The organism is Arthrobacter sp. NPDC080086, from assembly GCF_040702285.1.
Genome location: NZ_JBFBKP010000032.1, coordinates 1 through 45,329 on the forward strand (window position 1 = coordinate 1; position 45,329 = coordinate 45,329).

Sequence of the window (45,329 nt, forward strand, 5' to 3'; positions counted from 1 at the left end):
CCGCCGTCGCCGTTAGCCCTTGAGGTGCCGGGCGAAGTGGTCCTCGATGCGCCGCCAGGCCTCCGGAGCCGACGTCGGGTCCGGACCCACTCCCATCACCCGCAGCAGCGGGCGCAGCGGCCGCGGCCCCGCCTCGACGTCGTTGAGGAAGGCGTGCCCCGCCGTCGGGAACTCCTTCACGTCGTGGCTGACGTTGAGCCGCTCCAGCACATCGGTGAGCTTCTCGGCGGCTCCCGGCAGTCCCCGGTCCCGGCCGCCGTAGTTGGCCACGATCGGACACGCCCCGGCCAGCTCCCGTTCCGGGTTGGAGGGCAGCTTGCCGTAGTTCACCGCGGCCGCGTCGAAGCCGTCGTTGGCCAGCAACAGGGCAAACCCGCCGCCCATGCAGAAGCCGATGACCCCTACCTTCCCGTTGGTCCGGCCCGAGTCGAGCAGCCACCGCCGCGCCGCCTCAAGGTCGGCGAACGCCTTGCCCTGGCCCGAGGCCAGGGAGCGCATGGTGGAGACCAGGCAGCGGCGCGCGCCCCCGTCGCTGAAGAGGTCGACGGCCAGGGTGAGGTAGCCGGCGGCGGCCATCCGGTCCGCGTGGCGGACCGTGATGTCGTCCAGCCCGAAGACCTCGTGGATCATCAGCACCGCCGGGAAGGGGCCCTCCCCGTCCGGGGTGGCCAGGTAGCCCCGAAGCGTCCGGGACCCGTCCGGCCCGGCCGGGCCGAGGTCGACGTTGTGCAGGTCGGTGCTGCCGGCGGTGGGGCGGTTGGCGGTGCTGGCCACGGGGGCTCCTCGGTTCGTCGGGCGGGATGGTGGAGTCGCTGGGTGAGGGGTGAAAAAACGACGCCGGGCACGCCCCCAAAGGAGCGCCCGGCGTCGTCGGCCATCGCGGCGGGGCGGCTAGTCGCGCCGGACCGCATCCTTGACGTTCTCGCCAACCTTCTTGGCATCGGAGACCACCTGGTCCTTCTGGCCTTCGGCCTTCAGACGGTCGTTGCCGGTGGCGGTCCCGGCAGCCTCCTTGGCCTTGCCACCAAAGTGCTGCGCCTCGTGCTGAATCTTGTCGCCGAGACCCATGGGGAACCGCCTTTTTCTCTGGTTGGCTGCTTCGGTCCCAGCATAAGCAAAGCATGCTTACTAGTTCAAGTCTTTTCCGGTCGGCGCTAGGCTCGATGTCATGAAACCCGGCAAGCCCCGAATCACCGCCCCGCGCCTCCCGGACCTCCGGCTGGATGATCTCCAGGAGGACGCGGACCCCGAGTTCCGCCGCGGGGAACGCTACGAGGGCCGCTCCTACCGGCAGGCCATCGCCGACGGGCTGGACCTCGCCGGTACGGACTTCGTCGAGTGCTCGTTCGCCGGGATTTCCTTCCACGAGACGCAGCTGCGCGGCGCCGGGTTCCGGGACTGCGTCCTGTCCGACCCGAACGCCCCCGTGCTTACCGCCGCCCGGGCGGGGCTGACGGAGGTGGAGATCCGCAATCCGCGCTGGGGTTCCGCCGAGCTCTACGAGGGGCGCTGGCAGTCGGTGCGGATCGATGGCGGAAAGCTCGACTACGTCAACCTCCGCGGCGCCACGCTGGTGGACGTACAGATCAGCGACTGCATCATCGGGGAGTTGGACCTCGGCGCGGCTACGGCCACCCGGGTGGTCCTGAAGGACTGCACCATCGGCGCCTTGGACTTCACCGGCGCCCGGCTCAAGGACGTGGACCTGCGTGGGAGCGCCTTCCGGGCGGTCAGCGGCCTGGGCAGCGTGTCCGGGCTGGTGGTTGACGAGCGCCAGTTGGACCTGCTCGCCCCGCTGCTTGCCGCGCATCTGGGGGTCACCGTCGCCTGAGCCGTTGGGGATATGCCGGAACGTCATGCAGGCGTCCCCGGTTGACCCTCTTGACCCGCCGTGTAATCTTTATAGAACGAACGGTCGGTAATTTATTCTACTGCCGGCCCCCTCTCTGGTGAAGGATGTTCTCATGGTCGAGGCTTTTCTCGTTGGCGGTGCCCGCACCGCGGTTGGCCGGTACGGGGGAGCCCTGTCCGCGGTCCGTCCCGACGACCTGGCGGCGCTGGTGGTCCGTGAGGCCGTCGCCCGCGCCGGCGTCGACCCGGACGCGGTGGAGGAGGTCATCCTCGGCAACGCCAACGGGGCCGGTGAGGAAAACCGCAACGTCGCCCGGATGGCCACGCTGCTGGCCGGCCTGCCGCTCCACATCCCCGGAATCACCGTCAACCGGCTCTGCGCCTCCGGCTTGAGCGCCATCATCATGGCCAGCCACATGATCAAGGCCGGCGCCGCGGACATCGTGATCGCCGGCGGCGTCGAATCCATGAGCCGGGCGCCCTGGGTGCAGGAGAAGCCGCAGACAGCCTTCGCCAAGCCCGGCCAGATCTTCGACACCTCCATTGGCTGGCGCTTCACCAACCCGCTGTTCCAGAAGGGTGAGCTCTCCCGCGACGGGAAGATGACCTACTCCATGCCCGAAACCGCGGAGGAGGTGGCCCGGGTCGACGGGATCACCCGCGACGACGCCGACGCGTTCGCCGTCCGGTCGCACGAACGGGCACTCGCCGCGATCGCAGCGGGCCGGTTCGCTGAGGAAATCGTTCCCGTCACCGTCAAGACCCGCAAGGGTGAGACCGTGGTGGACACCGACGAGGGCCCCCGCCCCGGCACCACCGCCGAGGTGCTTGCTGGGCTGCGACCCGTCGTCGCGGGCGGCTCGGTGGTCACCGCCGGCAACTCCTCCACCCTCAACGACGGCGCCTCCGCGATCATCGTCGCCTCCGAGGCCGCCATCCGGAAGCTGGGCCTGACCGCCCGCGCCCGCATCATCGCCGGCGCCTCCGCCGGCTGCGAGCCCGAGATCATGGGCATCGGCCCGGTCCCCGCCACCCGCAAGGCCCTGGCCAGCGCAGGGCTCGGCGTCGGCGACCTCGGCGCCGTCGAGCTCAACGAAGCCTTCGCCACCCAGTCGCTGGCCAGCATGCGCCGGCTGGACCTGGACCCGGAGATCGTGAACCGCGACGGCGGCGCGATCTCCCTGGGCCACCCGCTGGGCTCCTCCGGCTCGCGGATCGCCATCACCCTCCTGGGCCGGATGGAGCGCGAGAACGCCAAGGTGGGCCTCGCCACCATGTGCGTGGGCGTGGGCCAGGGCACCGCGATGCTCCTGGAGCGCGTCTAATGGCCGCCGGCGGCCTGGACGCCACGGGCTTCGCGACGCTCCTGGTGGAGGAGCGGCCCGACCGGCTGGTGGTGCTGCTCAACCGGCCCGAGGCCCGCAACGCCATCGACCAGCAGATGGTCGACGAGCTTCACCGGGTCTGCGCCTACCTGGAACAGACCCCCAAGGTGCTGATCATCGCAGGGACCAACGGCGTGTTCGCCTCCGGCGCGGACATCGCGCAGCTGCGCGAACGCCGCCGCGACGACGCACTGCAGGGCATCAACTCGACGATCTTCGTCCGGATCGCCAAGCTGCCCATGCCGGTCATTGCGGCCCTCGACGGCTTCTGCCTCGGCGGCGGCGCGGAGCTGGCCTACGCCGCCGACTTCCGCATCGGCACGCCCGGGGTCCGGATCGGCAACCCCGAAACCGGCCTGGGCATCCTGGCCGCGGCCGGGGCCAGCTGGCGGCTCAAGGAACTCGTCGGCGAGCCCGTGGCGAAGGAAATCCTGCTGGCCGGGACCGTCCTGCGCGCCGACCGGGCCCTCGCCGTCGGCCTCATCACCGAAGTCCACGACGCGGACCGGCTCATGGATGCCGCTCACGATCTCGCGGACAGGATCGGCCGGCAGGACCCGCTGGCGGTGCGGATCACCAAGTCCGTCTTCCACGCCCCCGCCGAGGCGCACCCGCTGATCGACCAGCTGGCCCAGGGCATCCTCTTCGAATCCCAGGCCAAGTTCGACCGGATGCAGGCGTTCCTGGACAAAAAGAACGCCAAGAAAAACGCCAAGAAGAGCGCCACCGCAACCGCCACACCTCAAGACCAGCACGACGGGACGAAGTAACCATGAGCAATTCCGCACAGTCCGCCCCCACGTCCGACGGCGTTCTTCCCCGGTTCGTCGGTGTGCTCGGCGGCGGCCGCATGGGCGCCGGCATTGCCCACGCTTTCCTGATCAAGGGCGCGGATGTGCTGGTGGTCGAACGCGACGAGCAGTCGGCCGAGGCCGCCCGCGAGCGGGTGGAGTCAGCCGCCGCCAAGAGCATCGAGCGCGGCGCCGTCGACGGCAACCTGGACGAGATGGTCTCCCGACTCGCCGTCTCCGTGGATTACGACGACTTCAAGGACCGTCAGCTGGTGGTCGAGGCCGTCCCCGAGGACTGGGACCTCAAGGTCGCCTCGCTGCGCGGCATCGAGGAGCGCCTGGCCGACGACGCGTACCTCGCCTCCAACACCTCCTCGCTCTCCGTGAACGGGTTGGCGCGCGAGCTGGCGCGGCCGCAGAACTTCCTGGGACTGCACTTCTTCAACCCGGTGCCGGCCTCCACCCTGATCGAGGTGGTCCTGGGCGAGCAGACCTCGGATGCTGTGGCCGCTGCGGCCCGCGGCTGGGTCGAGGCGCTGGGCAAGACGGCCGTCGTCGTCAACGACGCTCCCGGCTTCGCGTCCTCCCGGCTGGGGGTAGCGATCGCGCTGGAGGCGATGCGCATGGTCGAGGAGGGGGTCGCGTCCGCCGAGGACATCGACAACGCCATGGTCCTGGGCTACAAACACCCCACCGGCCCGCTCCGGACCACGGACATTGTGGGCCTGGACGTCCGCCTGGGCATCGCCGAATACCTCGCCTCGACCCTGGGCGACCGCTTCGCACCGCCGCAGATCCTGCGCGACAAGGTGGCCCGGGGCGAGCTCGGCCGGAAGACCGGCAAGGGATTCTTCGACTGGAACGGCTGAACCGGCCCCAGCGGGCCGTCTTCCCGGCCCTCTTGAGGCCGCAGCGCCTAGCCGGAGTGCGTGGCCAGTGAGTCCAGCGTCCGCTTCATCCCGTCCATGGCGGGGTCCGCGAGCTTCTGGAACATGGGCCGGGCGATCGGCTCGGCCAGCTTCATCCAGCCCTTGAGCTGGAATTCCGCGGTGTAGTTGACCTCGCTGCCGGAGCCCGCGGGCCGGACCTCAATGGTGTCCACCGAGATCACGCTCTTGTTCTCGCCGCGGAGCACGATCTCCGAATCGGAGAGCTTGACCACCTCGTAGGTCAGGCTCTGGCGCTTGCCGCGGAACTCTGCCTCCGCGTGGTACCGGTGGCCCACCGCGACCGGGCCGTCGGTGAGCTTCCTGACCACCGGCGTGCCGGGGTCCCACTCGGGCGTGTGCTCGAAGGCGGAGAGGTAGGCGAAGGCCTTGCCGGCCTCCAGCGGGGTGCGGACCGTGCCGGTGACTGTGATCATGGGCCCAGCCTACCCACGGCGTCCAGCCCCCCGGACGGGAATGCCCAGGGGTCCGCCGCTGCCGCGGGCCTAGGATGGTGCCGTGAACCCCTTCCAGCCGCTCACGCTGACCGGCCGCTACGTTGCCCTCGAACCCCTGGACCACAGCCACCACGACGGGCTGGTGGACGCGGTCCGGGACGGGGAGCTATGGAAGCTCTGGTACACCGCCGTCCCCGCCCCGGAGGCCATGGGCGCCGAGATCGACCGGCGGATGACGCTGCAGGCGGCCGGCTCCATGCTGCCGTTCACCACCCGGCTGCTTGACCCCGCCACCGGCGAACCCGGCCGGATCATCGGGATGACCACCTACATGAACATCGACGCCGCCGTGCCCCGGGTGGAGATCGGCTCCACCTGGAACGCCGCCTCCGCGCACGGCACCGGCAGCAACCCCGACTCCAAGCTGCTGCTGCTCCGGCACGCCTTCGAGACCCTGGGCTGCCCCGCCGTCGAGTTCCGCACGCACTGGCTCAACCACCAGTCCCGTGAAGCGATCGCCCGGCTCGGCGCCAAACAGGACGGGGTGCTGCGCAGCCACACCAGGAGCGCCGACGGCGCCCTGCGGGACACCGTGGTGTTCTCGATCCTGGAACACGAATGGCCCATGGTCCGGAACAACCTCGAATACCGCCTCGCCAGGCAACGGACCGAACGGGAACCTGCCCGATGAGCAGGAACGGAGCCGTGGGCGGAGCGGTCACCTGGGACGGGGCGGTGAACGCCTGGCACGTCGGTGGCGAGGTTTACCGGATGGGCCGCCGCGAGTGGCTCACCGAGACGGGCTGGCGGCAGGCGTACGACGCCGGGATCCGCACCGTTATCGACCTGCGCAACCCGGAGGAGATCCGCCCCCGCGAGACTGATCCGCGGGTGCCGGAGGCGGCCCTGGCGCCGTTCGACGTCGTCCATGCCCCCACCGAGGACCCCGCCAACGAGGAGTTCCGGGCCCTTTGCGTTCCCTACCTGAATGACCCCGCGTCCTACCCGGACAACGTCCGGCTCTTCCCGGACCGGATGGCCCGGGTCTTCCGGGCCATCGCGGCCGCACCCGCCGGCGTCGTGCTGCACTGCTCCGCCGGCCGGGACCGCAGCGGAATGATCGCCGCGATGCTCCAGGACCTCGCCGGGGCGGGGGAGGACGCCATCGCCCTGGCCTACGAACGGGCCATGCGCGGCATCAACGAACACCACCGCGTCTCCCCGGTCAAGCACCCGCACGAGCGCTACCTGACCGAGGCCGAACTGGGGCCGCTGCTCGCCACCCGGCAGGCCAGCCTCCTGGGATTCCTGCGCAACCTCAGGACTTCCACATTTTTGGGCCACAATGGCGTAACGGAAGGGGAGCTGGCGGCCATCCGGGCCAAACTCGGACGCTAAAGTGACCGGGTGAAGATAGCAAAAAGCGTTCCTGCGCTGCGGATGACGGCCGCCGTGGCCGTTGCGCTCGCCGGAGCGTCCCTGGCCGTTCCCGCGCTCGCCGAAACGGGCTCCGTCCAGCCGACACCCGCCGCCACCTCCAGCCCCTCCGCCTCTTCCGGGGCAACGGCCGCGCCGACGACGTCGCCCACGCCGGGCTCGCCCGCGACTGCTTCTCCTTCACCTACGTCGCCCGCCGCGCCCGCCCCCGCCGCCGCCCCGGCCCCCGGCATCAGCGAGGACGGCCTCGCCGAGGCGACCCTCCGCGACCTCGGCATGACCCTCGAGCAGTTCAACGCCGCCGGCGAGCTCGCCCGCCGCGCCGCCGACGCACTGCCCTCCCTGTCCAGACTGCCCGGCTACGTCGGCATCAGCATCAGCAACGGCAGGATCATCGTCGACGGACAGGGCGCCGAGCTGCAGGCCCGGGTGGATGCCCTCAACGCGGCCGGCCTCACGGCCGTGTTCACGCTCGCAGCCCCGGCCGCGCCGGCCCCGGCACCGAGCGCCGCCGACCTCATCGCGGCCAGCACTGACCAGCTCTTCGCCGCCTACGTCCGCGACGTCGGTCCCGCAGGACTGCAGGCCGTGGCCTACGCCGGCGGCCACTTCGTCATCCGGACCGGCGGCGTGACCGCCGCCGAGGAAACCCCCGCCGCCCCCGCCACCCCCCCCCCGGCTCCCGCGGCGACGGCGACGCCCGCTCCCACCGTGGGAGCGACGAACGTCCCGGCGGGCACCAGCCCGGCCCTGACCACGGCCGCCCCCGGCAAGATCTCCCCGGCCGCGTTCGTGGCCCGCTACAAGAACGTCCAGCTGGAGAAGTCCGCCCCGATCACCACCGAGGCCAGCACCGACTACTTCGGCGGCCAGGGCTACGTCACGGATGTGAGCACCATCTGCTCCGCCGGGTTCGGCGCCTATGATCCGACCGGGCTCCCCCTGATCCTGACCGCCGGCCACTGCGCCGAAGACGGCATCAGCAAGACCACCACCGTGGAGCCGCCCGCCGCGGCGACGGCAGGCGGAGCGACCATGCCCCTTCCGACCACCCGAGACCCGCTGGGCACCTTTGGCTTCAGCCAGTTCGGCGGCCCCGGCAACACCGCCATCACGGGAACGCAGGACAGCCCGGGCAATATCGGCACGGATATCGCCGTTATCCAGGGCCTCGCCGCCGGCGTCACGCCCCGGCCCGCTGCCACCATCTGGGACAACGTGGCCAACCCGGCGCCGTCGTCGGTCAAGATCATCGGCACACTCGCTCCCGTCCAGGGCCAGGCGGTCTGCCACTCGGGCCGGACCAGCGGCTGGAAGTGCGGCACTGTCGACACCGTGGGCATCATGCTCATCCCGGGCCGGACCAGCGTTGCGCCGAACTACGACAACGATCTGCGCGCCGTCCGCGCCTTCGACTCGACCACGGTGAAGTCCGCCGGCGGCGACTCGGGCGGGCCTTGGATCAGCGGCAACTTCGCCGTGGGCACCCACACCGGGGCCGAGACCCAGAACGGGACCCAGCTGCGCGCCATCGCCGCCACCCTGCAGGATGCCATGGCCACGGTTCCCAACGTCCAGCTGCAACTCTTCCTCAACGCACCGCAACTCGACGGGACCGCCAGCGGCGCCACCCTTCAGCCGGGCACCACGATCCGCGGCCGTGTCGCGGCCGCCCCCGCGTCCGCCGTCGCCGCCGGCTCCTCGGTCCGCCTGACCCGCGACGGCGGCGCCCCCACTGATGTACCCGTGCAGTCCGACGGCACCTGGTCCTTCGCATTGCCTGCGACCGAGGGGAAATACGCCTACACCGCGGCCACCGTCAACGGCTTCAGCCACTCGGAGACCACCGCGTTCGCCCTGACGGCCTCCGCGCTGACCGCCCCCGCCATCACCACCCCCGCCGCGGTCCCCACCGCCTTGGCACCCGCCATGATCGAGGGCACCGGAACGCCCGGCAACACCGTCGCGGTGACCGGCGCCGTCACCGGCTCGGCCACGGTCGCCGCCGACGGCCGCTGGAGCGTCCCTTTCGGGAGCGGCCCGCTGTACGGCAAGCTCGCGGTCTCGGCGGTGCAGACCTCCCCGGGCCACGAGGACGGTCCCGCGGCCACCGCGGTGTACCTGGTCCAGCCACCGGTCCCCGCCCTGGCACTGTCCCTCGACGGGTCCACGTTCCGGCAGGACGCGCTGCCCAAGACCATCTCGGGGACCGGTGTGGAGGGCGCCTCGGTCAGCGTGAGCATCGACGGCGTCCCGCTGGATGCCGGCCAGGCCGGCGGCCCCGGCGTCGGCAGCAAGGCCGTCTCCGGCTCACTGGCCCTGGCGGTTCTCGCCACCGGAGGGCACTGGTCCGTGCCGTTCCCCACGGGGCTGACGACGGGACTGCACACCCTGACCGTGTCCCAGTCCCTGGACGGCATCGCCTCCGCGCCGCTGTCCTCCACGTTCTCGATCAGCGCACCGGTGGCGGCCGCCGCCGCGGCCGTGTCCCCGGACCGTTCCGCCGGGACTCCCGTCCTCGCCAGCACCGGAGCCGGCGGACTGGTGCCCGCTGCCGGAGCCGCCGCGGCCGCGTTCCTGCTGGGCGCCGGCATGCTGGTCCTGGGTCGCCGCCGGAAGCCGGCGGCGCAGGGAACCGCCCGGTAAATCGGACGGCCAAAGCGCCCCCGGCACATCGGACCGGCGAAACGTTCCGGTAGTCGGCCCACGGAAATACCAAGAAGGCACAACAAAGCCCGGCGGGACGGGCCCCATGGACATCATCCGGGGGCCGGTCCGGCCGGGCTTTGCTTTTAGCCGAAGTTCGCGACGTAGCTTGGCTTGCCCACCTCGGCGGTGGTCACCGGGGCGCCGGTGTCGTTGACCACGTGGTCCAGCGTTCCCGCGCCCAGGTTCACGGTCAGCAGCCCGTGCAGCTTCACGCCCGGGGTGACCGGGACCTCGAAGCCGCGGCTGGCATGGATCGAGGGATCCACGTTGGTGTAGACGTAGCTGCCGCCGCCCCAGAGCTCGTGGGACCGGACCGAATCGGCAACCTTGTACCCGGCCCAGCCGAGGACGCCGTCGTGCTGCCAGGCGGCCTGGTTCGGAGCGTCGTAGGGCAGCTCGTTCTGGAAGAAGACCGTCCGTCCGCGCTCACCGTTCCAGGTCACGTTGTACTGCTGGTAATGCTCCACGAACAGGCCGGTGGCGGTGACGTCGTCGCCGTTGATGGTAACGCCGTTGTCGGCTGTGTTGGTGTCCCAGCCCACGCCGTTGCCGTGGTCCGCGCGCCAGGCCCAGATGTGGTCCAGGAGCACGCCGTCGCTGTTGACCTCGAGGCTGACGGAGGCCTTGCCCACGTGCGGGCCGCCGATGCGGAAGAACACGTCGTGCAGGGCCGTGGGGTTGGCTGGGTCCCCGTGCTTGCCGGAGGCATCCGTGTGGGAGGCGTTGCCCTTGGCCTTGCCCAGCCGCATCAGCGCCGGGGAGTTCACGGTGCCGGCGTCGATGGTGAGCCCGGCGACCTGGACGCCGGAGACGTCGGCGACCTCCATTGGAACGGCGCCGCCGACGGCGGTCAGGGTGGTCATGCCGAGTCCAAGGACCACGGTGTCCGCACGCTTGACCTCGAGGGTGCGGTCGATGTTGTACACGCCCGGGGTGAAGAGCAGGTTCTTGCCGCGGGCCAGCTGGACGTTGATGTCCTTGGCCGAATCGGCAGGCGTGGCCACGTAGAAGTCGGAGAGCGGCACGCTGCGTCCCGCCGTCGGGCCGTTCTCCCAGGTGGTGCCGGAGGAGTTCTGCCGCGCGGAGGGAACGAACACGCTGTAGCTGCCGGCGCCGTCGATGGTCAGGTACGGCTTTTCGCGGCTGACCGGGGTGCTGGCCAGTGTGGTGTACGGCGGGTCCGGGAAGGACTGCGCGGGTGCGCCGTTGACGCCGGAGAAGACCTGGTTCCAGACGGCGTTGGACCAGCCGCCGAGGGTGCTGTCACGGACGTAGTACTGCTGCTGGGAGCCGTTGATCACGAACCCGGTCTTGGAGTCGGCGATGAAGCCGCCGCTGGCGTACTGCGGGCCGGCGGTGCAGTAATCCATCAGGGTGAGGTTCCCGCCGGTGACGTTGACCCGCCGCATCGGCGAGGCCTGCGAGGCGGCCCAGAAGTTGGCCGAGGACCGGCAGCCATCCAGGCCGGTGACGTTGATGGTGAGGTTGGAGACCGACCGCCAGAAGTTGTTCAGGGCGATGCAGTTATCCGCGGTCAGGCAGCGGTTGTAGGTGTCCACGTGGCCGTTGATGGTCACGTCGGTGGGGGAGTTGCCCAGGCCCGCCACTTCGGTGGAGTAGCCCACCTGGATGATTAGCGGCGTCTCCGCGGTGCCGTAGGTGCCTGGCTTGAAGAGCAGCGAGTACCGGTTGGTGCCCATCTCGTCGTCGACCTGCTGGGCGGCGATGGCGTCGACGGTGGCCTGGATCTGCGCCACCGGCATGCTCGGGTCGAAGACCCGGACGTTGGGGCCGAACGCGGACGCGGCGCCGGGTGCCGGCTTGGCCGCTAAGGCGGGCTGCGCCGGAGCGGGCTGCGCAGGAGCGGGCTGCCCAGGGGGGGTGGCGGGGGCTGCCGGGACGACGACGGCGGCCGGCGCGGGGCCGGTCCCGGCGGGTACGGCGGCGGTGGCCGCGGTGCTGCCGGCCAGGGCAGCGGCGAGGGCGACGACGCCTCCGACGATCAGCCGGCCTGCGCCGTGCGGGGAGGTGCGGAGGCCCGGCGGGGACGCCGGGCGGAACGGGAAGTGGGCTAGCGGCATTGCTCGGCCTGCTCTCTGTGGGGGTGGCGGGGCTCCGTGCGGAAGGTTGTGGGAGCGCTCCCGCCGGGAAGCGTAACACCGGCTCCAGGTGACGGCAAGGGATTCTCAGCCTCCGATGAGGGCGGGTTGACAAGCCGCTGTGATGTGCGACACCATCCTCGTGAGAGCGCTCCCACCACGAATGTGGGAGCGTTCCCATGAGGGTGACGGGACGCCATGAGTCCGCACCCGCCCCATCACCCACCTTGACGAAGGAGTCCCCGCGTGAAATTCCCCCGCAAACTCGCCGCGCTGTCGGCGTCGGCCGCCTGCCTTACCCTTGCCCTCAGCGGCTGCGGCGCCGACGCCCCGAAGAGTTCCGGCCCCTCGGGCGAGACCGGCAAGGAACCGGTGACCCTCACCATCGCCACCTTCAACGAATTCGGCTACGAGGATCTGATCAAGGAGTACCAGACCCTCAACCCGAACGTGACGATCCAGCACAAGAAGGCCGCCACCACCAACGAGGCCCGCGATAACCTCACCACCCGCCTGGCTGCCGGGTCCGGGCTCTCCGATATCGAGGCGATCGAGGTGGACTGGCTTTCGGAGCTCAAGCAGTACCCGGACAAGTTCGTGGACCTCAAGGATCCCGCCGTGGAAGGCCGCTGGCTGGACTGGAAGGCCAAGGCCGCCACCACCGACGACGGCCACCTGATCGGCTACGGCACGGACTCGGGCCCCGAGGCCGTCTGCTACAACTCCTCCCTGCTCAAGGCCGCCGGCCTCCCCACCGACCGTGAGTCGGTGGCCAAGATGCTTGGCACCACCTGGGACAGCTACTTCGACGCGGGCAAGAAGTTCGTCGGCGCGAAGACCGGCCCGGCCTGGTTCGACTCCGCCGGATCCGTCTACCAGGCCATGAGCAACCAGCTGGACAAGGCCTACGAGAACGAGGACGGCACGGTCATCGCCGCGGACAACCCCGCCGTCAAGGACACGTACACCAAGGTCCTCAACGCCTCCACCAAGGACAATCTCTCCGCCCACCTGAGCCAGTGGAGCAACGACTGGGTGGCCGGCTTCCAGTCGCAGAAGTTCGCCACCACCCTCTGCCCGGGCTGGATGCTCGGCGTGATCGAGGGCAACGCGGCCGGCGTCAAGGGCTGGGACGTCGCCAACGTCTTCCCGGGCGGCGGCGGAAACTGGGGCGGCTCCTACCTGACCGTCCCGACCCAGAGCAAGCACCAGGCCGAGGCCAAGAAGCTGGCCGCCTGGCTGACCGCTCCGGAGCAGCAGGTGAAGGCCTTCACCGCCAAGGGCACGTTCCCCAGCCAGGTCCAGGCCCTTTCCAGCGACGCCCTGCTGAGCCAGACCAACGCCTTCTTCAACAACGCCCCGACCGGCAAGATCTTTGCCGAGCGGGCCAAGGCCGTGGGCGCCTCCCCGTTCAAGGGCCCGAAGTTCTTCGCCATCAATGACGCCATGCAGCAGGCCCTCACCCGGGTGGACGTGGACAAGTCCGACGACGCGGCTTCCTCCTGGACCAAGTTCCTCGCGGCCGTGAAGTCCCTCTAAGCCATGGCAGTAACGGACCGGGTCAGGCTTCAGGGGCCCACGGGGGGCAGCACGGACGACGGCGGCCGGGGCGTGCGCCGGCTGGCGTTCTCGCAGCGGCTCTCGCGGTGGGACGTCAAGGTCTCGCCCTACCTCTACATCTCGCCGTTCTTCCTGCTGTTCGCCCTCACGGGACTGTTCCCGCTGCTGTACACGGGCTGGGTTTCACTCCACAACTGGAACCTGATCGGCGGCCAGGGCAAGTTCATCGGCTTCGATAACTTCGGTTTCGTCCTCGGACAGCCCTACTTCTGGAACGCCGTGGGCAACACCGTGAGCATCTTCCTGCTCTCCTCGGTGACCCAGGTGGTCCTGGCGCTGCTGATCGCGGCGGTGCTGGACGCCAACCTCCGGGCCGGGACGTTCTGGCGGATGGGGGTGCTGGTGCCCTTCGTCGTCGCACCCGTGGCGGTGGGCCTGATCTTCAACAACCTGTTCGCGGACCAGTTCGGCCTGGTCAACAACGTGCTGCAGGCTGTGGGCCTCGACCCGGTCCGTTGGCATTCCGACCAGCTGGCCAGCCACCTGGCCATTGCCACCATGGTCAACTTCCGCTGGCTGGGCTACAACGCGCTGATCTTCCTGGCAGCCATGCAGGCCATCCCGCGGGACGTCTACGAGGCGGCCACCATCGACGGCGCCGGGCGGCTCCGGCAGTTCCTTTCGGTGACGGTCCCCATGCTGCGCCCCACCGTGATCTTCGTGGCCATCACGTCCACGATCGGCGGGCTGCAGATCTTCGACGAGCCCCGGGTCTTCGACCAGTCCGGGCTCGGCGGCGCGGACCGGCAGTGGCAGACGCTGACCATGTACATCTGGGAACTCGGCTGGGGCCAGCGCAACTTCGGGCGGGCCTCGGCCGTGGCCTGGCTGCTGTTCCTGATGATCGTGTTCATCGCCCTGACGAACTTCCTGCTCACCCGGCGCATCGCCAACCAAGGAGACCGCTCATGAGCTCCATCCCCATGATCCGCCAGTCCGCCGGCGCGGGCGCCGCCCGGAACGCCGAACGGCGCCTCAACCGCCCGGGCAGGCCCGGGCGGAACAACAACACCAGACGGAACGACGGCGGCGGGCGGGGCCGGGGCGGCGCCGTCCGCCGCCCCGGGGTCCTGACCTACGGCACCCTCACCGCCGTCGTGCTGGCCTCGCTGTTCCCGCTGTACTGGTCCTTTCTGGTCGGCAGCCACGACAGCACCGCGCTCAGCAGGGGCATCCCGCTGCTGCCCGGCGGGAACTTCCTGGCCAACGCGGCCAAGGTCTTCGACAGCATTCCCTTCTGGAAGGCCATGGGCAACAGCATCCTGGTCTCCAGCGTCACGGCCGCGTCCGTGGTGGTCTTCTCCACCCTGGCCGGCTTCGCCTTCGCCAAGCTGAGGTTCCGCGGCAACAAGGCCCTGCTGGTTTTCGTGATCGCCACGATGGCGGTCCCCACCCAGCTGGGCGTGGTGCCGCTGTTCATCGTCATGGCTAAGCTGGGCTGGACCGGCTCGCTCTGGGCCGTCATCATCCCCGGCCTGGTCACCGCCTTCGGCGTCTTCTGGATGACCCAGTACCTGCGGGACGCCCTGCCCGATGAGCTGATCGAGGCCGTGCGGATGGACGGGGCGTCGATGATCCAGGCCTTCTGGTACGTCGGATTCCCGGCGGCCCGGCCGGCGGCGGCCATGCTGGCCCTCTTCACCTTCGTCGCCACGTGGACCAACTTTTTCTGGCCCTTTATTGTGCTGGACCCCTCGAACCCCACCTTGCCGGTTGCCCTTCAGCTGCTGCAGGCGGCGCACTTCGTGGACTACTCAGTGGTGCTGGCCGGGGCTGTCCTGGCCACCGTCCCGCTGCTGCTGCTCTTCATGGCGGCAGGGCGCCAACTCGTATCAGGAATCATGCAAGGAGCAGTCAAAGGATGAGCACCACCCCGATCACCTTCCCCGAGGGCTTCCTCTGGGGCGCGGCCACCGCCGCCTACCAGATCGAAGGCGCCGCCCACGAGGGCGGCCGCCAGGACTCCATCTGGGACACCTTCGCCCGGGTTCCCGGCGCCGTGGCGGACGCCCACAACGGGGACGTCGCCTGCGATCACTACCACCGCTCTGCGCAGGACGTTGCCCTGATGTCCTTGCTGAACCTCAAGGCCTACCGTTTCTCGACGTCGTGGGCCCGCTGCATGCCGGACGGCGTGACCCCCAACCCGGAGGGCATCGCCTTCTACTCGCGCCTGGTGGACGAGCTCCTGGCCGCGGGGATCACCCCCTGGCTGACCCTTTACCACTGGGACCTGCCGCAGGTGCTGGAGGACAAGGGCGGCTGGGCCAACCGGGAGACGGCGGAGTTGTTCGCCGCCTACGCCGTGGTCATGCACGAGGCGCTCGGGGACCGGGTCCGGATCTGGACCACCCTCAACGAGCCCTGGTGCTCGGCGTTCCTGGGCTATGCCGCCGGGGTCCATGCCCCCGGCCGGCAGGAGCCCGCGGCCGCGCTCGCCGCCGCGCACCACCTGCTGCTGGGGCACGGACTCGCCACGGCCGAGCTGCGCCGCCGGGACCCGCAGGCCAGCCTCGGCATCACCCTGAACCTGACCGTCGCAGACCCGGCGGACCCGGACTCGGCGGAGGACCGGGACGCGGCCCGCCGGATCGACGGGCTGCACAACCGGATTTTCCTCGATCCGATCTTCCGCGGCGAATACCCGGCGGATGTGCTCGCCGACGTCGCGGGCCTGGGCTTCGACGACGTCGTCCGCGACGGCGACCTGGCCGTCATCGCCGCGCCGCTGGACCTGCTGGGCGTCAATTACTACCAGGGCGAGGCGCTCACCAAGGCGCCGGAAACGGTCACGGCGCAGCCCGAGACGGTCACCACCACAGCGCAGGCCGCTCCCGCGCAGGGCGGCCGGCCGGAGGCCACCCCGTTCGTCTCCGCCGAGGGGGTCCACTCCGTGGCCCGCGGGCTTCCGGTCACCGGGATGGGCTGGGAGGTCCAGCCCGAGGGGCTCCACCGGCTGCTCACCCGGCTGCAGCGCGAGTACACCGGCCCCGCCGGCATTCCGCTCTACATGACCGAGAACGGCGCCGCCTACCCGGACGCGCCCGACGCGGACGGGTTCGTCAACGACCAGGACCGGCTGGCGTTCTTCGACGCCCACCTGCGCGCGGTCCGGGACGCGATCGACGACGGCGCGGATGTCCGCGGCTACCTGGCCTGGTCACTGCTGGACAACTTCGAGTGGGCCTACGGCTACCACCAGCGCTTCGGACTGGTAAGGGTGGACTACGAGACCCTGGAGCGCATCCCCAAGGCCAGCGGACTCTGGTATGCCGCCGTCGCAGGCTCCAACGCTCTACCGGCTGCGCCCGGCGTCACCGTCACCGCGGATTCGGGGGATCCCGTATTCTCAAGGTGATGAGCGCACAGACCCACCACGGATCCCGGCCGGGAGCGGCCCGGCCCACTCCCACGCTTGAAGACCTGGCGACGGCGGCGGGCGTGTCCCGCTCCACCGCCTCCCGGGCGATCAACGGCGGGTCCAGGGTCAGCCCGGAGGCCAAGGCCGCCGTCGACGCCGCCGTGATCTCCCTGGGCTACAGCCCGAACCGGGCGGCCCGCAGCCTGGTCACGCGCCGGACGTCCTCAATCGCGCTCGTCATCAACGAACCCGATGCCAGGGTCATGATGGACCCGTTCTTCGCCGCCGTCATCACCGGGGTGACCGAGGCGCTGCGGGAGACGGACATGCAGCTGGTCCTGCTGATGTCCCGGGCCGGCGGGGACCCGTCCCGGACGGTCCGCTACCTCCGCGGCGGCCACGTCGACGGCGCCATCGTCGTCTCGCACCACAAGACGGACGGCTGGACGGAGGAACTGGCGGCCTCCGGGTTGCCAACCGTGTTCATCGGCCGGCCCTGGGACACCGGCCTGGGCATCCACTACGTGGACGTGGACAGCTTCGAGGGTGCCCGGCAGGCTGCGCTGCACCTGGCCGCCACCGGGCGCCGCCGGCTGGCCACCATCACCGGTCCGCTGGACATGACCGCAGCGGCGGACCGGCTCGAGGGCTGGCGGGCGGGCCTCATGGATGCCGGACTGCCGGCCGGGCCCGAGGAGCCGGGGGACTTCACGGCGGCCGGCGGCACCGAGGCCGCCGCCCGGCTGCTGGCCCGCGACGGCGGCATCGACGGTATTTTCGCCGCGTCCGACCTGATGGCCCGGGGTGCCATCACGGCCCTGCAGGCGGCCGGCCGCACGGTGCCCGGCGACGTCGCCGTCGTCGGCTTTGACGACCACCTGTCCGGACCGGGGGAACTGCCCCTGACCACGGTCAACCAGCCCACCGTGGACATGGCCGCGCAGGCCGGGCGCCTGCTGCTGGCAGATATCGAGAACCCCGGGGCCGGCCGGGAGCCGCTGATCTTCCCGGCGCGCCTGGTGGTCCGGGCCAGCACGGAGCCGGCCGCCGGCTAGGCGGTACCCCGAAAGGCGCGCCGGGTTCAGCCCTGGCGGGCCAGCACCGGACCGGGCTCAGCCCTTGCGGTCCAGCAGCAGGTTGGTGATCCGCAGCGTGCACAGCCGCTCGCCGGCGGCGTTGCTGATGACCACTTCGTGGGTGGTGACGGTGCCGCCCAGGTGGATCGGCGTCGCTGTGATGGTGACAAGGCCCTCTCGGGCGGACTTGTGGTGGGTGGCGGAGACGTCGACGCCGACCGCCGTCTTGCCCAGCGTGCTGGCGTGCTTCACCGCGGCCCAGGAACCGACGGCCTCGCCCACTGCCAGCGAGGCACCGCCGTGCAGGAGCCCGAACGACTGACGGTTGCCCTCCACGGGCATGGTGGCCACCACGCGCTGAACCGATTCCTCGACGATCTTCACGCCCATCTTCTCGTCGAGCTCGCCGAGGGTGATCTTCCAGGGCTCGTTGGCGCCGGGCTGGGTGGTCATCGGGTCTCCTCAGGGTCGGGACGGGGTGGGGCGGAACCGGAACGGGACCGGGGCGGGGCCGCAATGGTCCCGCGGTACTAGTGTGCCGCAGGCCTCAGTCATGTACTGTGGTCATATTACCGAACGGCCGGTCAGTAATGTTCCGGACGTGCTGCTCTTGCCCCGCGTTGGAAGGACCCGTCAACGATGACCACCACTGCAACAGCCCCCGCATCCGCCGTGGATACCGCCGAAATCGTCCCCAGCTTCGTCCGGGGTTCCTGGTGGACGCCGGAAGCAGCGGCCGCCGCCTCCGCCGCCCCGGTCCTGGACGCCAGCACGGGGGAGCTGCTCGCCAGAGTCAGCACCGAGGGCCTGGACCTCGCCGCCGTCGTCGACTACGGCCGCACCACCGGGCAGGCGGCATTGGGCCAGCTGACGTTCCACCAGCGCGCCCTCAAACTCAAGGAACTCGCCCAGTACCTCAACGGCCGCCGGGAGGAGTTCTACGCCCTCTCCGCCCAGACCGGCGCCACCAAGGTCGACTCGATGATCGACATCGACGGCGGCATCGGCGTGCTCTTCACCTTCGGTTCCAAGGGCCGCCGCGAGCTGCCCAACTCCCAGGTGGTGGTCGACGGGCCCATGGAGATCCTGTCCAAGGACGGCTCCTTCGCCGGCGAACACATCTACACCCGAATCCCCGGCGTCGCCGTGCAGATCAACGCCTTCAACTTCCCGGTCTGGGGGATGCTCGAAAAGCTTGCCCCGGCCTTCATCGCCGGCGTGCCCACCATCGTCAAGCCCGCAACCCCCACTGGCTACGTCGCAGCGGCCGTGGTGAAGGCGATCGACGAGTCCGGCATCCTGCCCGAGGGCTCGCTGCAGCTGGTGTCCGGCTCCGTCCGCGCCCTGCTGGACCACCTCGACTACCGCGACCTGGTCGCCTTCACCGGCTCCGCCTCCACCGCGAACACGCTGAAGTCCCACCCCAACGTGGTCAAGGGCGGCGTCCGCTTCACCTCCGAGACCGACTCCCTCAACGCCGCGATCCTGGGCCCGGACGCCGTCAAGGGCACGCCGGAATTCGACGCCTTCATCAAGTCCCTGGTCACCGAGATGACCGCCAAGGCCGGCCAGAAGTGCACCTCGATCCGTCGCGCCATTGTGCCGCAGGAGCTCGTCGCGGACGTCGTTGCCGCCGTAGGGGAGCGGATCACCGAACGCGTCGTCGTCGGCGACCCGCGTGCCGAGGGCGTCACCATGGGCGCCCTCGCCTCCCTCGAGCAGCTCGCCGATGTGCGCGCCGCCGTCCAGTCCATGCTCGATGCCGGCGGTGAGCTCGCCTACGGCTCCCTCGACGCCCCGAAGGTCACCAGCGCGGACGGGAGCATCGGCGTCGTCGACGGCGGAGCCTTCATGTCGCCGGTGCTGCTGCGCTGGGCCGACCCCGAAGCCGAGGAAATCCACTCGCTGGAGGCCTTCGGCCCGGTGTCATCCGTGATCGGCTACAGCGATATCGCCGACGCCGTCCGCCTGGCCGCCCGCGGTGGCGGCTCGCTGGTCGCCTCGGTCTGCACCAACGATCCGTCGGTGGCCCGCGAACTGGTCACCGGGATCGCGGCGCACCACGGCCGCGTGCTGATGCTCAACCGCGAGGACGCCCGCAGCTCCACCGGCCACGGCTCCCCGGTCCCGCACCTGGTCCACGGCGGCCCCGGCCGTGCCGGCGGCGGCGAGGAACTCGGTGGCATCCGCTCGGTGATGCACCACATGCAGCGCACCGCCATCCAGGGCTCACCCAACCTGCTCACCGCCGTCACCGGCGTCTGGCACACCGGCGCGGACCGCAACTTCACCGTCGAGACCGAGGGGCTGCACCCGTTCCGCAAGCCGCTGGCCACCCTGCGCATCGGCGACGCCGTCCGCTCCGGGCTGCGCGAGGTGACGCTGGAGGACATCACCGCGTTCGCCAACTCCACCGGCGACACCTTCTACGCCCACACCAACCAGGAAGCGGCGGAAGCCAACCCGTTCTTCCCCGGCATCGTGGCGCACGGCTACCTGCTGCTCTCCTGGGGTGCCGGACTGTTCGTGGAACCCGACCCGGGCCCGGTGCTGGCCAACTACGGCCTGGAGAACCTGCGCTTCATCACGCCGGTGGCCGCCGGGGATTCCATCCGGGTCACCCTCACGGCCAAGAAGATCACCCCGCGCGAGACCGACGAATACGGCGAGGTGGCATGGGATGCCGTCTTGACCAACCAGAACGACGAGATCGTGGCCACGTACGACGTCCTCACCCTGGTCGAGAAGTAGCCCCGCCCCTGTCGGCGCTCCCTCAGATTCGGCGCCTTCTTGCCCGACGCTCCCTCAGGTCCGGCGCCTTCTTGCCCGACGCTCCCTCAGGTCCGGCGCCTTTGCCCGACGCTCCCTCAGGTCCGGCGCCTCGTAACCCAACCCTCCCTCAGGTCGGGCGCGTCATAACCCAACCCTCCCTCAGGATGTGAGGGAGGGTTGGTCGTGGGGCCACCAGACGTGAGGGGGCGTCCGGCGTGGGGCCGCCGGATGTGAGGGAGGGTGGGGGGCGAAGTGCCCGTTCCTCCAGCCGCGCTCCGGCGTAACATCGTGCCCGTAGGAGGTGGCATCATGTCCCTGGTACTCAACAAAGCCACAACCATCCTGCCCGTCGATGATGCGGCGCGTGCCCGGCACTTCTATGCGGACACCCTGGGACTCCCGCACCGCGGCGTAGCAGGGGACGGTAGTGACATCTTTGGTTCGGACGGCGGCCCGCTGCTGCAGCTCATGCCGGTCACGGACGGAAAGCACTCCGAGCACACCGCTCTGAGCTTCGAGGTCAGCGGCATCGAACGCACGGTTCAGGACATGGAAGCCCGGGGCGTCACGTTCCAGGATTACGACCTGCCCGGACTCAAGACCGAGAACCACATCTGCACCACGGACTCAGAGAAGTGCGCCTGGTTCATGGACACCGAGCACAACGTTCTCTGCATCCACGAGAACCTGCCCGGCCCGGCCGACTACCAGCTCTGAGCGGGCCACGGCGGTGCGGGCAAACGCTGGCCGGACGGCGGGACCGGCCCCGGGACGGACGCCGCCGAACGCCCGAAGCGGGACGAGGACCTGGTGGCCCACCACCCGCATGGGCAGGGTGGCCCTCGCCGTCGACGTCGTAATGCTCGGATTCCCGCTCTGGCTGGTCCCGTCCTGGTACCTGGTGACGTACCTCGCCGGCGCCGGGACCCTCTTCGAATCGCCCCGGGCGGTGTTTGCCAACAGCGTGTTCCAGGCCGCCGTCGTGGCCGTCGCCGTGCTCACCAACCTTGCGGCGCTGGTCCTGGCGACGGACCGCTCCGTGGTGCTGGTGATGGCGGTGATACCGCTGTCCGGGGTACTGGCCTACATGGGCTGGGTCGCGGCCGTCCGGGGGTTCCCGGGAATCATCCCCGGCTAGGAGGTCCTCGCGGAGGAAGGGCTAGTCCGGGACGTGGAGGCCGTGGAACGCCATGGTGATGACGTCGTCGGCGAGCTTCTCGGGGGAGAGGGAGCCGCCGGGCTTGTACCACTCGACGATCGAGTTGATGGTGCCGAAGAGCAGGCGCGTGACGGTCCGCGGGTCGATGTCCTGGCGGAGCGAGCCCTCGTCGCGGGCGGCGGAAATCAGTGCGGCGACTTTGCGGTCGAAGGTGCGGCGGCGGGCCAGGGCGTCCCGTTCAATCTCGGTGTTGCCGCGCAGCCGCAGCAGGAGGGTGACGAACGGCAGCCGTTCCACCAGCACCGAGATGGTCTCGCGAAGCACGAACTCCAGCCGGGCGTCCGCGGAACCGGTCTGCGCCTCGGGCCGGTCAAGGATGGCCTCGAGGCCGCCCAAGGCGTGGTCGAGCGCAAGCTTCAGCAGGTCGCCCTTGGAAGGGACGTGGTGGTAGATCGCGGACTTGGAGATGCCCAGGTTCTCGGCGAGGATGCCCATCGACGTGGCGTCGTAGCCGTGACGGTTGAAGACGTCGACGGCGATCATCAGCACGGACTGCTGGTCGTAGCCGGGCCGGCCGCGCTTGGTGGATGCTGTTGTGGGCATACTCGCTAGTTTCTCATGACGGGCCGGCCCGGCAGCCGCGCCGGGGTGCGGCGCGGCTGCCGGCCGGAGTGGTTCGGGCGGTTCTCAGCCCTTGGGGCGCATGTCGTAGATCCGGCGCAGTTTGCCGTTGGAGCGCTCCAGGGAGCCGGGCTCGACGACGTCGACGGCGCAGGAGGACCCGACGTGGATCTTGATCTGCTGCTGCAGGACCTTCGCCGCCGTCGCGCTGCTCTCCACCGAGACGGCATCGCGTCGTTCGATCTTGACCGTCAGCTGGTCCATCCGCTGGCCCTCGGGACGGGTCAGTTCCAGCTGGAAGTGCGGGCTGAGCTCCGGGATCCGCAGCGCGATTTCTTCGATCTGGGATGGGAAGAGGTTCACGCCGCGCAGGATGATCATGTCGTCGCTGCGGCCCGTGATCCGGCCCATGCGGCGGTGCGCCGGACGCGCCGTGCCGGGCAGCAGCCGGGTGAGGTCCTTGGTGCGGTAGCGGATGATCGGCAGGGCCTGCTTGGTCAGCGAGGTGAAGACCAGCTCGCCGTGCTGGCCGTCGCCCAGCACGGACTCGACGCCGACGGCAGGGTTGAACGGGTCGATGATTTCGGGCCGGAAGTGGTCCTCCCAGATGTGGCTGCCGTCCTGGGTCTCGACGGCCTCGCCGGCGACGCCGGGGCCCATGACCTCGGAGAGGCCGTAGATGTCGCAGGCCTTGAGGTTCATGGTGACCTCGAGTTCGTGCCGCATTTCCTCGGTCCACGGCTCGGCCCCGAGCACCGCGTACTTCAGCGAGGTGGAGGCCGGGTCGATGCCCTGCTTCATCATGGCGTCGGCGATGGTCAGCAGGTAGGTGGGCGTGGCCAGGATGGCGTCCGGCTCGAAGTCCTGGATGAGCTGGATCTGGCGTTCGGTCTGGCCGCCGGAGATCGGGATGACCGTGCAGCCGAGGGCCTCGGCGCCGGCGTGGGCGCCCATGCCGCCGGTGAACAGGCCGTAGCCGTACGCGTTGTGGACCTTCATGCCCGGACGGACGCCGGAGGCGCGGAGCGAGCGGGCCACGAGCTTGGCCCAGTCGGCGAGGTCCTGCTTGGTGTAGCCGACCACCGTGGCGCGGCCGGTGGTGCCGGAGCTGGCGTGGATCCGGGCCACCTCGTTTTGCGGCACCGCGAACATGCCGAACGGGTACTCCAGGCGGAGGTCTTCCTTCGTGGTGAACGGGAACTTGCCCAGGTCCGAAAGCTCGCGCAGGTCGGTGGGGTGCACCCCGGCGTCGTCGAACTTCCGCTTGTACAGCGGGACGCGGTCGTAGGCGTAGGCCACGGTGTGCTGGAGCCGGGAGAGCTGGAGGGCCTCGAGCTCGTCGCGGGAGATGGTTTCTTCGCGGTCCAGGACGGCGTCGCTGGTGGCGAGGGCGGATTCAGCGGTGGGGGTGGTCATCTGCGTCCTACGTTTCTATTTCTTGGAGATGGTGCGGCTGCGGCCGCGGAACTCGGCGATGAGTTCTCCCGCGCCGGCGGGGATGGTGGTGGATTCAGCGGTGAGGTCGACGGCGTCGGGGTCGGCGGCGTAGATCTGGACGTCGTAGATCCCGCTGCGGCCGGTGCTGGCGCGGCGGTTGGCGACGGCGGTCAGGATCTGGCCGCGGTAGGCGGACTTGATGAAGTTGATGTCGACGCCGGAGGCCACCGTCATGGACCCCTCGTCATGCGGCCCGGGTTCGGCGGGGTTGCAGGCCAAGGCGAAGGCGGTATCGCCGAAGGCGAAGATCATTCCGCCGTGGGCCATCCCGAAGCCGTTGAGCATTTCCTGGCGCAGCGGCATCCGCAGTGTGGCGTGGCCGTCGGCGAGTTCGAGGACTTCGATGCCCATCCACTCGGAGGCATAGTCGTTGTTCAGGAGCGGGTGGGTCTTCCCCGGAATTGTCAGTTCAGCCATGCGTCGTTGCCTCCAGCTTTATTTACCGAATGTTCATTAGGTAATCCCATCGCGGGCCCCGCTGTCAAGGGGTGTAAGTATGCTGGGACACATGGCCAAGGGAATCTACGTCAGCGCAACCACGCCGGGATCCGGCAAGTCCCTCGTCGCCCTGGGCCTCGCGGACACGCTGCACCGGCACGCGGACCGCATCGGCTTCTTCAAACCCGTCGTCCACGGCCACGCCGACGTCGACCCCATGGTTTCGCTGATGAAGGCCCGCTTCGACCTAGACGACGCCCGGTGCCGGAGCGGGCTGACCTTCGAGGAGGTGCGCAGCCTCCTCGCCGAGGGCAAGCGCGAGGAGATCGACTCCCGCTGCGTCGAGATCTTCGCCGAGATGGGCCGGCACTGCGACGTGATCATCATCGAGGGCACGGACCTCACCGGCCAGGATGCCGCCGTCGAATTCGACCTCAACGCCCGGCTCGCCAACAACCTCTCGGCACCCGTCGTCGCCGTCGTGGGGGCCAAGGGCCGCACCGTCGCGGAGACCGCCGACGCCGTCGAGGTGGCCCGCAAGGAGCTCATCGCCGAGCGCTGCACGCTGCTGGCGATCATGGTCAACCGTGCGGAGCCGGAGGACCTGGAGGGGATCGCGGCCGCGGTCCGGCCCGGCGCGTCCGGCCGCCCGGTCTACGTTTTCCCGGAGCTGGAGGACATCGCCCGGCCCACCACCGGCGAGGTTGCCTCCGCCCTGGGCCTCGGCCAGGTAGCGGGCCTGCCTGATCTGGAGCGGGACGTGCACTCTGTGAAGGTGGCGGCCATGAACGTGGCGAACTTCCTGCACGTGCTCGACGACGGCGCCCTGGTGATCGTCCCGGGTGACCGCGCCGACGTGCTGGTCGCCTGCCTGGCGTCTTCCTTCTCGCCCGAGTTCCCGGTCCCGTCCGCGCTCATCCTCACCGGCGGGCTGGCCCCGGACCCCACCATCTACTCGTTGCTGGCGCAGGCGCCGTTCCCGATTTTCGCCGCCCCGGACGACACCTACGTGACCGCCAAGCGTGTCTCGGAGGTCCGCAGCGAGATCTGGTCCGGGCACCGCCGCAAGGTGGCCTCCGCGCTGGGCCTCTGGTCCAAGCAGGTGGACGAGGCCGAACTGCTCGAGCGGCTGCACCTGCCCCGGCCGGAGCGGATGACGCCGCTGCGGTTCCTGCACGACCTGATCGAACGGGCCCGCTCCCAGCGCCGCCACATCGTGCTGCCCGAGGGCAAGGACGTGCGGATCCTGCGGGCCGCGGAGATCCTGCACCGCCGCGACGTCTGCGACCTGACCGTGCTGGGCCGCGAAGCCGAGGTCCGCGAGCTCGCCGCCACCCAGGGCATCGACCTGTCCGGGATCAACATCGTGGACCCGGCCACCTCGGAGTTGCGCCAGGGCTTCGCGGAGAAGTACGCCGAGCTGCGCGCGCACAAGGGCGTGGACCTTGCGAAGGCGCTCGAGGTGATGCAGGACGAGAGCTACTTCGGCACCATGATGGTTCAGCTGGGCGTGGTGGACGGCATGGTCTCCGGCGCCGCCCACACCACGGCGCACACCATCCGGCCGGCGCTGGAGTTCGTGAAGACCCGCGAGGGCGTCAAGATCGTCTCCTCCGTGTTCCTGATGCTGATGCCGGACCGGGTCCTGGTCTACGGCGACTGCGCCGTGAACCCGGAGCCGAACGTCGAACAGCTCGCGGACATTGCCCTCGCCTCGGCCGAGACCGCCGCGCAGTTCGGCGTCGAACCGCGGGTGGCGATGCTGTCCTACTCCACCGGCGGCTCCGGGTCCGGCGAGGCGGTGGAGGCCGTCCGGAAGGCCACCGAGCTGGTCCGCGCCCGCCGTCCGGACCTGGCCGTCGAAGGCCCCATCCAGTACGATGCCGCCGTCGACGCCTCCATCGCGGCGTCGAAGATGCCGGGTTCCACCGTGGCCGGCCAGGCGACGGTGTTCATCTTCCCGGACCTGAACACCGGCAACAACACCTACAAGGCGGTGCAGCAGTCCTCCGGGGCGGTCGCCGTCGGGCCGGTTCTGCAGGGCCTGCGCAAGCCGGTCAACGACCTCTCGCGCGGCTGCACGGTGGACGACATCCTGAACACCGTCGCGATCACCGCCATCCAGGCCCAGTCCGTGCCGGCAGCCGCATCACACGAAGTGCCCCAGCCCGCTCAGTCCGTCGACGCCCAGGCCTAGGAGGCCCCCCGTGCTCGTGCTCGTCATCAACTCCGGTTCGTCGTCGCTGAAGTACCAGGTCCGTGACGTGGAGGCCGGCAGCGTCCTGGCCGAAGGGCTGGTGGAACGGATCGGCATGGGCAACGGCGGTGGCGGCGACGGCGCCATCGAGGGTCCCCGGGACCATGCGGAGGCGCTGGAACTGGTCGACGGTGCCATCCACGAGGCGCTGGGGGACCGGGCCCTGGACGCCGTGGGCCACCGCGTGGTGCACGGCGGCGAGCGGTTTGCCGAGCCGGAGCTGATCAACAACGAGATCACCCGTGCCATCGAGCGGCTCAACCCGCTGGCGCCGCTGCACAACCCGGCCAACGTCCTGGGCATCCGGGCCATCGCGAAGAAGTGGCCGGATCTGCCGCAGGTGGCCGTGTTCGACACCGCATTCCACCGCACCCTGCCGGAGCACGCCTGGCGGTACGCGGTACCTGATGAGCTCTACACCAACCACGGCATCCGACGGTACGGCTTCCACGGCACCTCGCACGAGTACGTGGCGCACCGTGCCGCGGCCCTGCTGGACGTGCCGGTGGAGGAGTTCGACGCCGTCATCGCCCACCTGGGCAACGGCGCCTCCGTCACCGCGATACACGGCGGAAAGTCGATCGACACTTCGATGGGGTTTACACCCCTCGAGGGCCTGGTGATGGGCACCCGGTCCGGGGACCTGGACCCCTCGATCCTGGTCTTCCTCGGCCGCGCCGGCTGGTCCGCCGAGGACATCGACTCCATGCTGAACCGTCAGTCCGGGCTGAAGGGCCTGGCCGGGAACAACGACATGCGCTCCGTGGTGGAGGCCGCGGAGGCCGGGGACGCGAAGGCCGCCATGGCGCTCGCGGTGGCCTCCTACAGGCTGGCCAAGTACATCGGCGGTTACCACGTGGCCGTCGGCGGGGCGAGAGCGCTGGTCTTCACCGCCGGGATCGGCGAGAACTCCCACCAGTTCCGGAACCTCGTGGCCGAACGGCTCGGCGCGCTGGGCATCGAACTGGACACCGCCCTGAACCGGCAACGCTCGAAGGAACCGCGGGTGATCTCGACGCCGGAGTCCGCCATCCCGGTGCTGGTGGTCCCCACGCACGAGGAACGCGCCATCGCCGAGGCGACCGCCGCCGTCGTCTCCGCTCCCCGGTAGGTCCGTGGGCGTTTCTCGGCTAGGTCCCGCTGGAACGTTCGCGAAGTGAAGCCGTCGACTTGCCGGAAATGGCCGCTATGGGAGTTCCATAGCGACCATCTTTGGCAATTGGTCCCGTGCTCAGCCCCTTACGGCGACGGTGCGGCTGTGCCCGTAGGGGCGGCCGACGTCGCAACCGGGGCGGGTGCGACGGCGCCGCCGGCCGGCTGGCTGGGCTCGGACGAGACCGTGGCATCCGGGACGGTCGTTTCGGCCGGTCCGGGCGCGGCCGTCGTACCCGGAGCGGGCTGCTCCGTGGCGCCGGTTGTTGGCGTCTGCGGGGCCTCCGGGGAAGCGGTTGCCGGCGCCGTCGCGGTTCCGGTCCCACCCGGAGTGGGGGTACTCGTAGCCGTTGCCCCGCGCGGCTTGGCGCTGGGGTCGGCCTGGACCACGTCCATGATCTGCTTCTTGAAGCCCTCCAGCGTCCCCTGGATCTCCGAGAGCGGCACGTTCTGCAGGTTCCGGCCATAGTCGGCGATCTGCTGCCAGAGCGCGTTCAGTTTGGCCGTGCCATCGGCGCTCAGTGGTCCGTCGAGGGTCAGGACCAGCTGGTTTGCGAGGGCATAGGTGAGGCAGCGGACGCAGTTGTAGTTCGCGGCGGTAGAGAGGTTCTGCGGCACCACGACGTCGGCCTGCCCCACAATCAGGACCACCTGGAATCCCACGGCCACGGCCGCGCAGTCCTTGCAGCTCGCGAACGCGTAGGCCTCGTTGGTGTTCAGGACGTCCGCGCCGTCGTCGGCCCACACCAGAGCGAAGGCGACGTCGTAGACGACAGATCCGTCCGTGGTGTTCACGGCGAGGGCCTGGTTGCCGCCATCGTCGGGGGCGGCCGGCTTATCGAAGGGGAACACCCACGACGGCGCCGCCGCCGGTGCGGTGGCGCCCGCGGCCCCGGGCGACGTCGCAGAAGCCCTGGGGACCAACACCATGCTCAGCTGCGGTTCTTCCCGGGTGGGCTTGCGGGCGCCCTGCGGCCAGAGCGCCACGGTCCGACCCGCCTGGCCCTGCTTCAGGTCGCGCCCGGTGGCGGTGGAGAAGATGGCGGTAGTGGCGTCGGTCAGCGTCCCGCGTTCGTAGGGCTGGACGGGCCGGTAGGTCCCCCCGGCGGGCCACCATGCCCAGGCGAGGCCTGCCACGACGGCGGCGACCGCGGCGAGGGCCACGCCGCGCTGCCAGGCCTTGCCGCGGGTCTTCTGCCACAGCCCCGTGACGAGCTGCCGGCCCAGCCGGATCAGGATGTAGAGGATGCCGGCCACGGGCAGTGCGATGCAGACCAGTGCGAGGACCCGCACGGCGACGTCGGTGGGGTCGCCGGTTGCCAGACTGTGGGCGAGTGCGGCCTGCTGTTTGACACCGTTGTCCCAGGCAGTGCCCACCACGCGGGGAAGCGTGAGGACCATGGTGACCAGGCTGAAGACCAGCAACGGGACGGTGACGAGGACCCAGATCGTGACGACGGCGCGGGCCCAGGGCTTGAGCAGCTGCGCCTGCGGGTCGGCTTTGCGCCAGGGAATCAGGGCCAGCAGGGTGGGCTTGATCCGCTGGAAGAGGTCCGGCACACCGGTGGCGTCCGCAAGGATGTGGTAGCCGTCGAAGCGGACCATGGGCATGAGCTGGCGGACCATCTGCAGGATCTGGGTGACCACCACCAGGAGCAGGGCATCGAAGCCGGTGGCCCACCAGATGCCCATGATGGCCACCGCGACGATGGCGTTGAAGTAGAGGCCGCCGAGGTCGGTGCGGATCCGGCCGGCCCGTCCCAGCCGGTAGGAATCGGTGACGTCGGTGTAGAAGGCCGGCCACATTAGGTACAGCCCGGTGCCCATGGCCCCGGGTGTGGCGCCGCCGCGCCGGGCGGCGGCCGCATGGCCGAACTCGTGGAAGCCCGCGGACAGGACGGTGACCACGAAGATCAGCAGAACCAGCCCGGGGTTGGCGAAGGCCTCGTGCGTGGCCGAGGCGAGGCCCTTGACCATGAGGAGCCACCAGCAGATCGCCAGGAAGGCGGCGGTCACCGCCACGACGATCAGCGGGTTGAAGAGGGTGGCAAAGGGTGCCGTGATCTTCCGGGTGCGTTCGGGGTCCGTCACCGAATAGCGGAACCGCATGCCCAGCAGCGGGTTGGCCTTGCGGACCTCCGGCTGCGAGCCGTCCGCCAGCCGCAACAGCCCCAGCGGCAGCAGTTGCTGATCGACCAGGGTCCGCACGTTGGCAGCGCTGATCGGTTTGCCCGCGGCCGTCCCGGCGTGGGCGGCGATCTCCTCGAGACCGCGTCGGCCGTCCACGGCCTCAAGCACCAGGTAGAGGAGTCTGGTCAGCTGGATGGTCTGGCCGTCGGCACGCCGGACCAGGGAAGGGGCCTGCTTATATCCGGAGCCCTTGGTTTCGCCCAGGAGCTGTACGCCGTCGGCCAGCGCTGGCGGCGGAAGGGTACCGGCGGAAGGGGAAGGGCCGGGGGCAGGAGCCGGCGGGCCGTCCTGGGTGGACGGCCCGCCCTGCACGCTAGTCATGGACCGATTACTGCTTCAGGGTGGACTGCTGCTCGGCCCCGGCCGTGGCATTGCCGTTGATGTCCTGGTTGATGATGGCGTCCTGCTGGGCGACGGCGGTCGCGTTGCTGTCGATCGAGCCGATGTTGGCGGCGACAGCGGCGTCGATCGGGGCGGCGATGCCGGCGTTCGCGTCGAGGTTGACGTCGACGTTGAGCAAGTTGCCGTTCAGGGCGCCGGCCGCGGTCGGGTCGGCCGTCGTGGTGGTGGTCGGGTCCGTGGCGGCGGTGGTGCCGGCGGGGTCTGTCGTGCCCGTGGTGGCGGTTCCGTCGGTGGGGGTGGCGGTACCCTGGTCGATCCCGCTGTCCTGCACGGAGTGCGCGGTGGCGTCGCCGGTGATGCCCTGGGTAATCAGGGTGCCCTGATCGGCCAGAGCCTGGGACCCGGAGCCGAAGGAGAGGACGTTCGCGGAGGCGGCTGCGTCGATCGGGGCGGCGACGTTGGCGTTGGCCGCGACGCCGAGGTCGATCGGGGCCGCGGCACTAATGCCAAGGTTGAGGTCGGCATTGAGGTCCAGGACGGAGGCGACTTCCTTGTCAGGCAGCGCGGTGGCGCCCTCGGCCATCAGTTCCTCATCGGACAGTCCGTTGGCGGCAGATTCCATGCTCACGATTGGCTCCATTTTCCGGCGCCCGTTCTGCTGCCCCCAGCGGGCAGTGTCCCCAAGGCACCTAACGCCGCTCAATAGTAAGCATGATTAGCAAATAACGCACCACCCCGGCCGGGTTACTTCAGCCCGGCCCCCGGCAGCAGTTCCGTGGCGCCGAGGGAGTCCGCCACGAATGCGTAGTCCCAGGCCCGTTCCTTCCACTGCACGTACCGGCCGGACGCGCCGCCGTGGCCGCCGTCCATCTCGATCTTCATCACGATCGGCTCACTGCCGGTGTTCACCTCACGCAGCCGCTGCACCCACTTGGCCGGCTCAACGTAGAGCACCCGGGTGTCGTTGAACGAGGTCACGGCCGCGATCTTCGGGTACGCCGCGGCACGGACGTTCTCATACGGCGTGTACGACTTCATGTACGCGTACACCTCGGGGTCCGTGATCGGGTTGCCCCACTCCTCCCACTCCAGGGCCGAGAGCGGCAGCTCCGGGTCCAGGATGGTGGTCAGCGCGTCCACGAACGGGACGGCGGCGACGATGGCGGCGTACTTCTCCGGCGCCAGGTTCGCGACGGCGCCCATCAGTAGTCCGCCGGCCGATCCGCCCATCGCCGCGATCCGGGCCGGGTCCACCCAGCCGGAGCCGGCCAGCCAATCCGTGGCCGCGATGAAATCCGTGAACGTGTTCTTCTTGTGCAACTTCTTGCCGTCGTCGTACCAGTGCCGCCCCAGCTCGCCGCCGCCGCGGATGTGCGCAATCACGAACACGATCCCGCGGTCCAGGAGCGAGAGCCGGGCGATCCCGAAGCCGGGGTCCATGCTCATCTCGTAGGAGCCGTAGCCGTACACCAGGCCGGCCGCGCTGGAATCCCTCGCCACGGAGGCGTGCCGCAACACCGAGAGCGGGATCCGGGTGCCGTCGGAGGCCTCCGCCCATTCCCGGGTGGCGACGTAGTCGGCGGCGGAGTAGCCGCCCAGCACCGGGCTTTCCTTGCGCAGCAGCAGCTCGCCGGCGGGGCGTTCGGGCGTCGGCAGGACGAAATCGTAGACGCGGGAGGGGGTGAAGTAGGACGTGTAGCCCATCCGGATCACCGGCGCCTCGTAGTCCGAGCCAGAGACTCCGGCGGTGTAGAGCTCCTCGTCGAAGGCCGGTTCCACGGCCGGCGCCTGCTCCGGCGTACCGAGCCCGGCCAGCGGCACCACCTGAACGCGTTCGATCGTGTCCTTACGGATCGAGAGCACCAGGTGGGTGGCGGTGACGCCGGCGCCGTTGACGCGGACATCGTCGGAGTGGGCGACGACGGTCTGCCAGTGCTGCTCCGCGACCGGCTTGGCGAGCTCGGCCGCGTCCACCAGGGACACCATGGAGTTGATGGCGTCCTTGTTGTGGGTCAGCAGGATGGTCTCGCGCGGGGCGCCGGAGGCGTCGGCGAGCAGGAACGGCTCGGCCTCGTAGAGGATGCGCTCGTCGCGGGAGATGACGGTGGTGAGACCGGCGCCGGGGTCATCGAAGCGCAGCAGACGGGTCTCGCTGAACTCGGAGCAGCCGATGCCCAGGACCAGGTGGCGGCGGTCCGCGGAGAGCTCGAAACCGAGCCACATGGCGACGTCGTCCTCTTGGTAGATCACCTCGTCCTCCGCCACGGGGGTGCCGAGGACGTGGGCCTTGACCTGGTAGGGCCGCCAGGAGGCATCCACCACGGTGTAAAAGATCCGGGTGCCGTCGGAGGAGAAGGAGAGCCCGTAGAAGACATTCTCGATCACGTCCGGCAGCAGTTCGCCGGTCCGCAGGTCCTTGATCCGCAGCGTGAAGCGTTCGTCGCCGGCGTTGTCCACGGCGTAGGCGTAGAGATTCCCGTCGATGGTCACGGCGGCGCCGCCGATGGAGAAGAACGGCTTGCCCTCGGCCTCGATGTTGCCGTCGAGCAGGACCTCCTCGCCGGGGATGTCGACGCCGACCTCGACGGCGGGCGGCGTCCAGTCCGCTACCGGGTCGCCGCTGTCCTGGGCGCGGACGCGGCACTGGATGCCGTATTCCTTGCCCTCGACCGAGCGGGTGTAGTACCACCAGCCGTCCTTGCGGTTGGGTACCGAGAGGTCCGTCTCCTGGGTCCGGCCCTTGATCTCCTCGAAGATGGCTTGGCGCAGCGGCTCCTGGTGCGCGGTGACGGCCTCCTGGTAGGCGTTTTCGGCCTTCAGCAGCTCCACGACCTCGGCGGATTCCTTGTCCCGCAGCCACTCGTAGTTGTCCTCGAACACATCCCCGTGGTGGGTGCGGAGCGTTGGAAGCTTCCGGGCGACGGGCGGCTGCGGAGCGGCCTGGGCGGGGGCGGACGGGCTGCCGGCGGCGGGAGTCTCAGTCATGGACCCAATCTACCCGTGACCGGTGTCAGTTCCCGTTCTGCAAACCGTGCGCGGCGATGTAGTCAGGCAGGGTCCCGGCCGCCAGGGCGGCAGCCACCTCGGCGGTGGCCGCCGGGTCCTGCAGCACGATCGACTGCCCGTCCGTGCTGGTGCCTATTCCCGCCGTCGGCAGCGTGAAGAAGGCGGCGTTCCCGGGCGAGGTGCCACGCATGCTGTAGGAGAGCCGTTCCAGGGTGTCCAGAGTGAGTCCCGGGGTGACCGAGACGTGCGGCAGGACGCCTGTGACGAAGGCGCGCGCCGTGGCCCGGTCCGCCAGGGCGCCGCTGCCCACCGCCTTGGCGAGGACCGCCTTGAGGAAGGTCTGCTGGTCCCGGACCCGCTGGTAGTCGCCGTCGGCGAAGGCTTTGCGCTCGCGGACGAAGTCCAGGGCCTGCGGGCCGGTGAGGTGGTTGATCCCGGGTGTGAACGTGTGGCCGGATTCCAGGGTGGAGGTGAACGGCAGCGTCACGTCCACGTCGATGCCGCCGACGGCGTCCGCCAGGGCGGCGAACCCTTCGAAGTCGGCCATCACGGTGTGGTCGATGTGGGTCTGCAGCAGGGCCTCGACCGTCCTGGTCTGCAGGCCGATGCCGCCGAGTTCCAGGGCCGCGTTGACCTTGGCCTGGCCGTGGTCCGGGATGTCCACCCAGAGGTCGCGCATGATGGAGATGCCGTAGACGTGCTGCCGGTCCGCGGGCAGGTGGACGAAGATCAGGGCGTCGCCGCGCTGGTCCGACGGCGCGCCCGCGACCGCGTCCGCACGGGCGTTGACCCGGCTGTCGCTGCCGATGATCAGGAGGTTGAGGTCGGTCGCCGGCGGCTCCGGCGTGGGAGTGGGGGAGGGGGTAGGGCTGGGGGAGGCCGACGGCGACGGCGTGGGGGTCGGCTGCGCGGCGGGCCGGACAGGCTCGGGTTGGGGGCGCCCCAACCAGATGGCGGCCACCGCCACTATCACCACCAGGAGGGCCGCGGCGGCGATCAGCAGGTCGCGGCGCCGTCGAAGGCCCGCATCCGTTCCGGCGCCGGCCGCAGCTGCGCCGCCGGCCCCACCTGTACTGCCGGGCCGATTTCCCTGTCCGCCTTGAACATCGTCGTTCACGTCGCCCCCTTCCACCGCGGCCCGTTGCCGGCGCCCCGGAGTGGTCCTCACGGCCCGGGCGCACTGCCGGTCCGCGTGGAGCAGACGCTACCACCGGGTCCCGGCCCGGCCCGGAAACACGCCTGCGCCGCGTCGCCCGGTGCTTGACGCGCTCCGAACCTTCCGCATATCCTGAACGAACGGTCGGTAATTATTTATCGGAAACGCATAGGAGCAACCATGGCATCGCAGACCCTGCAGTCAGTGCCCGCCGAGCCCTCGCCGGCACGGCACGATTCACGGCTCGAGAGCCGGCACGAAATGAGCCCCGAGGACGCGGCCCGCCGTGATGCCGAAGGCCAGGCCTACTTCGACAAGGTGATGGCGGACGATTCCCGGATCGAGCCCCGCGACTGGATGCCGGCGGCGTACCGCAAGACCCTGGTGCGGCAGATCTCCCAGCACGCGCACTCCGAAATCATCGGCATGCAGCCGGAGGCGAACTGGATCACCCGCGCCCCCAGCCTGAAGCGCAAGTCCATCCTGATGGCCAAGGTCCAGGATGAGGCCGGCCACGGGCTCTACCTGTACTCCGCCGCCGAGACCCTCGGCCAGCCGCGGGACCAGATGATGCAGGACCTGATGGACGGCAAGGCCAAGTACTCCTCCATCTTCAACTACCCCGCCCGCACCTGGGCGGACATGGGCGCGATCGGCTGGATGGTCGACGGCGCCGCAATCGCCAACCAGGTCCCGCTCTGCCGCGCCTCCTACGGACCCTACGGCCGCGCCATGGTCCGGGTCTGCAAGGAGGAGTCCTTCCACCAGCGCCAGGGATTCGAGATCCTGCTGGAACTCTCCCACGGCACCCCCGCGCAGAAGCAGATGGCCCAGGACGCCGTGAACCGCTGGTACGCCCCGGCCCTGATGATGTTCGGCCCGCCGGACGACGATTCGCCCAACTCCAAGCAGTCCATGGCCTGGAACATCAAGCGCTTCAGCAACGACGAACTCCGCAACCGCTTCGTCGGCATGATGATGGAGCAGGTCAAGGTCCTGGGCCTGACCCTGCCGGACAAGGACATCCGTTTCAACGAGGAAACGAAGAAATGGGAACACGGCCCGCTGGACTGGGATGAATTCCACGAGGTCATCGCCGGCCGCGGCCAGTGCAACGCCCAGCGCCTGGAACGGCGCCGCGAAGCCCACCAGAACGGCGCCTGGGTGCGCGAGGCCGCAGCGGCCTACGCCGAGAAGCAGGCAAAGAAGAACGCAGAGAAGGAAGCCGCAGCATGACAACGCCCGAACCCCACGCAGGCAACGTCTGGCCGATCTGGGAAGTCTTCGTCCGCTCCAGCCGCGGACTGTCCCACGTCCACGCGGGATCCCTGCACGCCCCGGACGCGGCGATGGCGCTGCGCAACGCCCGCGACCTCTACACCCGCCGCAACGAGGGCGTCTCCATCTGGGTGGTCCCGGCCGAGGCCATCGCCTCCTCCGATCCGGACGCCAAGGGCTCCTTCTTCGAGTCCCCCCAGGGCAAGGACTACCGGCACGCCACCTACTACACCAAGAGCGAGGGCGTGAAGCACCTGTGAGCACCCCCGAAGCAGCCACCAACGCCCTGGCATCGCCCGCCCCTGCGGAAGAATCAGTCGGCCACGGAGAAATCTCCGTCGGCGTCGCGGGTGCGGGCGCGGGCGGCGACGGCATGGCTAGCGCGACCCGCATCACCCCCGGCAACGCGCTCCGCCCCGAGGACATCGCCCTCGCCGTCAGCCGCGGCACCGCCACACCGGACGCGGATGCCGCCGAGCTGGCCCTGCGCCTGGGCGACGACGCCCTGATCCTCGCCCAGCGCCTGAGCCACTGGATCTCCCGCGCTCCCGAGCTGGAAGAGGACATCGCCCTGGGCAACATCGCCCTGGACCAGTTGGGCCACGCCCGTTCCTTCCTGACCTATGCCGGCGGCCTGGACGGCCGCAGCGAGGACGACCTGGCCTACTTCCGCCGCGAGCACGAGTTCCGCTCCGTGCAGCTCTTCGAACAGCCCAACGGCGACTTCGCCGTCACCATCGCCCGGCAGTTCGCCGTCAGCTACTACCAGTTCGAGCTCTACCGCCGGCTCGCCCAGTCCAGCGACGCCATGATCGCCGGCATCGCCGCGAAGGCGGTCAAGGAAGTCGACTACCACCGGGACCACAGCGCCCAGTGGGTGCTGCGCCTGGCCCTCGGCACGGAGGAATCCCGGGCCCGGATGATCCATGGCCTGGCCGTGGTCTGGCCCTACGTTGACGAACTGTTCCGCGACGACGAACTCACCGGCCGGCTCAGCGACGCCGGCGTCGCCGTCCAGCCCTCCAGCCTGCGCGCCGACTTCGACCGGCTGACCGGAGAGGTACTGGCCGAGGCCGAGCTCGAGGTCCCGAAGGTCCAGCCCGCCCCCGGTGGCGGCCGCCGCGGCCTGCACTCCGAACATCTGGGCTACCTGCTCGCCGAGATGCAGGTCCTGGCCCGCGAGCATCCCGGAGCGAGCTGGTAACCATGGCCGAGATGTACCTCAGCCACCCGACGGCGGACGCTGCCCCCAGCCCGAAGTCCGCGGAGCAGAAGGCCTGGGACCTTGCCGCGACCGTCTGCGATCCCGAAATCCCCGTCCTGACCATCGCCGATCTCGGCATCCTCCGGGATGTCGAAGTGGCGAAGGAACCGGACGCGGGCGACGGCGGCATGGTCCCGGCGGTACGGGTCACCATCACGCCCACCTACTCGGGTTGCCCGGCCATGGACACCATCCGTGACGACCTCACCGCGGCCTTCCACGCCGCCGGCTACCCGCGCGTCGACGTGGACCTGGTGCTGTCCCCGGCCTGGACCACCGACTGGATGAGCGAGGAGGGCAAGGCCAAGCTGGAGCAGTATGGCATCGCCCCGCCCTCCGGCCATTCCCGCGCCGGCGGCCACTCCGGCCCGGTCCGGCTGAGCCTGGCCGTGAAATGCCCGCAGTGTTCCTCGCTGCACACCAAGGAACTCACCCGCTTCGGTTCCACCTCCTGCAAGGCGCTCTACGTCTGCCTGGACTGTAAGGAACCGTTCGATTACTTCAAAGTCTTGTAAGGAACAGGTGCAACCATGACCGTTGTCCGCCAGACCGCCGCCGAGACGGCGGCAGCCACCGGCCGCCGTCGTGCGTCCTTCCACCCGCTGACCGTGGACCAGGTCCGCAGGCTCACCGACGACGCGATCGAGGTCACCTTCGCCGTCCCGGCCGAACTCGCCGGCCAGTTCGACTACCTGCCCGGACAGTACGTTGCCCTGCGCACCACACTTCCGGACGCCGCCGGGGAACCGCTCGAGATCCGCCGCAGCTACTCGATCTGCGCGGAGCCGCGCAGCTTCGCGGACGGCAGCAGCGAGATCCGCGTGGCCATCAAGAAGGACTTGGGCGGCCTGTTCTCCACCTGGGCCAATGCCGAGCTCAAGGCCGGGGACGTGCTGGACGTGATGAGCCCGATGGGCGCGTTCGTCTCAAAGCACGGCCGGGACGGCCAAGAACAAAACCTCATGACGTCCATGAACCGTCCGCAGGAGCTGGAAACCGAGCTCGCCGGCGAGGCCGGGAACTTCGTGGCGATCGCCGCCGGCTCCGGCATCACCCCCGTGATCGCTATCGCCCGGACCCTGCTGGCCGCGCACCCGGACACCCGGTTCGACCTGATCTACGCCAACAAGGCGGCCATGGACGTGATGTTCCTGGAGGAACTCGCGGACCTCAAGGACAAGTACCCGTCCCGGCTGGCCCTGCACCACGTGCTCTCCCGCGAGCAGCGGATCGCCCCGCTGCTCAGTGGCCGGATTGATGCCGAGAAGCTCGAGGCGCTGCTGGGCACCGCCATCCACGCCGACGACGTGGACGAATGGTTCCTCTGCGGCCCGTTCGAACTGGTACAGCTGTGCCGCGACACCCTCGCCGCCCGCGGGGTCAAGCCCGAGCACATCCGCTTCGAGCTGTTCACCTCCGGCAAGCCGGACCGTCCTGAGGGCAACATTGGCCGGCCGGTGGTGGCCGACGAATCCCAGGAAACCTACAAGATCACCTTCACCCTCGACGGGCTGCAGGGCGAGGTGGCCAGCCCCACCCACGCCCGGGAGTCCATCCTCAACGCCGCGCTCCGGGTCCGACCGGATGTCCCCTTCGCCTGCGCCGGCGGCGTCTGCGGCACCTGCCGGGCCAAAGTGGTCACGGGGTCCGTCACGATGGACGAGAACTACGCGCTGGAACAGGACGAACTGGATAAGGGGTACGTGCTGACCTGCCAGTCGCACCCCACCACCCCCAGTGTCACCGTCGACTTCGACGTCTAAACCCGCCACATTTCCCCGTCTGCCCTTCCATGCCTAGGAGCCGCATGATTTCCCTGACCATCGCCGACGGCGTCGCCGAGATCGTCCTGGACGCCCCGCAGAAGCTGAACTCACTCGACGAGCAGGCACTGCGGGACCTGGACCGGGCCTACGACGACGCCGCGGCCGCCGCCGCGCGCGGCGAGGTGCGGGCGCTGCTGCTTCGCGGCGAGGGCCGGGCATTCTGCGCGGGCCGGGACATCGCCGGCGTTACTCCCGCGAACGACGACGCCGAGGCCTATCTCGGCGGCCTGGTGCAGCCGCTGATGGAGAAGATGAGCGCCTTCCCGGCGCCCACCTTCGCCGCAGCGCAGGGCGCCTGCCTGGGGGTGGGACTGGGACTGCTGCTCGCCTCGGACGTGGTGTACGTGGCGGAGAATGCGAAGTTCGGCTCGCCGTTTGCCAAGCTTGGCGCCACGCTGGACTCCGGCGGGCACTGGTACTTCACCGAACGGCTGGGGATGCACCGCACCCTGGACCTGATCTACACCGCCGAGCTGATCTCCGGGACCGAGGCGGTGGCGCAGGGGCTCTTCAGCCGGGCGCTCCCGGCGGAGGAGCTGCTGGAAACCACCCGCGGCATCGTTGCCAAGGTCGCCGCCGGGCCCACCGGCGCCTTCACCGCCAGCAAGGAGCTGGTGGCCCACATCCGCGATCAGCGGCTGGGTCTCTGGCAGTCCATGGCGGAGGAGAATTCCGAGCAGGCCCGGCTCTGCAAGAGCGAGGACTACGCCGAGGGCTTCCTGGCCTTCCAGGAGAAACGAAGCCCGGTTTTCAAGGGCTGACCCGGGCCGCCGGCGATTCCCACCACTTCCTGCGTCAGCGTGTGTCCAGGTCCTCGAAGACCAGGAACGTCTGGGTGTCCAGCACCCCCGGCATGGACTGCAGCTGGTCGAAGATCACCCGGCGCAAATCCACGTTGTCCACGGCCCGCACCAGCAGGATGACGTCGAAGTCCCCGCCAACCAACGCGATGTGGTGAACCTCCGGGATGGCCCGCAGCAGCTCGCGGAGCTCCCGCCAGGAGTGCTGCCGCACCTTGAGCGTCACGTAGGCGGAGGACTTCAGTCCGGCCTTGATGGGGTCCACCAGGGCCGTGAACTTGGTCAGCACGCCCTCTCCGGTCAGGCGGGAGATGCGCGAATAGGCGTGGGCCCGGGAAATGTGCACGTTTTCGGCCACTTGGGTCACGGACATGCGCCCGTCCCGGGTCAACTCGGCGATGATGCTCCGGTCCACCTCGTCCAGCGGCACCGCCTGCTCCGATTCGGTTCCTGCCATTTGTCTTCAACTCCCGCCGGTAACCCAGCTCACACTTACGATTTGTCTTCAAGAGTAAGCCGTTTGGGATTAAGTCTCCACGATTACGCCCGGGTGTGGATACGAAAGCGCCCTTGGAAGCATACTTGGTGCGAATAGTGGCTACAGAAGGACGGACCAATGACGATCTCCGCGGACTCCGCTACACAGGAATCCGAGACCCGGCAGGGCAGCGCCGCCAGCGAGGCGGTACGCAAGTTCGGGATCACGGTCGAGGATTACATGCTGCCCGCCCGGCACCCGATCCAGATGGTGAGCCCGGACGGGACGCCGAACGCGCACACCGAACAGGGCGCGCAGCCCGGCCACGAATACGGACTCCCCGGCGATGCGGAGTTGCTCGCTGCCTACGAAGAGCTCGTCGTCGGACGCCGGGTCAACGACCAGAACTCCGCCCTGGTCCGGCAGGGCCGGATGGCCGTCTACCCCTCCAGCCACGGCCAGGAAGCCTGCCAGGTGGCAGCCGCCCTCTGCCTCGCCGAGGGCGACTGGATCTTCCCCACCTACCGCGACTCCGTGGCCGTGATGGCCCGCGGCGTGGACCCCGTCCAGACCATGACGCTGTTCCGCGGCGACTGGCACGGCGGCTACGATCCGGCCAGGCACAAGGTCGGGATCCAGTGCACGCCGCTGACCACCCAGTTGCTGCACGCCGTCGGCGTCGCCCACGCGGCCAAGCTGCGCGGCGAGGACACCGTGGTCCTCGCCATGTGCGGCGACGGCGCCACCAGCGAGGGGGACTTCCACGAGGCCCTGAACTTCGCCGCCGTCTTCCACCTTCCGGTGATCTTCTTCGTCCAGAACAACCAGTACGCCATCTCCGTGCCGCTGGCGCACCAGTCGGTGGCGCCGTCGCTCGCGCACAAGGCCGTGGGCTACGGCATGGCCGGCGAGCGCGTGGACGGCAACGACCTGGTGGCGCTGCTCGCCGTGCTGGGCCGGGCCGTGAAGCTGGCCCGCGAAGGCTCCGGCCCGCTGCTGGTGGAGGCCCACACCTACCGCATGCAGGCCCACACCAACGCCGACGACGCCACCCGGTACCGCCAGGACAGTGAGGTGGCCGAATGGCTGGCCAAGGACCCGCTCACCCGGATGCGGACCTACCTGACGGAGCGCGAACTGCTTGACGACGCCGGGGCCGCCCGGATCGTCGACCGCGCCGAGGCGGTCGCCGCCCAGCTCCGCGAGGGCCTGGGGGAGGACGTCCCGGTGAACCCGCAGGACCTCTTCTCCTACGTCTTCTCCACCCCCACCCCGCAACTGAAGGAACAGTCCGCGCAGCTCGCCGACGAGCTGGCCCGCGACGCCGCAGCAACCTCCGAGGAGTCCGCACGATGAGCCCCACCGTCACCACCTCCTCCGAGGCCAACGGCAACGTCAGCGCCGCCACCGCCCGCGCCGCCGCGAAGGCCGCGGTTGAAGCGGAGCAGACCGGGCCCCAGCCCCTCACGCTGGCCAAGGCCCTGAACACCGCCATGGCCGACGCCATGCGCGCCGACGACTCCGTTCTGGTCTTCGGCGAGGACGTCGGCATGCTCGGCGGCGTCTTCCGCATCACCGACGGGCTGACGGCCACCTTCGGGCAGAACCGCTGCTTCGACACCCCGCTGGCCGAATCCGGGATCGTGGGCATGGCCGTTGGCATGGCGATGAACGGCATGCGTCCCGTCATCGAGATGCAGTTCGACGCCTTCGCCTACCCGGCCTTTGAGCAGATCGTCAGCCACGTCGCCAAGATGCACAACCGCACCAAGGGTGCCCTGAAGCTGCCCATCGTGATCCGGGTGCCCTACGCCGGCGGCATCGGCGGCGTCGAGCACCACTGCGACTCCTCCGAGGCCTATTACGCCCACACCGCGGGCCTCAAGGTCTACACCCCCGCCACGGTGGCCGACGGCTACCGGATGCTCCGCGAGGCCATCGACTCCGACGACCCGGTCATGTTCATGGAGCCCAAGAAGCTCTACTGGTCCAAGGACCAGGTGGATCTGGGTGCGCTCCGGGCCGAACACGACGCCAACGCCGCACGCGGCACCTCCTCCGAGGGCCGCGCCGCCGTCGCCCGCCCCGGCACCGACGCCACCCTGATCGCCTACGGCCCCTCGGTCCCCACCGCGCTCGCCGCAGCCGCGGCCGCCGCCGAAGAGGGCCGCTCCCTCGAGGTGATCGATGTCCGGTCGATCGTCCCGTTCGACGACGAGACCGTCGCCGCCTCCGTCCGCAAGACCGGCCGCGCCGTCGTCATCGCCGAGGCCCACGGCTTTGCCTCCGTCGCCTCCGAGATCGTGGCCCGGGTCCAGGAACGCTGCTTCCACCACCTCGCCGCCCCGATCCGGCGCGTCACCGGTTTCGACGTTCCCTACCCGGCGCCCAAACTCGAGCACTACTACCTGCCCGGTGTGGACCGCATCCTCGACGCCGTCGACGACCTCCAGTGGGAAGACTGACCATGAGCGAACCGAAAGTATTTCTCCTGCCCGACCTCGGCGAAGGCCTCACCGAAGCCGAACTGGTCAACTGGCTCGTCGCCGTCGGTGACGAAATCCGCGTCGACCAGCCCATCGCCGAGGTGGAGACCGCCAAGTCCATGGTCGAGGTCCCCTCGCCGTACGCCGGCACCGTCGCCGTGCTGCACGGCGAGCCCGGCCAGACGCTCGACGTCGGGAAGCCGCTGATTTCCGTGACTCCCGTGGGTGCTGCTTCCGTTTCGGCCCGTGGGGCCGCCACGGATGATGCCGCCCCCGCCCCTTCGCCGGGGGGCATTGCTGCAAGCAGCATGCCGCCCGGCTCCGACAGGCCCAATGCCACTCCCGGGGCGGCATCATCCGCGCCGGCTGGGTCGGGCGGGGACGTCGCCTTGACGTCCTCAAGCGACTCACCTTCCGCCGCTGCCGCCGAGGCCTACCGCGAGGAGGAGAAGGCCGGGTCCGGGAACGTGCTCATTGGGTACGGGACGCCGGGCGGGCATGGGGTGGCCCGGCGGACGCGGGCTCCGAAGCGGGCCTCCGGGGCCGATGCCGGGGCCGTTCAGGTTTCGGAGGCCGAGAAGGCCGCCGATGAGCTGATCCTCATGCGGACCCGGGTGCCCGGGAAGCTGGGGGCAGTGATTTCCCCGCTGGTGCGGCGGATGGCCCGGGACCATGGGGTTGATTTGGGGGGACTCCAAGGTTCCGGGACCAGCGGGATGATCATGCGGCGCGACGTCGAGGCGGCCATCAAGCCTGCGCCGGCCGAAGAGCAGCCCGTGACCGCACCGCAGACCGCACCGGTCTCAACACCGGAAACTACCTCCGCCGGCGGGACCGACTCCCGGACCGGGCTCGGCATCACCGGCCGGACGCCGGTGCGCGGCGTGCGCAAGGCCGTCGCCGCGAACATGAGCCGCAGCCGTTCGGAAATCCCGGAGGCCACCGTCTGGGTGGACGTGGACGCGACCGCGCTGGTCGAGCTGCGCGCCGGCCTCAAGAAGGCCGACCCGCACCACACCCCTGGCCTCCTCGCCTTCATCGCCCGGTTCGTCACCGCCGGGCTCAGGAAATACCCGGAGCTGAACACCCGGATCGTCACCACCGGCGACGCCGACGGCGGAACCGGCCAGGAGATCGTGGCGTTCGACGGCGTCAACCTCGGGTTCGCCGCGCAGACGGACCGCGGCCTGATGGTCCCGTCCATCCGGAACGCCGACAAGCTCAGCGCCCGCGGGCTGGACGCCGAGATCCGCCGGCTCACCGCCGTCGTCCGCGAGGGCAAGGCCACCCCCGCGGAACTGGGCAGCGGCACCTTCACGCTGAACAACTACGGCGTCTTCGGCGTCGACGGCTCCGCGGCGATCATCAACCACCCCGAGGTGGCGATCCTTGGCGTGGGCCGGATTATCGACAAGCCCTGGGTGGTCAACGGGGAGCTCGCCGTCCGTAAGGTCACCGAGCTCACGCTGACCTTCGACCACCGGGTCTGCGACGGCGGCACCGCGGGCGGCTTCCTGCGCTACGTCGCGGACGCGATCGAAAACCCGGGAGCCGTGCTGGCGGATCTCTAAGCGCCGGTGGGTAGAATCGAGCCCTGAACATCGCACCAACCACGCCGGCCAAGCGTCGGACTACGGAGATTTCATGTCACGATGGCTCGAAGTCGGCCAGGACAACTACGTTCTGACCACCGAAGGATCGCTGCTCAACACGGGTCTGATTGTGGGCACCGAACGTGCCATGGTGATCGATACCGGCGGCGGGCCCCGGCAGGGCCGTGAAATCCTGGACGCCGTCCGTGAAAAGACGGACCTGCCGCTGGTGGTGGTCAACACGCACGCCCACTACGACCACTTCTTCGGCAACGCCGTGTTCGCGGACGACGGCGTGACCGAGTTCTGGGCGCACGAGAACTGCGCGGCCGAGATCGAGGAGAACGGGGACGCCCAGCGCCGGCTCGTCGCGGCCGCCGAACCGGAGATGGCGGCCGCCGAGGGCGGCGCCGTGGAACTGGTGGTGCCGAACGCGATCGTGAAGGACCAGCCCGTTCTGGTGGATCTGGGCGGCCAAAGCGCCACCCTGTTCTTCCTGGGCCGCGGCCACACCGACGGCGACCTGCTGGTGGGCACGTCCACCACCCTCTTCGCGGGCGACCTGGTGGAACAGGGCGCCCACCCGTCCTTCGAGGACTCCTACCCCGAGGAATGGGCGGACGCTCTGCGGCACATCTCGGCCCTGCGGCACCGCTACGAGTTCCTGATCCCGGGCCACGGGGAACCCTGCAGCGACCAGTTCGTGAAGACCATGGCGAACACCATGAGCACCGCGGTGCGGCAGGCTACCCAGGCCACCCGGGAGACTCCCAACGACGCCACCAAGGCCATCCCGATCCTGCCCTACGGCCCCGAACAGTCGCGCTGGTTCATCCGCCGGCTGCAGGAAACCCGCGCCCACCACTAGCCTCCGCGGCGCCGGTTTGGGCCGTCCTGCAGTGACAGAAGATAAGGGTGCGCACTACTGCACCTAGACTGGGTCCTTGAAAGAAGTTCCAACACGCGCCGCAACGGTCACCGCTGCGGGTCCTGGGGGAGAAACCAACTTATGCCCGAACCGGTGGAAGACAACTCAGCTGCCACTGCTGAAAACTCAGGACAGCCTGAACTCCGGCGCCGCCGCGACCTTCGTCGCGGCGATAACGACGACTTCGCTGCCCGGACAGGAACCATGCCGGTCATCAACCCCCGCGCCTCCGACGACGCGACCGCGCCGGCCCGCCCGGCGCCGGTCCGGAGCAGCTCCTGGGCCCAGGCCGCCGAAGCCGCCGACGAGCGCTTCGGCAACCCCGCCACCGGCACCAACCCCGTGATCCGGCAGGTCCCGGCCGCCCAGCGGCC

General features: G+C 69.8%; 40 protein-coding genes. 27 read left to right on the top strand and 13 right to left on the bottom strand.

Annotated elements, in window-relative coordinates:
- Positions 1 to 12 precede the first annotated feature (12 nt).
- Both AB0305_RS12410 and AB0305_RS12415 read right to left on the bottom strand, forming a co-directional pair.
- On the bottom strand, positions 13 to 732 hold the full coding sequence (locus tag AB0305_RS12410) for a dienelactone hydrolase family protein (protein ID WP_364134667.1): 720 nt from the start codon (positions 730 to 732) through the stop codon (positions 13 to 15).
- A gap of 159 nt (positions 733 to 891) precedes the next feature.
- A complete protein-coding gene (locus tag AB0305_RS12415) occupies positions 892 to 1,068 on the bottom strand; it encodes a CsbD family protein (protein ID WP_364133741.1) in 177 nt (58 codons plus the stop codon).
- 100 nt (positions 1,069 to 1,168) lie between these two features.
- Between AB0305_RS12415 and AB0305_RS12420 the strand changes: the two genes are divergently transcribed.
- The 4 genes from AB0305_RS12420 (at position 1,169) to AB0305_RS12435 (ending at position 4,896) form a co-directional block, all read left to right on the top strand.
- Positions 1,169 to 1,831 (top strand): pentapeptide repeat-containing protein, encoded by a 663-nt coding sequence (locus tag AB0305_RS12420; RefSeq protein ID WP_364133738.1) that lies wholly within the window; start codon positions 1,169 to 1,171, stop codon positions 1,829 to 1,831.
- A 133-nt stretch (positions 1,832 to 1,964) separates the two neighbouring features.
- A complete protein-coding gene (locus AB0305_RS12425) occupies positions 1,965 to 3,176 on the top strand; it encodes an acetyl-CoA C-acyltransferase (protein WP_364133736.1) in 1,212 nt (403 codons plus the stop codon).
- Positions 3,176 to 4,006 (top strand): enoyl-CoA hydratase/isomerase family protein, encoded by an 831-nt coding sequence (locus tag AB0305_RS12430; protein ID WP_364133733.1) that lies wholly within the window; start codon positions 3,176 to 3,178, stop codon positions 4,004 to 4,006. Before AB0305_RS12425 ends, AB0305_RS12430 begins: the two co-directional genes overlap by 1 nt.
- Positions 4,007 to 4,008: 2 nt before the next feature.
- The gene (locus AB0305_RS12435) at positions 4,009 to 4,896 is read left to right on the top strand and encodes a 3-hydroxyacyl-CoA dehydrogenase family protein (RefSeq protein WP_364133731.1); all 888 of its coding nucleotides are present in this window, start codon (positions 4,009 to 4,011) and stop codon (positions 4,894 to 4,896) included.
- A gap of 47 nt (positions 4,897 to 4,943) precedes the next feature.
- Here the strand turns inward: AB0305_RS12435 and AB0305_RS12440 are convergent, their stop codons facing one another.
- Positions 4,944 to 5,390 carry an SRPBCC family protein gene (locus AB0305_RS12440; RefSeq protein WP_364133728.1) on the bottom strand — a complete coding sequence of 149 codons (447 nt, stop codon included), beginning with the start codon at positions 5,388 to 5,390 and terminating at the stop codon, positions 4,944 to 4,946.
- A gap of 82 nt (positions 5,391 to 5,472) precedes the next feature.
- Here AB0305_RS12440 and AB0305_RS12445 point away from each other — a divergent pair, with 82 nt between their 5' ends.
- Genes AB0305_RS12445 through AB0305_RS12455 form a run of 3 tightly spaced genes read left to right on the top strand, consistent with a single transcriptional unit; the run spans position 5,473 to position 9,494 of the window.
- Positions 5,473 to 6,102: a GNAT family protein gene (locus tag AB0305_RS12445; RefSeq protein ID WP_364133725.1), complete on the top strand. Its 630-nt coding sequence runs from the start codon at positions 5,473 to 5,475 to the stop codon at positions 6,100 to 6,102.
- Positions 6,099 to 6,809 carry a tyrosine-protein phosphatase gene (locus AB0305_RS12450; RefSeq protein ID WP_364133722.1) on the top strand — a complete coding sequence of 237 codons (711 nt, stop codon included), beginning with the start codon at positions 6,099 to 6,101 and terminating at the stop codon, positions 6,807 to 6,809. Before AB0305_RS12445 ends, AB0305_RS12450 begins: the two co-directional genes overlap by 4 nt.
- Before the next feature lie 9 nt (positions 6,810 to 6,818).
- A complete protein-coding gene (locus AB0305_RS12455; protein ID WP_366173071.1) occupies positions 6,819 to 9,494 on the top strand; it encodes a S1 family peptidase in 2,676 nt (891 codons plus the stop codon).
- A gap of 146 nt (positions 9,495 to 9,640) precedes the next feature.
- Here the strand turns inward: AB0305_RS12455 and AB0305_RS12460 are convergent, their stop codons facing one another.
- Complete coding sequence (locus AB0305_RS12460) at positions 9,641 to 11,638, bottom strand: adenylyl cyclase (protein WP_364133716.1); 1,998 nt, start codon at positions 11,636 to 11,638, stop codon at positions 9,641 to 9,643.
- 264 nt (positions 11,639 to 11,902) lie between these two features.
- Between AB0305_RS12460 and AB0305_RS12465 the strand changes: the two genes are divergently transcribed.
- From AB0305_RS12465 to AB0305_RS12485, 5 genes are read left to right on the top strand one after another with little or no spacing between them, the layout of a single operon-like run.
- A complete protein-coding gene (locus AB0305_RS12465) occupies positions 11,903 to 13,195 on the top strand; it encodes an extracellular solute-binding protein (RefSeq protein ID WP_364133713.1) in 1,293 nt (430 codons plus the stop codon).
- A 3-nt stretch (positions 13,196 to 13,198) separates the two neighbouring features.
- On the top strand, positions 13,199 to 14,188 hold the full coding sequence (locus AB0305_RS12470; RefSeq protein WP_364133710.1) for a sugar ABC transporter permease: 990 nt from the start codon (positions 13,199 to 13,201) through the stop codon (positions 14,186 to 14,188).
- Positions 14,185 to 15,141, top strand: a complete 957-nt coding sequence (locus tag AB0305_RS12475) for a carbohydrate ABC transporter permease (RefSeq protein WP_364133707.1) — start codon at positions 14,185 to 14,187, stop codon at positions 15,139 to 15,141. The genes AB0305_RS12470 and AB0305_RS12475 overlap by 4 nt, the downstream gene beginning before the upstream one ends.
- Entirely contained in the window at positions 15,138 to 16,634 is a 1,497-nt protein-coding gene (locus tag AB0305_RS12480) for a family 1 glycosylhydrolase (protein ID WP_364133705.1), read from the top strand. Before AB0305_RS12475 ends, AB0305_RS12480 begins: the two co-directional genes overlap by 4 nt.
- Positions 16,634 to 17,692 carry a LacI family DNA-binding transcriptional regulator gene (locus AB0305_RS12485; protein WP_364133702.1) on the top strand — a complete coding sequence of 353 codons (1,059 nt, stop codon included), beginning with the start codon at positions 16,634 to 16,636 and terminating at the stop codon, positions 17,690 to 17,692. Before AB0305_RS12480 ends, AB0305_RS12485 begins: the two co-directional genes overlap by 1 nt.
- 57 nt (positions 17,693 to 17,749) lie before the next feature.
- Here AB0305_RS12485 and AB0305_RS12490 read toward each other — a convergent pair whose 3' ends face one another.
- On the bottom strand, positions 17,750 to 18,166 hold the full coding sequence (locus tag AB0305_RS12490; protein WP_290256092.1) for a hotdog fold thioesterase: 417 nt from the start codon (positions 18,164 to 18,166) through the stop codon (positions 17,750 to 17,752).
- 186 nt (positions 18,167 to 18,352) lie between these two features.
- Between AB0305_RS12490 and paaZ the strand changes: the two genes are divergently transcribed.
- The 3 genes from paaZ (at position 18,353) to AB0305_RS12505 (ending at position 21,623) form a co-directional block, all read left to right on the top strand.
- On the top strand, positions 18,353 to 20,464 hold the full coding sequence (gene paaZ / locus AB0305_RS12495; protein ID WP_364133698.1) for a phenylacetic acid degradation bifunctional protein PaaZ: 2,112 nt from the start codon (positions 18,353 to 18,355) through the stop codon (positions 20,462 to 20,464).
- Positions 20,465 to 20,794: 330 nt separating this feature from the next.
- On the top strand, positions 20,795 to 21,202 hold the full coding sequence (locus AB0305_RS12500; protein ID WP_364133696.1) for a VOC family protein: 408 nt from the start codon (positions 20,795 to 20,797) through the stop codon (positions 21,200 to 21,202).
- 109 nt (positions 21,203 to 21,311) lie between these two features.
- Positions 21,312 to 21,623 (top strand): hypothetical protein, encoded by a 312-nt coding sequence (locus AB0305_RS12505; protein ID WP_364133693.1) that lies wholly within the window; start codon positions 21,312 to 21,314, stop codon positions 21,621 to 21,623.
- A 21-nt stretch (positions 21,624 to 21,644) separates the two neighbouring features.
- Here the strand turns inward: AB0305_RS12505 and AB0305_RS12510 are convergent, their stop codons facing one another.
- The 3 genes from AB0305_RS12510 to AB0305_RS12520 form a co-directional block, all read right to left on the bottom strand.
- Positions 21,645 to 22,247, bottom strand: coding sequence for a TetR/AcrR family transcriptional regulator (locus tag AB0305_RS12510; protein WP_364133690.1), 603 nt, complete (start codon positions 22,245 to 22,247; stop codon positions 21,645 to 21,647).
- Between the two features lie 84 nt (positions 22,248 to 22,331).
- A complete protein-coding gene (gene paaK / locus AB0305_RS12515; RefSeq protein WP_364133687.1) occupies positions 22,332 to 23,681 on the bottom strand; it encodes a phenylacetate--CoA ligase PaaK in 1,350 nt (449 codons plus the stop codon).
- A 15-nt stretch (positions 23,682 to 23,696) separates the two neighbouring features.
- Positions 23,697 to 24,179 carry a hotdog fold thioesterase gene (locus AB0305_RS12520; RefSeq protein WP_364133684.1) on the bottom strand — a complete coding sequence of 161 codons (483 nt, stop codon included), beginning with the start codon at positions 24,177 to 24,179 and terminating at the stop codon, positions 23,697 to 23,699.
- A 91-nt stretch (positions 24,180 to 24,270) separates the two neighbouring features.
- On the opposite strand from AB0305_RS12520, the gene pta reads away from it, so the two are divergent.
- Complete coding sequence (gene pta / locus AB0305_RS12525) at positions 24,271 to 26,397, top strand: phosphate acetyltransferase (RefSeq protein WP_364133682.1); 2,127 nt, start codon at positions 24,271 to 24,273, stop codon at positions 26,395 to 26,397.
- 10 nt (positions 26,398 to 26,407) lie between these two features.
- Positions 26,408 to 27,568 carry an acetate kinase gene (locus tag AB0305_RS12530; RefSeq protein ID WP_364133679.1) on the top strand — a complete coding sequence of 387 codons (1,161 nt, stop codon included), beginning with the start codon at positions 26,408 to 26,410 and terminating at the stop codon, positions 27,566 to 27,568.
- Positions 27,569 to 27,696: 128 nt separating this feature from the next.
- Here AB0305_RS12530 and AB0305_RS12535 read toward each other — a convergent pair whose 3' ends face one another.
- The 4 genes from AB0305_RS12535 to AB0305_RS12550 all read right to left on the bottom strand — a co-directional run bounded on the left by AB0305_RS12535 (position 27,697) and on the right by AB0305_RS12550 (position 34,264).
- A complete protein-coding gene (locus AB0305_RS12535) occupies positions 27,697 to 30,120 on the bottom strand; it encodes a hypothetical protein (RefSeq protein WP_364133677.1) in 2,424 nt (807 codons plus the stop codon).
- A gap of 7 nt (positions 30,121 to 30,127) precedes the next feature.
- Positions 30,128 to 30,763, bottom strand: a complete 636-nt coding sequence (locus tag AB0305_RS12540) for a peptidoglycan-binding protein (protein ID WP_364134664.1) — start codon at positions 30,761 to 30,763, stop codon at positions 30,128 to 30,130.
- Positions 30,764 to 30,885: 122 nt separating this feature from the next.
- Entirely contained in the window at positions 30,886 to 33,126 is a 2,241-nt protein-coding gene (locus tag AB0305_RS12545; RefSeq protein WP_364133675.1) for a S9 family peptidase, read from the bottom strand.
- 25 nt (positions 33,127 to 33,151) lie between these two features.
- Positions 33,152 to 34,264, bottom strand: coding sequence for an LCP family protein (locus AB0305_RS12550; protein WP_364133672.1), 1,113 nt, complete (start codon positions 34,262 to 34,264; stop codon positions 33,152 to 33,154).
- 219 nt (positions 34,265 to 34,483) lie between these two features.
- On the opposite strand from AB0305_RS12550, the gene paaA reads away from it, so the two are divergent.
- Genes paaA through AB0305_RS12580 form a run of 6 tightly spaced genes read left to right on the top strand, consistent with a single transcriptional unit; the run spans position 34,484 to position 39,432 of the window.
- Complete coding sequence (gene paaA / locus AB0305_RS12555) at positions 34,484 to 35,539, top strand: 1,2-phenylacetyl-CoA epoxidase subunit PaaA (protein WP_364133669.1); 1,056 nt, start codon at positions 34,484 to 34,486, stop codon at positions 35,537 to 35,539.
- Entirely contained in the window at positions 35,536 to 35,841 is a 306-nt protein-coding gene (paaB, locus tag AB0305_RS12560) for a 1,2-phenylacetyl-CoA epoxidase subunit PaaB (protein ID WP_290256078.1), read from the top strand. The genes paaA and paaB overlap by 4 nt, the downstream gene beginning before the upstream one ends.
- Before the next feature lie 26 nt (positions 35,842 to 35,867).
- Positions 35,868 to 36,785 (top strand): 1,2-phenylacetyl-CoA epoxidase subunit PaaC, encoded by a 918-nt coding sequence (gene paaC / locus AB0305_RS12565; protein WP_364134661.1) that lies wholly within the window; start codon positions 35,868 to 35,870, stop codon positions 36,783 to 36,785.
- Positions 36,786 to 36,787: 2 nt separating this feature from the next.
- Positions 36,788 to 37,360, top strand: coding sequence for a 1,2-phenylacetyl-CoA epoxidase subunit PaaD (paaD, locus tag AB0305_RS12570; protein ID WP_290256076.1), 573 nt, complete (start codon positions 36,788 to 36,790; stop codon positions 37,358 to 37,360).
- Between the two features lie 15 nt (positions 37,361 to 37,375).
- The gene (paaE, locus tag AB0305_RS12575) at positions 37,376 to 38,608 is read left to right on the top strand and encodes a 1,2-phenylacetyl-CoA epoxidase subunit PaaE (RefSeq protein ID WP_290256075.1); all 1,233 of its coding nucleotides are present in this window, start codon (positions 37,376 to 37,378) and stop codon (positions 38,606 to 38,608) included.
- Positions 38,609 to 38,652: 44 nt separating this feature from the next.
- Positions 38,653 to 39,432 (top strand): enoyl-CoA hydratase/isomerase family protein, encoded by a 780-nt coding sequence (locus AB0305_RS12580; protein WP_364133664.1) that lies wholly within the window; start codon positions 38,653 to 38,655, stop codon positions 39,430 to 39,432.
- Between the two features lie 34 nt (positions 39,433 to 39,466).
- On the opposite strand, the gene AB0305_RS12585 is transcribed toward AB0305_RS12580, so the two are convergent.
- Positions 39,467 to 39,928: an Lrp/AsnC family transcriptional regulator gene (locus AB0305_RS12585; protein ID WP_290256073.1), complete on the bottom strand. Its 462-nt coding sequence runs from the start codon at positions 39,926 to 39,928 to the stop codon at positions 39,467 to 39,469.
- 159 nt (positions 39,929 to 40,087) lie between these two features.
- Between AB0305_RS12585 and pdhA the strand changes: the two genes are divergently transcribed.
- The 4 genes from pdhA to AB0305_RS12605 all read left to right on the top strand — a co-directional run bounded on the left by pdhA (position 40,088) and on the right by AB0305_RS12605 (position 44,895).
- A complete protein-coding gene (gene pdhA, locus AB0305_RS12590; RefSeq protein WP_364133662.1) occupies positions 40,088 to 41,305 on the top strand; it encodes a pyruvate dehydrogenase (acetyl-transferring) E1 component subunit alpha in 1,218 nt (405 codons plus the stop codon).
- On the top strand, positions 41,302 to 42,414 hold the full coding sequence (locus tag AB0305_RS12595; RefSeq protein ID WP_290256071.1) for an alpha-ketoacid dehydrogenase subunit beta: 1,113 nt from the start codon (positions 41,302 to 41,304) through the stop codon (positions 42,412 to 42,414). Before pdhA ends, AB0305_RS12595 begins: the two co-directional genes overlap by 4 nt.
- Before the next feature lie 2 nt (positions 42,415 to 42,416).
- A complete protein-coding gene (locus tag AB0305_RS12600) occupies positions 42,417 to 44,006 on the top strand; it encodes a dihydrolipoamide acetyltransferase family protein (protein WP_364133659.1) in 1,590 nt (529 codons plus the stop codon).
- Positions 44,007 to 44,079: 73 nt separating this feature from the next.
- Positions 44,080 to 44,895 (top strand): MBL fold metallo-hydrolase, encoded by an 816-nt coding sequence (locus AB0305_RS12605; protein WP_290256069.1) that lies wholly within the window; start codon positions 44,080 to 44,082, stop codon positions 44,893 to 44,895.
- Positions 44,896 to 45,329: the final 434 nt, after the last annotated feature.

Coding starts and splice junctions, on each gene's coding strand:
- AB0305_RS12605 (WP_290256069.1), top strand. CDS start 44,080: ATGTCACGATGGCTCGAAGTCGGCCAGGACAACTACGTTCTGACCACC.
- paaB (WP_290256078.1), top strand. CDS start 35,536: ATGACAACGCCCGAACCCCACGCAGGCAACGTCTGGCCGATCTGGGAA.
- AB0305_RS12545 (WP_364133675.1), bottom strand. CDS start 33,126: ATGACTGAGACTCCCGCCGCCGGCAGCCCGTCCGCCCCCGCCCAGGCC.
- paaK (WP_364133687.1), bottom strand. CDS start 23,681: ATGACCACCCCCACCGCTGAATCCGCCCTCGCCACCAGCGACGCCGTC.
- pdhA (WP_364133662.1), top strand. CDS start 40,088: ATGACGATCTCCGCGGACTCCGCTACACAGGAATCCGAGACCCGGCAG.
- AB0305_RS12520 (WP_364133684.1), bottom strand. CDS start 24,179: ATGGCTGAACTGACAATTCCGGGGAAGACCCACCCGCTCCTGAACAAC.
- AB0305_RS12580 (WP_364133664.1), top strand. CDS start 38,653: ATGATTTCCCTGACCATCGCCGACGGCGTCGCCGAGATCGTCCTGGAC.
- AB0305_RS12415 (WP_364133741.1), bottom strand. CDS start 1,068: ATGGGTCTCGGCGACAAGATTCAGCACGAGGCGCAGCACTTTGGTGGC.
- AB0305_RS12510 (WP_364133690.1), bottom strand. CDS start 22,247: ATGCCCACAACAGCATCCACCAAGCGCGGCCGGCCCGGCTACGACCAG.
- AB0305_RS12470 (WP_364133710.1), top strand. CDS start 13,199: ATGGCAGTAACGGACCGGGTCAGGCTTCAGGGGCCCACGGGGGGCAGC.
- paaD (WP_290256076.1), top strand. CDS start 36,788: ATGGCCGAGATGTACCTCAGCCACCCGACGGCGGACGCTGCCCCCAGC.
- AB0305_RS12505 (WP_364133693.1), top strand. CDS start 21,312: ATGGGCAGGGTGGCCCTCGCCGTCGACGTCGTAATGCTCGGATTCCCG.
- AB0305_RS12485 (WP_364133702.1), top strand. CDS start 16,634: ATGAGCGCACAGACCCACCACGGATCCCGGCCGGGAGCGGCCCGGCCC.
- AB0305_RS12595 (WP_290256071.1), top strand. CDS start 41,302: ATGAGCCCCACCGTCACCACCTCCTCCGAGGCCAACGGCAACGTCAGC.
- AB0305_RS12425 (WP_364133736.1), top strand. CDS start 1,965: ATGGTCGAGGCTTTTCTCGTTGGCGGTGCCCGCACCGCGGTTGGCCGG.
- AB0305_RS12420 (WP_364133738.1), top strand. CDS start 1,169: ATGAAACCCGGCAAGCCCCGAATCACCGCCCCGCGCCTCCCGGACCTC.
- AB0305_RS12500 (WP_364133696.1), top strand. CDS start 20,795: ATGTCCCTGGTACTCAACAAAGCCACAACCATCCTGCCCGTCGATGAT.
- paaZ (WP_364133698.1), top strand. CDS start 18,353: ATGACCACCACTGCAACAGCCCCCGCATCCGCCGTGGATACCGCCGAA.
- pta (WP_364133682.1), top strand. CDS start 24,271: ATGGCCAAGGGAATCTACGTCAGCGCAACCACGCCGGGATCCGGCAAG.
- AB0305_RS12535 (WP_364133677.1), bottom strand. CDS start 30,120: ATGACTAGCGTGCAGGGCGGGCCGTCCACCCAGGACGGCCCGCCGGCT.
- AB0305_RS12450 (WP_364133722.1), top strand. CDS start 6,099: ATGAGCAGGAACGGAGCCGTGGGCGGAGCGGTCACCTGGGACGGGGCG.
- AB0305_RS12475 (WP_364133707.1), top strand. CDS start 14,185: ATGAGCTCCATCCCCATGATCCGCCAGTCCGCCGGCGCGGGCGCCGCC.
- paaA (WP_364133669.1), top strand. CDS start 34,484: ATGGCATCGCAGACCCTGCAGTCAGTGCCCGCCGAGCCCTCGCCGGCA.
- AB0305_RS12600 (WP_364133659.1), top strand. CDS start 42,417: ATGAGCGAACCGAAAGTATTTCTCCTGCCCGACCTCGGCGAAGGCCTC.
- AB0305_RS12585 (WP_290256073.1), bottom strand. CDS start 39,928: ATGGCAGGAACCGAATCGGAGCAGGCGGTGCCGCTGGACGAGGTGGAC.
- AB0305_RS12540 (WP_364134664.1), bottom strand. CDS start 30,763: ATGGAATCTGCCGCCAACGGACTGTCCGATGAGGAACTGATGGCCGAG.
- AB0305_RS12490 (WP_290256092.1), bottom strand. CDS start 18,166: ATGACCACCCAGCCCGGCGCCAACGAGCCCTGGAAGATCACCCTCGGC.
- AB0305_RS12460 (WP_364133716.1), bottom strand. CDS start 11,638: ATGCCGCTAGCCCACTTCCCGTTCCGCCCGGCGTCCCCGCCGGGCCTC.
- AB0305_RS12480 (WP_364133705.1), top strand. CDS start 15,138: ATGAGCACCACCCCGATCACCTTCCCCGAGGGCTTCCTCTGGGGCGCG.
- paaE (WP_290256075.1), top strand. CDS start 37,376: ATGACCGTTGTCCGCCAGACCGCCGCCGAGACGGCGGCAGCCACCGGC.
- AB0305_RS12435 (WP_364133731.1), top strand. CDS start 4,009: ATGAGCAATTCCGCACAGTCCGCCCCCACGTCCGACGGCGTTCTTCCC.
- AB0305_RS12430 (WP_364133733.1), top strand. CDS start 3,176: ATGGCCGCCGGCGGCCTGGACGCCACGGGCTTCGCGACGCTCCTGGTG.
- AB0305_RS12440 (WP_364133728.1), bottom strand. CDS start 5,390: ATGATCACAGTCACCGGCACGGTCCGCACCCCGCTGGAGGCCGGCAAG.